The following is a 50,497-nucleotide window of genomic DNA, read 5'->3' on the forward strand; positions in this document are numbered from 1 at the left end:
GTCACCCGATCACGCGAAGATGACAAAGCGTCCGCCGTCGACGGTGGCGCAGGAGTGGCTGGTGCGGTGTCCGGATGGGAAACGATAAATGCAGCGTCTGGTGTGACCGCGAGCGGGTGCGCGCCTGCTCGTGCCTCGCCAGAGAGCTTCTTGCGCCACAGGCCGAAGGTACTGACGGCGAGCCCCTGCTCACGACAGAAACGTCGAAGGCCCAGTCCGCTTGTGGTCCATGCCATGACCATCTCGCGCCAGAATGCTTCGCCTTGCCGGGGGCGCCGTGCGCCCGTCGGTACGGCCTCGCCCGTTGCATCGTCCATCGCATTGCTCCGTCGTTACGATGGCATCACCTTCGCACTGCGCTTACGAGCGTTCAAGACGGGATGCGCTGACGGATACGCCGGAACCGATGCTGCCGCATCTGTCGGGTCAGGAAGTGTTGTAGTGGCGAGCACGAGCGTCGGCAACAATGCCGCCGCGCCGGGCAGCGCCGCGGTAAACATTCGCATGGATTTTTCTCGTCGTAAGTCACCTGGATGGCCGACGGGCGGCCATCAGGTCGAAATTCCGCGTCGCGGCTTCGGCCGCGACAGAAGGACTAGACGAGGGAGATACGGGGAGGTCGTTCGATGCCGCCGGTCAGAAACGACGCGACACGGTCCGATGTGGGAAACAGAACTGCAAAATGAACAACGTCGGCAGATGTCGCCACTGTGGGGGCTGCTGGCAAGGCCCCGCCGAAACAGCAGGACGCGCAGGTCGAGCACGAGTGGGCATGGTGCATATCGCCGCCATGGGAATGGCCGTGATGGTCACCGTCAGCCATCGTCACATCATGCGAGTGACCGTGACGCGGAGTCGACTCGTCCGTGTCCACATGCTGCGCGGACGCGACATCACTCCCGAAATGCGAAGACCCGCATTTCATGGAGACGGCCGCGAACGACTGAACCGGAAGGCTCAATGCCAGCAGCACGATGACGAAGAGTTTGCGCCAGTAAGACATGGGTTGCAGTCTAGCACGCAGTTTAAGAGGACTGTAAGGCCGAGACCGTCTCACGGTGTAACTGTTTGCCCCTTGGCCACAACAGCCAGGTCGACGTCGCAAGCCAGGCCGAACGGACAACTTTCACCTTATATTTTCCGCGCCCGGCCGCCGTCCAGGCGGTTGGACGGACACCAAGGGCAGGCGCATCACGCAGGCACTTGACCTTCCTACCATGGGAAGGTTCATGCTAAGGGTTCTGATTTGGTACTGGAGGCAAAAATGAAATTCGAGGTTAAGGATATGTCATGCGGCGGGTGCGCCAACTCGATTACGCGCGCCATCACCAACGTCGACCCGGCAGCCAGGCTGGACATCGATGTCACCACCAAAATCGTGAAAATCGATTCGGCGCTGCCATTGGACCGACTGGTCGCCGTCATCGAAGAGGCAGGATTCCATCCCACTGTCAAATGCTGACGACGCCGTCGCACGGAGGTAGACGAAATGCGGTTCCCTTTTGGCGCCTTACTTTTGATGTTCGCGTTTCAGCTTCCCGCTCATGCTGAGAACGTCATTGTGCTGAATTCGGCCGACGCGAGCGTGAGCCTGATTGATGAGGCAACGCAAAAGGTGGTCGATACCTTCCCGGTGGGAAAGGAGCCCCACCACGTGATGGCGACCCCCGACAATCAGTCGCTAATTGTCGCGAACTCCGTGGCCAACAATCTCGTCTTTCTTGACCCGAAGTCTGGCAAGGTTCAAAGGTGGGTGCCCGACATCGAAGACCCGTACCAGCTCGGCTTCTCGTACGACAGGAAATGGTTCGTCACGAACGGTCTGCGGCTTGACCGGGTCGACATCTACCACTACGACGGAAAGAACGTCACGTTGGCGAATCGCGTGCCATTGTCGGCGATGCCGAGCCACATGATTTTCTCGGCGGACAACAAGATTGTTTTCGTCACGTTGCAGGTTTCAGGCGAAGTCGCGGCAATTGACCTCGCTACGCAAACGGTGCTCTGGAAGATGCCGGTCGGCAAGGCGCCGGCCGGTCTCTGGCTCACGCCAGGGGACAAATATCTACTGATTGGAATGACAGGCGCTGACTACGTGGCCGTTATCGATTGGCGCGCGCGCAAAATCGTGAAGACCATTCATACGGACAAGGGTGCCCATAATTTCCGGTCGCTCGTCGACGGGCAGCACGTTCTGGTGTCGAACCGGGTCGGTAACACCATCAGCATCCTCGACCAGAACAGTCTAACCAACGTTGGGACTATCACCGGTCTGCTGCCAGGCCCAGACGACATGGAGCTGACGCCCGACAAGCGATACCTGTGGGTGACCTTCCGGTTCACCCGCTACGTCGGCATCATCGATATGAAAACGCTGAAGCTCGTCAACACCATCAAGGTCGGAAAATCACCTCACGGCATTTACTTCTATAACCGCGCGCCGCTGGTATAGGAGTCTTCACGCAGAAGGTTGGTATTTTTCAGGACCGGCGACCGCGAGATGATGCGGATGATGGAAAGCGGTCAGCACGACCACGGTGGGCATGAGCACCATGCCTCCCATGGCCATACACACCATCAACATCACGGCCACTCAGAATGACCTTTCCCAACAGGAGATTGAAGATGAAAAGCCTTTTTTCCATCCGAGTCGCGCTTATCTGCACAGGTGCCGCATTGACCATTGCCGCACTTCCCGCGAACGCCCAGCAAAGTGCATCCATGCCCGGAATGAATATGTCCAGTTCGGCGGATACTGGCTCAAGCCCGTCAACATCAGCGTTCAAGGAAGCGGACGAAAAGATGATGAAGGAGATGAGCGCGCCCCCATACGGTGGGAACACCGACAAGGACTTCGTGGCGCACATGATTCCTCATCATCAGGGCGCCATCGACATGGCGAAGGTGGAGCTGAAGTACGGCAAGGACCCCGACATGAAGCGGCTGGCCAAGAGTATCATCAAGGCACAAAATGAGGAAATTGCGTATATGAAGAAGTGGCAGGCCAAGCACGCTGGCGAATGATGGTGTAATACGCAGACAGATTGCTGACCTGCAGCGCGTGCAGCCGGTGACAGGCTGGAGTGGCGATGGACGACCGTGCTCGTCGCAAGGACAGACGTAAAACCCTGACGGAGCGAACGACGTCGGCGATGCGGGAGCGACTCGAAGGTCGAGGCGCGCGGGTGTTCCTGCCATTTTTCGGCCCGGCGGTGGTCGTCTCAATCGCCTACATGGACCCGGGGAACTTCGCGACGAACATTCAGGCTGGCGCGAAGTACGGCTATACGCTCCTCTGGGTTGTGCTGCTGGCAAACCTGATAGCCATGCTGTTTCAGGCGCTCTCCGCAAATCTCGGGATAGTTACCGGGCGAAACCTCGCGGAGCTTTGCCGCGAACACCTCCCCAAGCCGCTCGTCCTTCTCATGTGGGGTGTGAGCGAGGTGGCCGCGATGGCAACGGATTTGGCGGAGTTTCTTGGCGGAGCAATCGGCCTGTCACTGTTGTTCCACATGCCGTTGTTTGTCAGCATGGTGGTCACAGCTCTCGTAACCTATGCGCTTCTGTTGTTTGAGCGCGCCGGTTTCCGTCCACTCGAGCTGGCAATTGGAGGACTGGTCGGAGTGATTGGCTTGTCCTACCTGGCCGAGCTATTCATCGTGCCAATTGGGGTGCCGTCAATAAACGGGTTTTTTCGTACGCTAAGGTCTCGCCCTGATCGGCTTAGTGGCGCGCAACGGACGGAATCGCCCTCTGGCGACGCGTTTGTTCGCGTGCCATACGTAGTCGCCCGTCAGGTTGATATGATTCCAGCCCAGCGGTGCGACGTGCGGGATCAGGCTCTCGTCAATCTCGCGCTGCTGGCGTAAGGCGGCAATCGATCGCTCCAGATATACGGTGTTCCACAACGTGATCGCCGCCACTACCAGATTCAGGCCGCTGGCCCGGTAGCGCTGGTTTTCATAGGAACGATCCCGGACTTCACCTAGCCGATAGAAGAACACCGCCCGTGCCAGCGAGTTGCGGGCTTCGCCCTTGTTCAGTCCGGCAGACACTCGGCGGCGCAACGCCGGGTCCTGGAGCCATTTCAGCGTGAACAGCGTGCGCTCGATGCGGCCGAGTTCGCGTAGGCCGACAGCGAGGCTGTTCTGCCGCGGATACGCGCTGAGCTTGCGCAGGATGAGTGAGGCCGTCACCGTGCCTTGCCGGATCGACGCGGCCAGCCGGACCACGTCGTCGAATTCCCGTTCGATCAGTTTCCGGTTGATTGAACCGCCAATCAGCGACGACAGCGCCGGCCAGTCGCCCGGCTTGCCGGGCACGTACAGATTCTTGTCGGCAAGATCGGCGATGCGCGGCGCAAACTCGAATCCGACGAAGTGACACAGCGCGAAAACGTGGTCGGTGAAACCCGCCGTGTCCGTATAGTGCTCCTCGATACGCAGCTCGGACTCGTGATACAGCAAGCCATCGAGCACATGCGTGGCGTCGCGCACTGGTGAATTGATGACCTTGGTGTGGAACGGGGCGTACTGGTCGGAGAGATGCGTATAAAACAGCACGCCAGGTTCGTTCGTTGCCGTACTTCGCATTGCGATATCCGGAAGCTTGGCCGTGCCCTCCGGCGCGGAACCGCTGACCGTCCGACGACGAGGTTGTGCCTTCGCCCCAGTATGCTGCGAAGGGCAAGCCATGCTGGTAGTTGACCAGCTCGGCCAACCCTTTCTGATAGGTTTCGTCGCGGATGTACCAGGCTACCAGCCACGACAGTTTCGCCACGCTTGTGCCCGGACATGCATCGGCCATCTTCTCCAGCCCGAGATTGAACGCATCTGCAAGAAGCGCCGTCAGCAACAGCGTCCGGTCGGGCGGCTCGGAGTCACTTTTCAAATGGGTGAAGTGTCGCGTGAAGTCGGTCCACTGATCGACCTCGAGCAACAGATCCGTGATCTTTACGCGCGGCATCAGGTCATAGACCTGCCGCATGAGCATATCGGCCGCGGCCGGCGTCGCGTCGTCGAGCGGCGTGATCTTGAGCCCTTTGTCGTTCAGTTCGACGTCCGGCAATTCGCCGGCCGCGGCAAGCCGTGCCGTTTCGTCAAGCGACTCGCGCAAGCGCGCGAATCGCTCATCGAGATAGGCGGTCGCCGAGGTGTTCACGGCCAGACCGAGCCGATTCCTATGATACTCGTCGTCGAACGTTGCACGCGGCATCAGGTATTCGTCGAAATCCTTGAACTGCCGGCTACCGATCACCGACACGTCGCCCGAACGAAGCGCGTTTTTCAGCTCGCTCATCGCGGCCAGCTCATAGAACCTGCGATCAATGCCGCCGTCCTTGAACACGAACCGCCCCCAGCGCGGCTTGACGAAGGCCGTCGGCGCATCGGCCGGCACTTTCCGGACGTCGTTATGGTTCATTTCGCGCAAGGCGTCGATCGCGTTCATCAGGTCCTGGCGGGCCGATGCTGCGCGGAAATCAAAGGTGTCGAGGAAGGTTGGCGAATAGCGACGCAGCTGCGTGTAATGGTCCACCAGCAACGCGGTTGAATCAAACTCTGCATCACGTGCGAGCAACTCGGCCTCGTGCACGCTCGCCATAAAGGTTTCCCACGGCACGATCGCTTCGATCGCCTGAAACGGATCGGCGCCCGCTTCCTTTGCCGCGATCAATGCGGCCCCCACCTTCGCGTATAGGCGGACCTTGTCGTTGACCGCCTTGCCTTCGGCAGCGAAGCGCTTCTCATACTTGTGTCTGGCCTTGGTGAAGAACGAACCGATCAGACGGTCATGCAGATTAAGAATCTCGTCGGTCAGCGTCGCGGCGATGTCAAGCAGGATCGCGACAAGCGTCGCGTGACGCCGATCGGTTTCATATTCTTCGAGGTGGTAGACAGCCGTCTGTCCGCCTTCCCGCGCCAGGCGTAGCAGCCGGTTTTGATGAACAGTGTGCCCGATGTCCGGTGGCAGACCGAGCGATCGGATCGCCTGCAAGCGTTCGATATGTGCGAGAACAGCCTTCGTACTAGGCTCGCCCGGTGATTGCCGCAACCAGGCCAGCCTGCTGACAGGCCGGTCGGGCCGCGGTAACAGGAGCTGGTCGAGCGCCGAGCGCAACTCAATGGTCAACGGCGTGGTCAGCAGCCGATGCACTTCGCGCTGTGCGCGCGTGGCGACCGCGGCGCAGAGCTTGTCAAGAGCGGCGACTGGCGGCAATAGCACACGTCGTCGCCGCAGTTCGTCGACTGCGGCCTGTGCCAGCACGACGCCTTGTGTCGTCTGCATCGCGATAGGTAACAGGAACTCGACCAGCGCGCGATAATGCTGCCGACCGAATTGCACCAGGCCCAGTTTGCTCAGGAGTTCCTGCAGATGTTCCCGTCGCGTCTCGTCGCGTGTAGCGTACACGTCCCAAACCGCGGGGGTGACGCCCAATTGCGCTGCAACGATGCCGATGATCGGCGCATGCGGCTTCTCGGTCGGCCCCAATGCCCGACCTGGAAATCGCAGGTACACCATCAACACCGCGATGCCGAGGCGATTGTGTCCGCCTGATGCTGACGCACAAACGCGAAGTCCTCCGTCGACAACGTGGCCAGACGGATCAGCTCGCTTGCATCGTCCGGAAAGGCGAACAGCTGAAAACGTTGCGCAGGCGTCAGAATCTCGCGTCGAGGCATGGCTTTCCCCGGTCACGCTAACGCAGTAGTATGGCATTTAACTAATGTTTATGGCCATGCCCAGATGATGGCGCGCGAGACAAGCCCCAGCGGGCCTTCCGGGCCGACGTTTTTGCGGGGTTTTTGGCCACCGAGGAATGCCATGCGTGCAGCACTCTATGCCCGTGTCTCGACCCATGACCAGCAGACCTTGCCACTGCAGATGGCTGAAATGCGCGAATACGCGGCGAAGCGCGGCTGGCATGTTGTTCTGGAAGTCGAGGAAGTTGGATCAGGAGCCCGTGTCAGACCGAGACGCGAAGAGCTGATCAAGGCGGCCAGACGCCGCAAGATCGATCTCATTGTTGTCTGGCGTCTCGACCGGTGGGGCCGATCGCTCCTCGATCTGATCTCGACACTCCAAGAGCTGCTTTCTCTTGAAGTTGGCTTCGTTTCCCTGTCTGACGCGCTCGATATGACGACGCCAGCAGGCCGCGCGCTTGCCGGCATGCTGGCAGTGTTTGCGGAATTCGAGCGCGATATCCTGCGCGAGCGCGTGAAGGCAGGCATCGCTCACGCCAGACGTCAGGGCAAGCCGCACGGTCGACCCCCTAGTGTCGTGTTCCGGGCTCCGGAGGCGCAGGCGCTGTTTGCACAAGGACTCAGCAAACGGGAAATTGCCAAACGCCTCAATGTCAGCCGGACGTCCGTGCGTCGTCTCATCAGCGCAATCGACGGTACCTCGGGTGGCACTGCCGCCTAGGGCACGTTTCCGTCGATCAGAACCTGACCGTCATGCAATGCGAATCCCCTGAGGAACATCATGAAAGCACGTCGGACCGACCCCCTGCGCGGACTCGCTGCGTACCTGGACCAGCGGCGGGCATCGGTTACGCAGCGGTGGGTGGAAGCGGTTCACGCGGAACCGCGCCTTCAGCAAGCCTTAACGCTGACCGCCGATCAACTCATTGATCACGTACCGGAGATCTATGCCGAGGTTATTGCCGCGCTGAAAATCGATGGACGGGCGGAGATGCCGCTCGCGCTCGAACGCAACGTCCGGCTGCATGGCAACTTCCGCTGGACGCAGGGCTATCGCCTCGATGAGCTGTTCCAGGAAATGGATCTGCTGCGGCAAATCATGCAGGACGCGGTGGCGGACTATTTCGCGCAGGAGGCAGACCATCCGCGAACGTTCGAGGCGCAAGCGCAGCGAACCGTTCAGGACCTGTTCAGTGCCATGGTCCAAAGCTCGATTGTGCAGGTGCTGGAAGACCAGGAGCTGCGCATCGGCGCGTCGCTTGACGCTCGCGACCGCGCGCAGGCCGCCGAGCGCAACAGCAAGGAGCGGTTGCGCATCGCGGCTGACGCTGCCGGGCTGGGCATTTTCGAATGGGACCTGGCGGAACGGCGCGCCCTCTGGGAAAACGCGCGAATGTACGAGATCACCGGCCAGCGCCCCGAGGATGGTCCCCTGTCGGGCGAGGAGTTCACCCAGGTTATCGTCCATCCGGACGACGCTTCCGGAATGGCGCGAGACTTTGATAGCGGCAAGGTCTCCGGTGGCCAGGTGCATACGGTCTTCCGCATCTTTCGCAGGGGCGACTCGGCGTTGCGCGTCCTCCAAATGTCCGGCCGCTTCCAGTTTGGCGATGACGGCGTCGCGCGCTGTTTTATTGGCGCGCTCGCGGACATTACCGACCGCAAAAAGGCCGACGATGCATTGCAGGAAGCGGATCGTCAGAAGGACGTGTTTGTGGCCACGCTGGCTCACGAACTCCGTAACCCGTTGGCGCCGATCCGCGCCGGTGCTCACGCGATGAAGCACTATCAGGCCGCGCTCCCCGCGCAGATCCAGTGGGTGCAACAGGTCATTGAACGGCAAAGCCGCCATCTTTCATCGCTGCTGGATGATCTGCTCGACGTGTCGCGGATCAGGACCGGCAGGATCAAGCTGAAAAAAAATGTGTGCGCTCTACGCGAAGTTATCACGGCAGCGATGGAGACCAACCGCCCCCTCGCGGACGCGCGCCGGCAACAGTTGACCGCAAGCCTTCCCGCCGAACCCGTCTTCGTGAATGGCGATTCGACGCGGCTGACACAGGTCGTCTCGAACCTGCTCGACAACGCCATCAAATATACCGCGGACGGTGGCGAGGTCCGTTTGAGCGGAAATGTAATGGACGATCACGTGTTCATCTCGGTCGAAGACACAGGAATCGGGATTGAAGCGACGATGTTGCCCCACGTGTTCGATCTGCTGGTCCAGGCTGATCCGCTGATGCAGGACTCACAAAGCGGGCTGGGCCTTGGATTGTGGGTCGCGCGATCGGTGATCGAACTGCATGGTGGTGAAATTTCCGCAACGAGTGCAGGCCCTGGCAAAGGCAGCCGTTTTACCGTGCGCCTGCCAGTCGTACCGGCACCCCTCGTCCAGGCTGCTGAAAGCGAAGCCGTCGCACACCCGGGTAGCCGGCGGCTGCGGATACTGATCATCGATGACCACCGTGATGGCGCTGACTCGCTCGCCCTCGTCCTGCGCATGGAGGAACATGACGTCAGGACAGCGCAGGATGGTCCCAGCGGACTGCAGGCGGCGACTGCATGGTCGCCCGACGTGATCCTGCTGGATATCGGACTGCCCGGGATGAGTGGATACGATGTCGCCCACGAACTGAGGGCGTTGCCGGAAACCCGCGACTCGGTATTGATCGCACTGTCGGGGTTCGGCGGCGACGCAGACATTTCGCGCTCGACGGAGGCCGGCTTCACGAAGCATCTGGTCAAACCGGTCGATCCGGATCAGCTCATCCAGACATTGCGCGACATCGGACGAGTCCGGTAATCGGAGGACCGCGTTCGTCAAAAACGGAGGGCATTGCAATGAACGAAATGACCGTCGTCGAACGAATCCGGGCGCGCGCGTACGAACTCTGGCAGCAGGACGGCGGCCTCGAAGGATGCGCAGACGAGTACTGGCATATGGCTCGTGCGCTCATCGAAAAAGAGATCGCCGGTCAGGACCCGTCACAAGGTATTGATCAGGATGCCCAGCCAGAAGAGTAGTTGGACATTCCGGCATCGGGCCTGCTCCTGCCCAGCCGCAGCTCGGACTGCCGCTTTGCATGTTTCATGCACTCATTTTGCAGCAAGAGCGATTTGACCGCGTCTTAACGTACGAAAAAACCCGTTTATAGACGGCACCCCGAAAACGCACTGGTGTCGGCGTGCCTTACGTTCCTTACGGATACAGCGGACAAGGACAGTTCGGGGTTGACCTTGTTCCAGATAATCCAAAGATCGCCATACCCGTTGTCGGCCAGTGCAAACTGCGTGAATCTGCCTCGTTTACGCTAAAGGACTTGAAGGCTGAGCTCACCAAGACCGACGGGTTTCCGGGTTCAATTAAGCTCTACGTGTTGTATACCACTGCCACGCGGCATGTGAGTATCCAGGATGCTCTTCAAAGTGGTCAATACTTGCATACGAGGAGCAACGGCGAAACCTGCGAGGTACTTATCGTCTACTGGGACGATATTACGGACCTCGAGTGTGTGCCGCCACAGCTTCGCGCACAGATGTTTCCCGGCGCATTTCAGTTGTTCAGCGCGGCCACTGCGCCGGCAGCCGATTCGGCCGCTTTCATCGCTTCTCTGCACACATTCAAGGCATTCGTTCCGACGGTTTTTCCGGTGCAAATGTTCCACTGGCTTGAGAGCTGGAACTTTGCTCTAGGGTACGTTCCGAGCAGCATGTTTAACCGGATTACGAACCTATGCATAGAAATTGACCGCGCGGAGCACGGAAAAAACGGCGTGCATGATTTCCTGTACATTGGTGATCGCTCTGTTCTCGCGAAGTGCCTGCCAGCGGCTGAGCGATTCTTTAGCGCCGTGACGGAATTTCGGCGCGTCATTAACGCGCACACAATTGGCAGCAGCCTTGATGACGGAACCGAAGTTCAAACTCTCGGTGGCTTGCCAAAGGACGCTTGGGCTGGAATCACCGCGCAATGGCTGGAAGCGGCCAAGTGGCTTGCATCAGTCTATCGGCGCGATGTATTAGGTGAGGTATCAGACTGACGCTGGTCGGCGATCAGCCGATCATCAACTCGATGGTCGAAAAGTCCGGATCGTCGCCATGGAGAGCGCTCTGGCATCACGGGTGCGTCATTGTGCCGTGCGATGGGCGTAGACCGCATTAATTATGTCACTTCAGATTTCCCGTGGCATGAGGGTTTCGATCATCGAACTGACAATTTAATTTCCACTCCGAACGAAAATGAAAACGTCACTTCGCGTCAGGGATAGCGCAATAGGGATGAGTTTCATATGGCTTTTCCTCGGTATCTCACGCCACAGCTGATTACTCTGCGCCTGGCGCTTCCTTGTCTAGTTCGTTGTAGTCCTCGGCGGGGTCATCGCCGACCACATCCTCAAATTCGAGCGATTCGGGGAAGACGTCGAGCGCTGCCTCCGTTAGTTCCTCGGCCAACGCGTTGATCGAATCGATCCATTCCTTCGTCGCGATTCCCTTGTCTCCGTTCTGCCAGTTCGCCGACCGATCATCGAATTCGTCTTCAAAGGCGCGATGCACGTCATCGAGCATGCCCCGCGCCGCATCGACCTTTTCGTTATATGCGTCCACGTCTGGTTGCAGCTTCGCACGTGCCGCGGCAACCGCCTCATTGAACACACGCACAGACTCTTCCAACGTGCTCCGCTGCGCCGTCAGTTCTCCGAACGCTGCATCGATGCGCTTCTGATTGAATATTCCACGCCAAAGTGAACAGAGATTCCACGGCAAAAAGAACACGAATTCCACGGCAAAGTGAATGCCGATTCCACGGCAAAAAGAACAAGGTTTCCACGCCATCGCGAACAGGATTTCGAGGTGGCGGCGACGCGGGTCAACAGTGGCACGCTCGACAATTTTGTCGGGGGTGCCGAATGGCAAATGTCAGGTTGACCATGCGCAAAATCAGGGAAGTGCTGCGGTTGCATTTCGAGTGCAATCGCAACCAGAGGGAGATCGCCGATGCGGTCGGCGCCTCGACAACGACGGTGTGGCATTACCTGCGCCGCACGCGGCTGGCGGGCCTGGGCTGGCCGCTGCCGCCGGAACTGCTGACGGATGACGCGGCGCTCGAGGCTAGGCTGTATCCGCCGCCGGCACGGCGCGAGCCAACCCGCGGCATGCCGGACTGGCCGACGGTGCATCGCGAGATCGGCAGGAAAGGCGTCACGCTCGATCTGCTGTGGCAGGAATATAAGGCGCAGCATCCGGACGGCTGCGGCTACAGCTGGTTCTGTAAGGCTTACCAGGAGTGGGCGCAGCGGCTTCCGGTCACGATGCGGCAAACGCATGTGCCGGGCCAGAAGCTGTTCGTCGACTACTCGGGCAAGAAGCTCGGCATCATCAATCCGGGCACCGGTGAAATCCGCCAGGCCGAGCTGTTCGTCGCCGCGCTCGGCGTGTCCGGCCTCACCTTCGCGGAACTCACGTGGACCCAGCAGTTGCCCGACTGGATCGGCTCGCACGTGCGCGCCTTCGCGTTCTATGACGGCCTGGTCGAGATCCTGGTGCCCGACAATTTGAAATCGGGTGTGCACAAGCCCGGATTCTACGACCCCGACATCAATCCGACCTATCAGGAGATGGCCTCGCATTACTCCGTGGCTGTGATCCCGGCTCGCAGTAAAAAACCGAGGGACAAGCCGAAAGCAGAGCTATCGGTCCTCCTGGTGCAGAGATGGGTTCTTGCCCGCCTGCGCAATCAGCGCTTCTTCAACCTGGCCGAGGCCAACCGCGCCATCGCCGCATTGCTGACCGACCTGAACAACCGGCCCTTCAAAAAGTTGCCTGGCTGCCGCCGTAGCGTCTTCGACGAGATCGATCGCCCGGCACTCAGGCCATTGCCCGAGCGGCCGTATCAGTACGCGGAATGGAAGGCCGCACGCGTCGGCCCGGACTATCACGTTGAGCTCGATCAGCACTACTACTCGGTGCCGTACCGCTACGCACGCGAACAGGTCGACATGCGTCACACGGCCAACACCGTCGAAATCTTCCATCGTGGCCAACGCATTGCCGCCCACGGCAAAAGCGCTCGCCCTCGCTACCACACCACGATCGACGCGCACATGCCACCCGAGCATCTGGCTGTCGCGAAAGGCTGGGATCCGCAGCGGCTGCGCAACTGGGCCGCCGACATCGGTCCGCATACGGCGGCCGTCATCCAGCACCTGCTGGGTGCCCGCAAGCACCCGCAGCAATCCTATCGAACCTGCCTGGGCGTGCTGCGCATGGGCAAGGACTACGGGCGCGACCGGCTCGAAGCCGCCTGCCGCCGCGCCATCGATCTAAAAGCGCCGAACTACAAGTTCATTGCCTCGACGCTGAAGAACGGCCTCGACCGGGAGCCCGAAGCGGCTCCCGCCCAGGCTGACCTGCCACTCATGCACGCCAACGTGCGCGGGCCGTCTTACTATCATTGAAAGGGAGTCGTTATGCTGCAACATCCCACTGTCGACAAACTGCACGCGCTGCGCCTGCCTGGCATGGCCGCGGCGCTTGCCGAGCAACAGAGCCAGGACGGCATCGACCGGCTGGGCTTTGAAGAACGTCTGGGCCTGCTGGTCGAGCGCGAAGCCAGCGAGCGTGACTCGCGACAAACAGCGGCCCGGCTACGCCGGGCCAGACTGAAGATCCCCGACGCGTCGCCCGAGGACATCGACTATCGCACCGCCCGCGGGCTGGATCGGGCGCTCACCGCCCGTCTGCTGACCTGTGAGTGGATTCGGGAGCGGCAGAACCTGATCCTGGTCGCGCCAACCGGACTCGGCAAGAGTTGGCTGGGTTGTGCCTTCGCAATTCAGGCGTGCCGCCAGGGATTCTCCGCCTGCTATCTGCGCGTGCCGAAGCTCAACGAGGAACTGGCGATCGCGCACGGCAGCGGCCGCTACGCTCGGTGGCTTGCGCAACTGGCCAAGACGGATCTCATCATTCTGGACGATCTGGCGATGGCGCCGCTGACGGATTCGGCGCGACGCGACCTACTGGAGGTTCTCGATGACCGGCACGGACACCGATCCACACTGGCGACCAGCCAGATTCCCGTGGACCACTGGCACGAGGCGATCGGCGAACCCACCGTCGCGGACGCAATCCTCGACCGGCTCGTACACAACGCTCATCGCATCACGCTCGCCGGCGAATCGCTGCGCAAGACGCGCAGTCGATTGACTGCGAAGCCGCAGTCCGAGTAAAAAGGCAAGGTCCCGCGTCGCTGCGCTCCGCTTGTTCGCGATGGCGTGGAATCCTTGTTCGCTTTGTCGTGGAATCACGATTCACTTTGCCGTGGAATGGCTGTTCTCTTTGCGTGGAATACGCAGACCTTCGGCGCGCCGATCGATTTGTGCCCTGCCGACTCTCCAGCGTTCTTGAGATTCCGCTGGCTTCGGCACGTGAGGGATTCTGTCTTTTCACAGGTCACCCGGCACTGGCATGGGCGGCCACCGAATTGCGTTATTGTCCCGCGTGCCTTGATCTGGGCTTCCACGCGGCGTGGTTTCAGTGGCGATTTATCGAGCGATGCCCTGCGCATGGATGTCGCTTGCGGCGAGGATGCCGCAAATGCGCTGCGGCCATACCGTATGCCCTCAACAGCAGTATGGCAACGCACCCGCTGTCGTGCGCCAGCTGCAACACGTCCTGGGTTCCGGTGCTGGATCGTCCAGCCGGGAGTTGCGCGCCGGTCATCGGCCGTGCTGCGCGAATCCTCAGACGCTGGCAGGTCCATGTCGCCGACGCGATGACGCCAATCGCCGCCACGCCGTATCGGCCTCGCGATCAGGCAACCGGAAGGTTCCTGTCTCAGCCGGCGGCAGGCATCGAAATACGGATGGCACCTCTGGTCCAGCATATTCGGCTATTGAACCGACTGTACGATGTGCCGCCGCCGTCGCCGATAGAACTACTGGCGCGGCATTCCATCAAGGCCGGTGTGACGGGCGAAAGCCGGGTTACTCCACTGCCACGCGAAGATTGGCAAGCTGGCGGGATGCACTATGCCCGGGGCGACTGGCCACATTTCGGCGATGATTATCTGGCATACGAACACGTTTTGCGTCGCGTCGGGCACGAACTCTTCGGTGATACATCCCGGATTGCGCCCGTACGCCTATCCCGGGTGAATCGCTACGATGAAATCGTCGTTCGCACCCGGGACATGGGTACGGATCATGCGACAGCCCTCGGCTGGTCAGTGAGTTGGTACGGATTCTCGCGCACATGGGCACCAGACGATGCGCCATCCATGCCGGCCGTTGGTTTGACTGGCTGGCTTGCCAACGCACCACACCGCCCCGTCGACGTTCCCCCTGCGTGCTGGCGTGAACAGATGTCCGTCTGGCTATCGGAAGACCTCGCGAGATCAGCCTGGGTATGGTCGCGCATTGTGCTATTTATGCGAGCCAGAGGGAAATATCTGCTGCACGGACAACTGGCGCGGCCCTCCAAACTGGCGGACCTGCGCCGGCATCTCTAAAGCGGTGCATAGCCTTTGTAGCCGCCCACAAACATGCTTGCAGATCGTAAAACGCCCGCATTAAAGATTATCAACCCGAAGGGACGTCGGACCTTGAATGACGTGCGGGGTTGCCCGGCAAAGGATCGTCGTGCACGAACTAAACATGTCCACTGCTGCCGGGCAACACGCAGAAGTCGACCAACTGCGGGCGTTCGGCACATCTGTCTGGTTCATCAACAATCGGTGCGCACCCACCGAATCGGCCATTGCGCTTTAAAAGGCGTGCGGTTAGTACCCTTTGGAGGGTCGCATCCTGGCGCGCGTGTGACCATCTAGCCTGATTACTGTGCAGACCGTTCAAGGTTGTCTTTCAATGTTAATCTCCAATGACCAAACGGGGGCTTTGATGCACCGACTGATCGCGTATCGCGGCTTCGAGATTGATGTCGAATTGACTCCGGCTGCTGAAGACACGTTTGACGTGACTTTTCAGATAAAAGGAGGCACTAACCTCGGAGTGCTCGGCGCGCGAGGAGGCCGCATACCACTGCGCAACGGCCCATTCACTGAACGCTGGGCCTACTTGGTAGGCGAAATCGCCGGACAGGCCGCAGTCGACGTGTTGCTTGGCCCAATTGACTGATTGCATCTCTATTTCCCCGACTCGGTGCGCTCAGTGACCGGACCGGGTACGGCCATTTTGAGACCTTCGACTTGCTTTCGGGAAGGGCCGCTGACCGTCGCGTCGATTAACGGCCCTTCCGAAAGCCGGCGACGTGGCGTTTGAGCCGCAGTAACGCAGCTGTGGCAGATACAGGCGAAGACCTGGATAACCAATAGAACGCCAACCGGACGCAGACTCCAGCCAAACGCGGACAGTCCCCCTTTTCGCACGGACACTGCCTTTTTCGTGATGCGCTCGACAATCGGCTGGGTGATGCGGGCTCAGAGCATGAAGCAGGGAACCGTCGAGTTCGCGCCAGCACCCGGACGCCGGATACCGCGGTACCCGACATTGCGCAGGCGATAGCGATGCGCGGCTCGCGTGCAAGCACGAAAACGATGTGCATGAGCGGTCATCTTTGCGATGCCGGCACAACGCAAGCTTTCACATTCACCACGTCACGATTTAGTTTGCTTTTCGATGGCATTGAGCGCATGGTGAAAAGACCAGATGACCTGACCGCCCTTTTTCGCATCCGGACAGGCATGGGTTCATGACGGTCAGTATCGCTTAAGGAGCGCGCCATCATGACCATCCCCATCATCGTATACAGAGGGTACGAGCTACGTGCGTACTCTCATCAGGTATTCCCGCTGCACCGTGACCCGTATGCCAAAGGTCCGCGCCAGTTCTCATCCGTCGTGCGAATTGACACCATTCCCTCCAGCGAGGTCAAGGCCCGGCGCTATGCAACGTTGTTCGACGCGGGAAGTCCCACCACCGCGGGCGACGCCATCGACGTCGCGATGCAATACGGCAAAGACATCGTCGATGGCAAGGTTGAGGCGACCGGACTCTGACACATCGAATGTCAGTCAGTCCAAAGCTTAAGTGGAGCAGGTCATGCAATATCCGCTTTATGTGCACCGTGATGGAGCTGCCGGCTTTCGTGCCAGTTTTCCGGATCTTCCCCGAGCAGTTGCGCGTGGCCATTCGTTCGATGAACTGAAACGCAACGCACAGGAGGTTGTCGAACTGATGTATGACCGCAGCGAGCAACTCATACCCGCCCCCACCTGCAGTACGTCGGAATTGAAGTCGCTCGACATGGACGATGGGAAAGGGATCTGGATGTTTATCGAGATCAATCTGGCGCGGGTTACCTCGAAAGCCGTGAGCGTTCAATTCAGTCTGCCCGAAAGTCTGCTGCAGAGAGTCGATGCTGCAGCAAAAGAGCGTCACTCGACGCGCTCTACGTTCTTTACGCTGGCTGCCGTACAAGAACTTGGGAACCGGGACGAAGGGCAATTGCCCTAGACGCCGGTTGTCTGACGGGTGTCCGCGGACGGATGACATCGCGCGCCACGACCGGCGTCAACAATCAAGACTCGAACTTACGATGTGCCGCGTCGTCCTGACTATCGAGGGCGACGCCAACCGCCTGTTGGCGAACCAGTTTGTTACATAGTAGGAGTGCCTCATGATTGATGACCAGGTAAATGCCGAAGAACTGGCAGAAAGCAGAAGACAGAGAGAGGCTGCGGCGAATGCGACGGATGATGGCATGCCGGTGGTCCAGGGAGGTAAAGAGCGAGATGCCGCCGAAGGGATTCGACACAGAACACCGAAGCAATGGGTCAGGCACGCAAGAAAATGGCTGGGTGCTGGAAGCGGCTTCATGCGACCCTGAACGTCGGTGACTCGTAAGGAAAATATTGTTCCGCCCTGAAACTGAAACGGCGGAGGCGGAAGAACCGGCGAAGCGTCGGTTCTTTTGCAGTGGTGCGGCATCGTCCCGGTACAAAAGTCCTAACCAGGCTCTGACGCCAGATCTGCTGGCGCAGGTTTGAGAAGACCGGCTACGGTGCCATATCGCGATCCAGGCGAGGCGGCATGGATTTCGACAGCCGCACGCGTGAAGCATCCGCGGCTCGTGTGACAGGTTCGGGGCGCCCGAGCCTCTGTACGGCAGCGTGCAGACATGCCAGCCCGGCCGGTACAGACGACGCAGCAGGGTCTGCTACCCGATGGGAACAGGCGCGTAACCCGACTGCTTAGTGTATTCGATTAAGTCGAGCGCGCATTGACATCAGGCAAGGCCACTGCCCGACGGTCACCTGGATGAACCGCGACGCGTTTACGTCCCGGTCGCAGCGCCTTCAAATCCGGCAACAGGCGCTCGCATTCCCGCTTCATCACGGTGCAGCACCCGCAGACACGTCTGATGCATAACGGAGGCCGCAGTGACGCCTCTCGAGACGGCGTAGACGGGTTGGGTCCAATGGTACCGGAGTCGCGGAATGGGGCTTGCTCACGACGGCGGGCGAAGTGAATTGCTCCGCCCGCATCGCGTCAGAACACCGAGACCATATCACTCCTTTCCCCCACCGTTGATCCCGCTTCCGCTTCGCCATACCTGCTTTCCCCGCTCGGAGAGCTCGCCGCAACTATGCTCCGCGTCGGCCTCCGTCCCTTCGATCGCCATTTCACCGCCGGCCTGTTCCTGTGCCTTTTGCTTCTGCCTGTGCCGCGCTGCCACAGCTTCATCGTGCGACCTGCCTGCATAATTCATGGTCATCTCGCCAACTCCTTCAAAAAGTAGTCTTTGCAACGTGCCAAGCTGCCCAGCGCGTGTCATTTCTGGAGCGACCATCCCAATTGCTCGCGTAGCCGGTCCAATAGATGATGCTGATCCATCCAACGGATCTCCCGCTTGCGCAGAAGGCTGCGCCTGTATCGCCGCAGCGACACGCCGAACATCAGCGCCAGCCCGACCGCGATGCCCCACATTGCATACGTCATATCATCCTTTTCAATCTGTTCTCGCTTTACATTCGGCGACAGACCGCACGATAGAGAAATAGCACGCACGCGCCCCAGCGCTTCCAAAATCATGTCGAATCACTCAGTGCTTATGGTGCAGCCAGTCGCGAATTGGATGCACGTCTAGCCAGCGGGTAACCGGCTCGTCCTTGTGTTCTCGCCTGTACCGTGCCGCCGCGAGTATCGCGACGCATAGCAGCACCACGATCCCCACTACAAAACTGATCATTGACTGGGTCATGGCAGCCTCCTTTGAGGTCAGAACCCTACTTATAATTTTAGGTGGCCAGGGAAATAGCAGGAGCCATCTTCATTCAACGCTCCTTGTTCGTGCGAACCGTGTCGCGCGGCTGCATAGTGCGATACAGCCAGCGACGCTACTCAGCGGGTCCCAGGATGACGTTCCGGCGTGGCCGGACGAACGGTCGATTCAGACTACCTTGCGCTAAATGCAGCACAGGCGATGGTGGCACCCCTGATCGCCGTCAGAAGCGAAGCGGCGTTGCCCCGTTAGGGCGCTCCAGGAAGCCGGGGATTGGCAGATCTGGAAGCATTCTCGCGCCAGGTCTGTAGCTTATGAAATCGAATATCGATTCTGCGGACCGCCGACATACTGCTTCTTGGCGATTTCGAGAACCTTTTCGCGAAACTCGTCAAAGGCACCAAGCACCGACCGCTCGTCGGCTCCAACGCCACGTTGCAGATTTCTGAGCATGGCGTCGTCGACCATGAAGGTGATTTCGCGTGAATTGTCGTACCCCCAGAAACACACGCAATGTCGGGAGGCATCATAGCTACGGCTGGGGTTGGGAAATTGAAGCACCGCGATCAACTCTTCGCGCGCACGGCCGAGTAGCGCCACTTACTGGCGTTGGAGTCGATCGCGGCGTAACTGACGCGTCTTTTCTCTCCTCTCAGAGCATCCGCTGCGTCGAGTATATGAGCACGCGTCCCGCGTTCGACGGCGTACTCGCTCTCGCTGCCAATTGCAGCCGAAGCAGGTCTGAGTTGCGATCGCATGATGGGCTCCGAAGCTGGAGGTCGCGCATGGGCGACCGGTCTCCCCACTGTATACCCTTTGGCTGACACCGACGTCTCTATTTACCTTGAATCCTTGGAGTTCAGTTTTCCGAAACGTTTATACAATTCGACCTTGAAGAATTCGCTCGGACGGCGACCGCCGTCGCTTGTCCAGCGCCTTTTGCTCCGCTATACGCAGGCGCCGATCACTAGATGGCGGCGACCGCCGACGGAGCGGATTACGCTGGTGGGTACCACTGCCGCTCCGGGAGGGGTCATGACTGACCTTCACGATTTACCGGTGCGGGATCGTTGGGCGCGCCTGTACTTCGCTCGTGGGTCACTTGCTTGCCGCACCGTCTGAACGGGGGGACTGCGAAAAGTAATCACCGCGCTGCCCACCAAACGCCGGCGTCATCCCCTAACTGACGACGACGTCCAGTTCGGCCGCTCCAACCCTCGAGCGGTGGTTCTACCGGCCCGCAGAGCGGCCCAGGATCCGGTGGCGATCCTGCGTGATCGCAGGCTCCCTTGTGGCAACGGTGCGAATCAGTCGCCCCAGACCAGCTGTACAAAACCGGCTGGGGGGCGTTGGGGCGCGGTCGTCATCAAGTCGCGGAATCGAACGCGCTTCGGCAAACTGCTTGCGTTCGGCGCCGCCTGTGTGATGCCCCGGCAATCGGGTTGTCTTCACGAAAGCCGGGGGATGTTTCCAGCGCCTAGGTCACCCTTCAGGTGTCTTCGAAGGTATTCGGGACCGCCGACTTCAAAAACTCGTGGCCATCCCATGTTAGCCGCCAGTCGCTACCCATCGAGCGGACGAGATTTGCGTCGGCCAGCAGGTTCAACTGATACCACACACCCCGGTTCGAAACATCGAACGCATCCTTGAGCGCGCTTTCAATGTCAAATTCGCTGAGGTGCGCGGATTTGTTTCCCTCGAGAGTCTTCAATATTGCGAGGGCCAGATTCATATCGCGTTTCACGATCTCCTCCTGTCGCAGAGAGGACATACATCGAAAGGGCGCCACCGGTACAACGTCCGTGCAATCATACCGGGTGTGGCTTGGTGCGCGGCTCTTTGCGCTTTCGCACAGTTCCGCGAAAAGGGGTGGCACGACGCGAGCCGCGCAGATCCACGATCGACGTTCATTGGATGGGAAGCCACTGGACGTTCCATCTAACGGAGAGCTTGTGGCCGACCAGGCATAATCCCGTGCGGTCGTCCGGCATCGTGTATCTGATTGCTTTTTTCGTGCTCGTCGCGAGTGGTTTCGCGCAGTGACTGCGACAGATTCCCGGCTGGCTTCTGCGCCGACCTTGAAACCGGCTTTGTGCCCGGTACGGATAAGGGTACATCGATAGAACGTGTGTCATTGTCCTCCGAAAGGAGTCTCTGGGACGCAGGCATCGAAGTACACGGCGAGCCCTGTCTTCTCGCCTGTGGGGGGCGCTGATTGCAGAGCTGACCGGCGGCGCCGCAATCGATGTGATTCCGGGTTCCCGACAGGCTCATGCCACGGTCCGAACGCGTAGGATGATTCAACACCTGTCGCGAGCGCAGCCGGGGATTCAACGCTTCGGCCCCCTCATACCCTCGGTTTCCATCGCAGCATTCCGCTCTTCGCAGGCTTCAATGGGTTCCATGGTCTCGTCGATGGAAGCTGTCGCGCGTTCTGTGGCCGCCTTCGTTTCGTCGACGGTGGAACCGAGTCCTCCGTCGTCGTCGCCCGGTGGCTCCAGCATGTCTCGAAGCATGGCCTCCAACGCCGGCGTGTCCCACGGCGCGCCATGCTGCTCTTTCTTCTTTATGTAGTGCCTGACTTCTGCGTCCTGCTCCGGCGTTAGCGGAAGACCGCGAAATGTGCTTTGGGGGGTAGCGTCGGTCATGGTATTGCTCCGGAATTTATCCCATTTTGAGTGTAGCCCTGTTGTGGGCAGCGAGCCTCTACTATCGGTCTGCGCGTGGACTGATTCGTCCATTCGCATCGGCTCGTCCAGCGAGCGCACGTTGCTATCGGCACAGATACGAGCCCGGGCGCTTTGCGCAATTGCTGCCGATAGCGGCACCGTGCAAACAATCCCCGGGGCGGGACAACGTCACGCGATGACATGGTTCAGCGCAGGTGCCTTACGCAGGAGGGACATACCTCGAGCGTGGCTTGCATCTTTTTGCGGCACCTGCAGGCGGTTTCTACTGCTCATGGCGATGCGAGCACCGATGCAAATCGCGACGGGTCATGACGGATGGCAGGAACTATGACAAAACTGTCCAGACAGTTTTCCATCGAGCGCGTGCACAAAAGCTGTACGCTGGTGATTCCCGACTGCGACCGGATCGGACCCGGATAAGCGCATGGCATTCGACTTTCACAACCTCAGCCGCGGCTATGACGCACTCGGACACTACGTAACGTTCTGGGGTTTTCTGCGGCTATGACAACGCCATGAAGGGGACCACGAATATCGCTGTCGGGCAGACGGGAGGACGGAAGATGCGACTGATCGAAGCGGATGAACGTCAGGCTTTCCTGGCGACCTTGCAGCGCAAGGGACTGGCAGAAGGTGAATTCGAACTGCTGGAAACGGATACGACTGACCCCAAGGGCGACGAGAACGTCGGCCTGCAGGGATATGTCACCGTAACCAGACTATCAACACAAATTGCGAGGGAATACCCCATCGGCTTCGAAACCGGTTGGGTGCAGCATTTCAGACAGGATCTCGAAGCTGGCGTCTTCGATAAGCCGGAATGAGATCCCGCTGTTGCGGCGAACTTTCCGAGCTGGGCAAGCAGGTATGACGAAGTGGAAGCGGGATCAACGGCGGGAGGCAGTGATGTGGTCCTTGTTGATCCGGAGCGATGCGGGCGGCTGAGTGCATTTCGCGCGCCACATCGCTGATGAATCGGGACGCTGGTAGCGAGCGGTCTCGATCAGTAACCCCAGGCACGCCAGCGCCCAATGCGCCTACGCGGCGGTCTTGACTGGTGTCAGGGTGGCCCTGCCGGATCGCGCCCGGCAATCGCACAGGCGACCGTCCGCTTACGGGCGTTGAGTTCGAGCGTCCGAGAACGACCCTGAACTACGAAACGCCAGCCGAACGCCGTTTGCGCAAGGCAGCGCTTGGCGCCACGTCGCGCGCCCCCTGACCGAGCGCCAGCGTCTCGTTTGCGTCCGCGAGGCCAGAGGCGGTCAACGAGGAGGCGATAGCCGTCTTTCGGTGTCGCATCCTCGTATGCCCGCTTGACAAAAATCTTCAGGCTCTTCCGTTTCGAGTGCGGCATTTTTCGCTCCGTTCAGACCGGTGTCCCGATACGCATTACCGGACCCGGACCAGGTCTTGCGCGACGAGCAGTTCAACCCTTTCGCGCAGCATGGGAAGGACTTCGCTTTCGAACCACGGGTGCCGTTGGAACCACGGCTGGTTGCGCGGAGACGGGTGCGGCAACGGAACGAAGGCCGGCGCGTATTCCTTCCACGCCCTGACTGTTTCAGTGAGCAACGGCTTGCGTCGGTTGCCGAGAAAATGCTGTTGTGCATACTGGCCGATCAGCAAGGTCAATTGAATCGTCGGCAGCTTTTCCAGCAGGCAGTCCAACCACCGCTGCGACACTCGCGACGCGCTGGTTTGTCACCGCCGTTACCGCGCCCGGGATAACAGAACCCCATCTGAATGATCGCGAACTGCGACTCGTCGTGAAATGTCGTCACGTCGATTCCGAGCCAGTTCCGAAGACGGTCGCCGCTCGCGTCATCCCACGGAATGCCCGATGCGGCACGCGCGCGCCCGGTGCCTGTCCGACAATCAGGATGCCCGCGTCGGCTCCCGCACGCACGATCGGGCGAGGACCGAGCGGCAGGTGCGGCACACATGCCCGATAGGCACGCACGTCAACCGGAAGCGCATCGAGCGAAGAACAGGGGTGTTATTCATTTTCCGGCCACTTCGTTTCCAGGTTGTCGTCATGGTGTTTGCGTCGCTCACCGGCGATCCCCTGCAACTCGGCTGCTCTGGCGAGTACGACGGTCACGAGTATCGATGAATTCTGGAAAGAAGTGAGTGCATGCGGGACGCCGGATGCCAGATAGACAAGGTCACCGGTACGCAGGATCTGGTGGCCTTCGTTCATCTCGAGATCGACTTCACCTTCGATGCATTGCACCGTGACCGGTCCATCGACTGCATGCACAGGCATCCCCGTGCCAGCCGGAAGAACGATCCGCATGACTTCGAGGCGCTCTTCCTTGAACAGTGCCGTGGTCGGAGTCTGCTCCAGCATGTCGCCGAGCGGTAACAGGCTCGCAACCTCACCAGACGAAAGATGTGATATAGCCACCGGTCTCTCCTTGACGTACAACCCGATCAGTTCAGCCGGCAGTGTGGATCACCAGGCGGCCTGCCGCGCGTGTTGCGATAGCATACTCCGCACGATGCCGGAAACCTGAATCACGGCGGGAAACGGATAGCGCGCACCGGCGCCTATCGCCAGATCCGCGCCGGCGGATCGCTAGCCGGAAATGTCTGGTCGAAAGCCGTATCGACCCGATCGAGGGCAGGGAAAGACGGCTCCCGTAGCTCCTGGGCGTCCTGCTGCTGACCGGTCGACCGACGGATGCGAGGCTGCCGAACACCGGTGACCGGCCCCGGGGTCAGTCGTGGGTCATGCGGATGGGCAACGGATCTCATGGTCGGTCTCCAACGGGTTTCTATTGACTCGCGGACGGATTGGCGTCGTCGCAGGGGCAATCGCACAGGTCAGGTGTGCGCCGACTCGCGATTGGGGTCTGTCCGGTGCCCGACACTTGCGCGCCCGGGAAATGACGTTTGGTCCGGCAAGACCGGGAGGCCTGGTCGCGCGCGGGTTCGATCAATAGAAACACACGATAGCGGACATGTGGCCCGACATTACACCGCGCGGCGCGTGAGCATCGACCTGATCTGGCCGATGGCATACGCGGGATTCAGGTTCTTCGGGCAGATGTCGGTGCAGTTCAGGATCGTGCGGCAACGAAAGAGCCTGTATGGGTCCTCCAGGTTATCGAGCCGCGCCCCGGTGGCCATGTCGCGCGAATCGACGATGAACCGGTAGGCCTGCAGCAGGCCAGCCGGTCCGACGTACTTGTCCGGATTCCACCAGTACGAAGGGCAGGCCGTTGAACAGCACGCGCACAGGATGCACTCGTAGAGGCCGTCAAGCTGGTCGCGTTCTTCGGGACTTTGCAGGCGCTCCCCTTCTGGCGGCGGCGTATCGTTGATCAGATACGGCATCACCGAGTGATACTGGTTGAAGAACGACGTCATATCGACGATCAGGTCACGGATCACGGGCAAGCCGGGCAGCGGCCGCAGGACAATCCGCGACGGCAGATCGTTCATGTTGATCTGGCATGCAAGACCGTTCCTGCCGTTGACGTTGATGGCGTCGGACCCGCAGATGCCTTCGCGGCACGAACGCCGTAGCGAAATCGATTCGTCGACCGACTTCAGCCTGACGAGGACGTCCAGCAGCATCCGGTCGCGCGGATCGATGTCAACCTCGAACGCCTCCATACGCGGCCTGGTATCCGTGTCCGGGTCATACCGGAAGATCTCGATCACGCGGCAGTCACTCATCGTGCATCTCCACTTTGTGTTCCGGGTTCCGAGCCGGTGGTGCTGCTGCTGGCGGACGGCTTTCCGCTGTTACGGATCAATAAGGCAGCCGGCGAGCTGGCTGGTTTTCACTCCCATCGTCAATGCCCGCCGGAGCCGCCCGCTCCGCTGTAATAACCCGATGGAGCTGGGCGAATCGCTCGTCTACCGGGCCCTCGAACAGAGGGTCCGGCTGTCCACCCGCATCAACAAGCTCAATGGCATGCCAGTCGTCATCGTCGAAGTAGCCTATCGCGGCGGGAAACAGCGTCAGCTCTTCGACAGTCATGTTATGCCGCAACCGCTCCGCGTAGAGACGGACGTGGATTTCGACCAGTTCCCGGGACATGTTTTCTTCACGGGCCGCCGCTTCCAGATCCTGGAGCAGTTCGTGACCCTGCGATATCAATGTGACGTGTTGCGCCTCGATTTCCCGCGCAATCCCGCCGGACAACGCGTTCTTGCTCCGCAGTTTCTCCGCGATGCGATCCTCGATCGCATGATGGGTCACATCGGGAAAGCGTGTCAGATAGTAAAGCGCATCCACCAGCAGCGCGATGTTCGGTGCCCCCGGATCAGTGCGCAGTGACCGCCCGTCGTTGAGCAGTTGCACGAGTCGTCCCAGCCTGCCATGTTCGGCCTGCAGGCGCTCAATGACCGTGTGCATCGGGCGCCTCGTCCTGGTTCGGGTTCATACTCGTACTCACCGCCATCGTGTCGAGTGCCAGCGCCGAATGCGCATACGCCGCGCCAGCACGCATCTCGGCCGCGACCCAGATGGCCTCCATGATCTCCTGTCCGGTCGCGCCGCTTTTCAGGGCGGCCGTCGTGTGTCCGCGTATGCAATACGGGCACTGGGTCACGTGGGCGACCGCCACGGCGATCAGCTGTTTCGTCTTCGCGGGTAGCGCGCCGTCGGCGAAAACGCTGTCGCTGAATGCCTTGAACGCAGCTAGTGGTCCGGGCGCCAGTTGCTTGCGCCTTGCTGCGATTCCGGGGTTCGACGGTGGATACATTGCTTTGTCCATGGTTTGGCTCCCAATGCTGGTTCAATGAAGGCGCCACAATGTGGACGCCGAACTCACACCGTATCCGGAAGCGTGCGACGCAGGCAAGCTGCCGCCCGCCGCAGGATGACGCGCCAGCGCTCATCCTGCACTACCCGTCCGGACTCCGGATCAACCTTTGCTGATCTTCGCCTTGTAGCCTGCGTCTTCGAACGCAACGAGGAACTCCTCGGCCATCAGCCACGAGTCGACCTTAACGGTTCTGGCATTGACGTCGACATCGACTTTCGCGTCGGGGTCGACCGCGCCGATGGCCCGGGCAAGCTTCTGTGCGTCGCCATCCCCGGTCATCTTCTCCACCTCGAATTCCATATGTTCCAATTCCATGCAGTGCTCCGGGCACTTCGAATCCGAACGGCCATGCCTTGTCAGTCGACCGGGATCGATATTGGGCCGGTAGCCGCACAATGCCCGCCCGTTGAATGAGGGGCGCCACCGTTACCGTTGATTCGCCTGCCCGATGCAGTTTCACCTCTATCCTTGTGCGCCGGCAAGTTGGGCAATTCAATTAAATTTAAACTATGTCACAACGTGATCTATAGTGGAATGCACGGGATCATCGTGAAAATGTGCTGTTGAATGTTCGGCAGTGTCCGCGCGCCCCGACCTCGCTGCAGGTACGTAGCAACGAACGGAGGGCATCCACCATGACAACGAGATTCAAGGTTGGCGATCATGTGACCTGGAATTCGGAGGCCGGCCATGTCAGCGGCAAGATCATCAAGGTGCATACAAAAGACACCGATTACAAGGGGTACACCCATCACGCCAGCGCGGACGATCCACAATACGAGATCAGGAGTAACAGGACCGACCACATCGCGATGCACAAAGGTGGCGCGCTGAAAAAGATGGCTTCCTGAGAGGGGCTGACTGCTACCGTACAGACGAGCCGCCGACGAATGTGAACCCCTGTCGCTGCGAGCCTGCGTGCTTTAGCCGTTTCGGGTTCGTCGCCGCGAGGCATGCACGCGGGTACAAGGAACGGGCGCAACAAGACCGGCGCGGCTTGTGACGGGACAGCAGATGCTGCAATGCGCTTCGCCCATCGCGAAATTTGCCGGGAGATCGACTGAGGGTACCCATGCGCACTCCCGCGAGCATCCCATCCACCCGATGCTGGTTGTGTTTCCGATCGGTCTCTGGATTTTTTCCCTCGTCTGCGACGTCGTCCGTGTGACCGGCACCCCCGGCGACGCGTGGGCTACCGTCGCGCTTCACAGCATGGTCGGCGGCCTCGTCGGCGCGCTCTGCGCGGCAGTGCCAGGATTTATCGACCTGTTGTTCGACAAGGGTGATGCTGCGCCAGTCAGGAACGTGCCAGGGGGATCGGCCAGCGGCCGCGGCTCAAGGGCAAGGGGATTCCGGGGAAGACGCCGGCGACCTGTACGCAATATTGACGATCGTGCTGCCACCGGCCGACAGCGACAGCGCGCGGGCGGCCTACGAAGCGATGCGGCAGGCGTTCCACTTTGATCCGCGCGCGCATTTTACGGGTTGTCAACCATGAAAGAATCGGTGGCGGTCTTCGTGGAAGGTGAAATTGTCGAGGAAGACGTCGAGTTCACGCTCGTCGAATTGTGCCGGGCAAGCGGCGCGTCGGAAGAACAGCTGACGTTATGGATCGCAGAAGGCGCAGCCGAGCCGCAAGGCACCACGCCGCGCGAATGGCGCTTCAGCGGTGCCGCACTGCGCCGCGTGCGAACCGCCCGACGGCTCGCACAGGATCTCGAGCTCAACGCACCAGGCATTGCGCTCGCGCTCGACCTGCTCGATGAAATCAACACATTGCGAGCGCGTTCGAGGCGCCCGTGCGGTCGTTGAGCGTGTTTTTCACGTTCCTCATCGGCTCAAGGGCGAGCCGGACATCAAGGCCCAAGATATGAGGCCAAGATATGGTTGGCCGGCCGGCTAACCTGAATCAAGCCGGTTGATGCGCGACTCACGGAACACAAGGTTGCGGGACTGCAAGAAGGAGATGGGATGGCACGCATTCACCCGGCACCCCGGCACGATCCGGTGGAGGCAAGTCTGAGCCCCGCGGACGACCGGGTTCACCTGAATCACTGGCTGCCGCCGCAGGCAGGCGTGGTTCCCCGGATCCGGATCGGTCAGCGCTGGGTCAACGTGCTGTGGGCATTGCCGATTGCTTTCATACTGCTGGTTATCGGCGTGGCCATCGCACAGGCACTGCGGCAAATCCCGGCGGTGCAGGAATTCCTTGTGCGCTACCCGGGTATCCCACCTTCAGGAGTAGCTGTCACCACGGGATTCCCCGCCTGGCTCAGGTTGCAGCATTTCCTGAACCTGTTTTTCATGGCGTTCATCATTCGTGCAGGACTCCAGATTCTCGCCGACCACCCGCGGCTGTACTGAAACGCGATTGCACGCCCGGGACGGAATGGTTTCGCTTCCAGAAGGCGGTGCCCACCGGCCGGGTTTGGACCGCGAAGGACGATTCGGTCACGCTTCCGACGTGGCTGGGTATTCCGGGAATCCGTCACTCCATCGGTCTTGCCCGATGGTGGCATTTTTCGATCACGCTGCTGTGGATGATCAACGGCATCGTCTTTTACGCGCTGCTGTTCACGACCGGCCAGTGGCTGCGGCTGGTGCCAACGACCTGGGAGGTGTTCCCCAACGCAGCCTCGACCGCCCTGCAGTACCTGTCGCTCACATTCCCCGCTGATCACAGCTGGCTGCGCTACAACAGCCTGCAACAGATCGCCTATTTCATCACGGTGTTCGTCGCCGCGCCCACTTCCATCCTGACCGGCTTCATGCAGAGCCCGGCGATTTCCAACCGGCTCGGCTGGGGCGGCCGGGCGTTAAACCGCCAGCGGGCACGTTCGATCCATTTCATCGCGCTGTGCTGGTTCCTGTTCTACATCCTCGCGCACGTGACGCTGGTGTTCATCACCGGAGCCCGGGTGAATCTGAACATGATGTTCGCCGGCGTGAACGGCGACTCCTGGAGCGGCGTGCTGGTCTTCGTCCCGGCCATGGCCCTTGTGGCCGTCACCTGGTGGCTGGCGTCGCCGTTCACGCTCCGTCATGCGCGTCTGGTTCAGCGGATCGGAGCGTTCCTGGCCCGACCATTCAATAGCGTGACGCAGTGGTGGGACCCGACGAGCCAGCTCACCGAACAGGACATCTCGCCGTATTTCTGGCCCAACGGAACGATGCCGGCGTCGGCCGGGTTCGACCAGCTCGTGAAGGACGGTTTTGCGCATTACCGGCTGAGAATCGATGGTCTGGTCGAAAAGCCGGTAGAGCTCACATACGCCGAGCTGAAAGCGATGCCGAAGCAGGAACAGATCACCACGCATTTCTGCCTCGATCTGGTGAAACTGACGGCCGATGCCCGCTACGCGGTGTTTTACTCACTGGCCGATGGCGGCGATGGCGGACGCTACTACGACGTCCACAGCATCGCCAACATGCGGCACGAATTGACGATGCTCGCCTATGAGATGAACGGCGCGCCGCTCAGCGTGCTGCATGGCGCGCCGTTGCGGCTGCGCTGCGAGAACGAACTCGGTTTCAAGATGGTCAAGTGGATTGCAGCCATTGAGTTCGTGCACGATTTCGCCGACCTCGGGGCGGGTGAAGGCGGCTACAACGAGGATCACGAATTCTACGGCTACCGCGTGCCGATCTGAGTCGCTTCTCAGATGAAAACGAACATCGCGATCACCGCGGCGGCCATCACACCGGTTGAAAGCCATCCCAGCATCCGCAGCCGCACGGGCGTGACGAACGTGCCCATGACCTTCGGGTTCGACGCCATCAGCATCATCAGCACCATGATCGGCACCGATGTGACGCCATTGATGACGGCGCTCCAGAACAGCGCCCTGATCGGGTCGATCGACGTGAAATCCAGCGCGAGGCCCGCGACCGTCGCGAGCACGATGACCCCGTAGAACCGTTTCGCCAGCTGCGGTTCGAGCGTGAGGCTGTTTTTCCACCGGAAGGTGCCGGCCATCGCATAGGCGGCCGAGCCGGCCAGCACGGGCAGCGCGAGCAGCCCCGTGCCGATGATGCCGAGGCTGAACAGCAGGAACGCAAACTGGCCGGCGATCGGTTTCAGCGCGGAGGCGGCCTGCGCCGAAGTCTGGATGTCGGTGATGTGGTGGGCATGCAGGGTGACCGCAGTAGTGAGCATGATGAAAAACGCAACGAGATTGGAAAACGCCATCCCGATCGACGTATCCAGGCGGATTCGGCTCAGGTTTGCCGGACCCTGTGACGGCATTTTCGTCAACGCCTACTGCCCTTGCTTCGCATGCAGCTCCTCGACCTCCTGCGACGCCTGCCAGAAGAACAGGTACGGGCTGACGGTGGTGCCGAACACCGCGACCACCGTCGTGATGTAGCCCGCGCTCCACGAGCCGTGCGGAAGTACCGTCCGCAGCGCCACGGTCGCCCACGGGATCTCCACCGCGAAGACAACGCCGACGTATGCGAACAGTGTCAGGGTGAGCCACTTGAGCACGCGAACATACCCGCGGTACGGCACGAACACCTGCAACGTCAGCGAAAACACACCCAGTCCGACCGTGTAAGCGCGCGTGGGGCCGCCGACGAGCAGATTGACGGCCGCACCCATGGCCGTCAGGTCGGCTGCAAGGTTGATCGTGTTCGCCACCAACAGGAGGATGACGGTGCCGTACAGCAGCCATCGCGGGTAATGGCGCCGAAGATTCGTCGCGAGACCATGACCGCTCACCCGCCCAATTCTTGCGCTCACGACCTGAATGGCGACCATCAGCGGATACGTCAGCAGGACGGTCCACAGCATGTTGAAGCCGAATTGCGCACCCGCCTGCGAGTAGGTGGCGATACCGCTCGGATCGTCGTCGGCCGCGCCGGTGATGAGTCCTGGTCCGAGCTTCGCAAACCACGAGTCGGCCTGACTGTCGACTTCGATATCGACCTTTGCGGACGAGGTCATGTCGTGTTTCATAAACGCCCGGAGCGGTGCGACAGCGGTAGATTGTAGGATCGAATCAGTTATACATATCGCGGACCAAAGGCGACCGTCGCCGCGTCGGCACCAGCCTGCGGCCCGGCCTATTCAGCGAACAGATCGGGTCCAAACACTTCGTAGTTAATACGCGTCTCAGGGATGCCCAGACTCTTCAGTGCGTCGTGCTGCGTCCGCACGAACGGAATTGGCCCGCAGATGTAGTAATCGGCATCGGTCAACAGGACGGAATCCCGGATCGGTTTGATGTCAACCATCCCCGGGTAATCGTAGTCCTGCCCCTGGACATCCTGCGGAAGCGGTTTGTCGTAGAAGACGACAAGGTGGAAGTTGGGGTTGGTTCTGGCAGTCTCGCGCAGCCGGTCGCGCATCGCGTGCATGCCGCTGTTGCGCGCACCGTGCACGAACACCACGTGCCGGTACGGATCCTTGAGAGCCCGCTTGAGCATGCTGATAATCGGGGTAAGCCCCACGCCGCCGCTGATCAGCACGATGGGCGTCGTCGCACCCACATCGATATGGAAATTGCCGTACGGCGCGGCCAGCCTGACTTCATCCCCAACCTTGACGTGATCGTGCAACAGGCTGGAAACATAGCCCGGCGGCTGTGAGCCGCCGCCTTCACGTTTAACGGAAATGCGGTAGCTGCGTGCGTTTGGCATGTCCGACAGGCTGTACTGGCGAATCTGCTGCAGACCGAGTGCAGGCACGTCCACCGCAATGCTGATGTATTGCCCGGGTTCGAAATTCGGGACAGGTCCGCCATCGACCGGCTCGAGCACGAAGGACGTAATGACGCTACTCTCGGGCCGCTTTTCGCGAACGATAAAGTTGCGCCATCCGATCCAGCCGCCCGGTTGCGCTACGGAGCGCTCGCGCAACTCACTTTCCATGCCCATCAGGATATCTGCAAGGTTGCCGTAGGCCTGGGCCCAGGCAGAAATGATGTCCTCTCTTGCCGCGCTACCCAGTACTTCCTGGATTGCGGCCAGCAGGTGGTCGCCGACAATGGGGATTGCTCCGGCCGCACGCCCAGGCTCGCATGCTTGCTGGCAATATTCTTCAGCACCGCCGTCAGGCTCCCCGGGTCCTCGATGTTCTCCGCGTACGCATACACCGCGCGCGCCAGCGCCTGCTGCTGCTGGCCCTGTTCCTGATGTGCCATGTTGAACACGTTCTTCAACTCAGGATGGGCCTCGAAAAGGCGCTTATAAAAGTGCTCGATGATGGGATATCCATGCTGTGCGAGCACGGGCGCGGTGGCTTTCACGATGTCCTTCGTTCTCTCGTCAGCATTGCTGCCTCCTTTGCAAGATTACGTCAATCTGTGAGCTCACAGTAGCTCCAGTCTATACGTCGGCATGTCGAATGGAATGCAGCCGGCAACCAGGGCTGCCACGAGAAGCGTCGGCGCGACAAATGTCTTGCCCGACTTTTCATCAATGTACTCCGGCCGGCGGCGAAATTCACCGGGCTCGTTTTCGCGGAATACCCGGGTGCGCAGCGGGTGGACGTCTTTTTGATCGAGTCAGATTGCATCGCCGCATCCTCGCCGACTGGTACAAACAGGTCGACAATTCACGCCGTTGAGATAAGTCTTCTTATCTCAAGGCGCACTTTCATGGACTAAACTCGGTGTCATGAAAACACGTCTGACGTCCCCCTCCGCTTCCGCGCCGACACCAGACGGCTTTCCCGATGCCGACTCGCTGGCTGCGCTGCGTGCCTGGTACGCGGGCCTGTCGGCGCGGGAAGCGGTCCAGCGTTACCTGTGCGGTAGCATGGGCGAGCGACAGTCTGCACGTGGCATCCTTGGGCGCATCCGTCGCCAACTGGTCGCCGTGGCTCGCGGTCTTCACCGCGACGATCTCGCCATACTGTTCGGGCATCCGGTGGCCGAACGTATCGAACGGGCCAAGGCGGTGACGCACGCGATAGGGGTGCTCCGGTCGATGCCGGCACCGGAGCCGCAGATCAGCGACGACATCGAACGATGGTTTCCCGCCCGAAGTGGAAAGGCACTGCGCGCACACGGTATCGATACGCTAGCTGACCTGACTGTGCGGATTCCCCGCCGTCGCAAGTGGTGGAAAGCCGTACCCGGGCTCGGCGCGGCAAGCGCACGGCGGATCGAAGCGTTCTTCGCCGCGTATCCCGCGCTGACGGAGCGGGCACGCGCCCTGATCACGGCCTCTGTTCCGGGTCCGGCGTTCCGTGGGAATCACTGCGGCTGCCGCACCAGGTTGATGGCTCGTCAGGTGCCTTTCGCGCGCCTTGGCACACCTGCACGCTCGACGCCAAGAACGATTACGCAGCCGTGCAGGCCTGGCTGTCGCTGCACGAGTCCACCGCAACGCAGCGGGCCTACCGTAAGGAAGCCGAACGCCTGATTCTCTGGGCGATCGTCGAACGTGACCGCGCCCTGTCGTCGCTGACGACGGAGGATGCAATCGCGTACCGGAGTTTCCTGCGCCGGCCGGCGCCCCGCGAGCGCTGGGTGGGGCCCGTGCGGGCTCGCACCTCGCCGGAGTGGCGGCCATTCTCGGGTGGGCTGTCCGCCCGCTCAACCGCCTACGCGCTGTCGGTGCTTGGGGCGATGTTCCGCTGGCTGATCGCGCAGCGCTATCTGCTGGCGAACCCGTTTGCCGGCGTCAAGGTACGCGGCACCAGCCGCTCAACCGTGCTCGATACGTCCCACGCCTTTACCGAGGGCGAGTGGCTGCTCGTGCGTACCATTGCAGACGGACTCGAGTGGTCGTATGGCTGGGAAGCGCCGGCGGCGCAACGCCTGCGCTTCGTGCTGGACTTCGCGTATGCGACCGGCCTGCGCGTGAGCGAACTGGTCGGCGCCTGTCTTTCCAACATCGAAACCGACGCCCGCGGTGATCATTGGGTGAGCGTTATCGGGAAAGGTCGCAAGGCGGGTAAGGTTGCGCTGCCACCTAGGGCCCGCACTGCGCTGGACCGCTATCTGCTAGAGCGAATGTTGCCGGTCACGCCAACCCGCTGGCACCCCGACACGCCGCTCATCGGCAGCCTCGAGCAGGACAGCGTGACAGGCATCAGCGGTGTGCGGCTATGGGAGATTACGCGGCGATTCTTCGGGAAAGCAGCCGAAGTCATCGAGCCGGACAATCCGGTGCTCGCGGAAAAGCTGCGTCGCGCGAGTCCACACTGGACTCGGCACACCCATGCCACTCACGCCCTCGCGCGCGGCGTGGAACTCACCACCGTGCGCGATAATCTGCGCCACGCGTCGATTGCGACCACGTCGATCTACCTGCACAGCGATGACGTTAAGCGGGCCAGGCAAATCCGTGACGCATTCGCGGACTGATACGCCCGGGCTTGGCCCGCATGTTGGCGTGGTGGCGTCAGCCGGACAGACGGTTTTTCGCTAAATGGAGGAGTTGCAACTTTACGTCAATCGGCCGCAAACCCTTTCCCCATAAGGCCCACCGTTTCGACTTCCTTCTAAAATGGAAAGAGTCTCAACTTTAGTAGCAAATTCGCACCAACTTTAGTTCGTTTGACAGCTGGGCTGCTGGGACGATGTCGACCATCACAGCTTCCACGGTCGCCTCGTTCGTGGCGAGGTACTGTGTTTCGACGATACGCCCCTGCCACCGGAACTGCGTGAGCGGTTACTGCGCGAATGCGAACGGTTGGCGCTCGTCGAACAGCAATTTGCAGCGCTTGAGAAAGCCCGGCACGAGAATCTGCCGCCCCCCGCACGCAAGCGGATCGAAGACCTGTCAAGACTGAAGGGTCTGGGACCGGTCGGCGCGTCGCGCCTCGCACTCGAACTATTCTGGCGGACATTCCACAACCGCCGTGAAGTCGGGGCGTGTGTTGGCCTCGTACCGCAACCCTACGATAGCGGTGAGAGCCGGGTGGATCAAGGGATAAGCAAACAGGGCAACCGGCGCGTGCGCGCGCTGTTGACCGAACTGGCATGGTCATGGCTGCGCTACCAGCCCGACAGTGCGCTGACACAGTGGTTCTACCAGCGCACCCAGGGAACGCAAATGAATCGCCGTTCCCGACGTATTGCGATCGTCGCCGTTGCGCGACGCCTCGCGATTGCACTCTGGCGCTATCTGAAGGATGGGCTCATACCCGAGGGAGCGCAACTGAAGTCAAGCTAACTTAAAGCGTGCGGTAACAACGCCATTATGAAAGGCTCGAAACAGGATGCAGGGGCGGTCTGAAGTGAACATGCCCGTGGGGTGCCCGGGTTACTGCTAACGCGCTTTTCAGCCCCGGCCTCCCCGTTCAACGCTACTTCGGATCGGTGAAGCGCGTCTGCCGCAACCCGGTTTGTTGCTCCCGCTTTGCAAATTCCTCGCGTGCGGCCAGCATCGCGGGCTGATGCTCCACGGCCCAGCTGTGGAGTGACCGTAGTGGCACGATCAACGACCTTCCGAGGTCCGTCAGCTCATAGTCCACACGCGGTGGAATGGTCGGATACATCGTCCGGCTGACCAGGCCGTCCTGCTCCAGGCTTTTCAGGGTGAGCGTGAGCATGCGCTGTGAAATGCCTTCGATCAGGCGCGCGATCTGGTTGTAACGCATCGGCCCGTTCGACAACGAGCCGACCACCATCACCGTCCATTTGTCGCCGATGCGGGCGAGCGTTGGGATCACTTCCCGGCACCCCTCGCGGGAATCCGACGCCTCAGTGGCGCGAACAGGAATGTTCGTATCAGACAAAAAAGTGCCTCCTTGTGCGAACTTTTTCAGCCTCTATCATAGCGTAACGAACAAAATGTTCCTTACTGCGAGGTCCGGAGCGGCGCGGGCGATCTCGGTGCTGCCCCGTCCTCAGATCCCGGAGAAGAAATTTGAAACTATTGCACATTGATTCCAGTATCTCAGGCGCCCAGTCTGTCAGTCGCCAACTGTCAGCCAGTATCGTGACCCGCCTCAAGGACGCCTTGCCGGGTCTCGGGGTCAGCTACCGTGATCTGGCGGCCGAGCCGGTGCCGCATCAGTCACCTGCCGCCCGGTTCGCAAAGCTGAAATCACTATACGAGGCGGGCGCGCTGGTCGGCGAGGTCGGGGAGATGGTAGCTGCCGCCATGCAGGGTGGTGCCCAGGTCGATGCTTCGGCGCAGGGTGAAGTTGAGGCAAGTAACGGTGCCCTGGACGAGTTCCTTGCCGCCGATATCGTCGTCATCGGCGCCCCGATGTACAACTTCGGCATTCCGAGTCAGCTAAAGGCCTGGATCGACTGCCTGGCCGCGCCGGGCAAGACCTTCAGCTACACCGCGACGGGCGTGGAAGGCCTCGCCGGCAGTAAGAAGGTGATTGTTGCATCGTCGCGTGGCGGGTTCTACTCCGCGTCGTCGCCGATGGCCTTCATGGATCACCAGGAGACGTTCCTGTCGAGCTTCTTCCGGTTCATCGGCATCACCGACGTGACGTTTGTACGCGCCGAAGGGGTCAACACAGGTCCTGAGCAGCGGCAGCGCGCGCTCGAATCCGCGTTGGCTGAAATCGCCCTCCTGAAGGCTGAGTGTCCGCGCAACTGAACCAGGAGAAGACGAGGCCCGCGTCGAAGGGGCAGTGAACAGCGTGCAATTGACAACAAGGTGGGCTGCAATGAAATCGTTGAATCAGGAAGACAGGATTCTGCTCGAAAGCGGATTACTTCCAGTAAGAAAGGTCGATATCGAGACCCCGCGTCTGGGAGACGCACCGCTTGCGATGACGTACCGGACAGGTGGTCCGGTCGATGCTCCAGCAATTGTTCTACTTCACGGTATCGGTTCGAGTTCCGCGGGGTATCGTGCCCAGCTGGCCGGTCTCCAGGACAGCTTTCGGGTCGTGGCATGGGACGCCCCGGGTTACGGTCAGAGCGCACCATTGCGGGTTGCTAGACCGGGCGTTGAGGACTATGCCGACGCGCTCATGGGCCTCATGTCGGCACTTGGCATCGGCACCGCTACCATTGTCGGCAGTTCGTGGGGAAGCGTGATTGCCGCCGCCTTTGAGAATCGCTATCCGGAGGCAACCCGCTCGCTGATTCTGTCGGCACCAAATGTCGCGCGCGGACATCTACAGGGCGAGGCGAAGTCCCGAGAAGTTGAGGCGCTTCTGCATGCGGGCAAGGCGATGTCGCCGTCCGATAGGGTGGCCATGGTTGACCTGCTTGTTGCACCAGACACGCCCTCCGCCGTTCGGGATCATGTATTGCGGTTGGCTGACGCAGTCACGCCGGCTGGCTGGGCTCACGCAGTGTATATGGTTTTCTCGGCTTCCACCCCGCCTCTGGTCGCGGCAGCGACGGTGCCCGTATCAATCGTCGTTGGCGACCGTGACCGGATGGCGCCGATGGACGAGCACGCGCTGAAGCTGCATACGGCGGCCCCTGCCTCGATCCTCCACGTCCTGGAGGACATCGGTCACGTTCCAAAGCTCGAGGCTCCCGCCCGATTCAACCAGATCCTGCGCAACGCGGCGGGCGTAGCCGACTCGTAACTTCAACTGACCGAGGCGCGACGGCTTCCTTCCAGACAAGTGTGCCGTCAGCGTGCACGGCGGCGCAGATTGGCTCCTTCGCCGTGCCGTGCCCGAAGGCGAGCGGCAGTGCACCGGGCAGCGCTGCGCATGTCGTCTTCAGGATCGGCCTGAAGCACATCAGGCTGGCGCGATAGATCGCATCGCGCGGCGACAGTCCTTTGCGCGACGCGTCGATAGCGAAATCCACCATCATGATCGCGTTCTGCTTGAGCAGGATCGCGCCGATCAACGACATGACTGTGAACTCGACGTGAAACAGCATCAACGCGAGCAACGCGCCGACGCCGGCCGAGGGCTGCGTCGCTAGAATCGTCAGCGGATGTGCATAACTTTCGTAAAGCATGCCGAGCACGATATAAACATATAAACGGCGGTAAGCGCGACCACGATCAGCAAACACCTGCCAGCCGGCACGCCAGCGCGAACGACCGTTTGACCGCAAAGCTGCCGCTAAAGAGGCGCGGGATCCAGCGGCCGGAGTGGGTGTGCGCCGTGAAAAGGTGGCGCTTTCCAGCGGGTGCAAGCCCCGCCCGGCAAATGCTCCAGCCGGAAGCAACCGGAGCAGCTATGGAGGCAACGAAGTGGCTGAAGCCTTCGGTGATGCGTGTCACAAATTGGTGACAGCGCGAGTGTGCAGGCCGTAACGCGAGTGAACGCCGAGCAAACCTCGAAAAGGTCGATGCGCAGGCCGACCCGACAACCCTATCGGGGAAGGCTGATACGGCTGGGCGAATGAGCAGGCTGGACGCCCAGTCGCTGCGCCGGGGTAGTGGCGACAGCATGTACACAAGGAAAGCGTACGCAACACGGGAAGTCCCTCGGCGTGGTCAGGGATGACCAACCGGACGCCCGCGAGGGACAGGCCGGGCGCCTTGGGATGACGGAGAGGCCCGTAGTACTGGTGAAGCCGGGTAATGCCGGTGGAGGGAAGGGGCCTCAGTTCAAGACCAACGCAACACGTAGTGAGGGACCTGGAGATTGGGCAACCTATCAACTCCGATCAGTGTTCAGAAGCTGCAGATGGCGTTACACGCGAAAGCGAAGGCAGAAGCCGGGTACCGCTTCTATGCGCTGTACGACAAGATCTACCGTGAGGATGTGCTGGCGCATGCGTACGCCCAGTGTCGCTCGAACAGGGGCGCGCCAGGTGTCGATCGGCAAGACTTCGCGGAGATCGCAGCGTACGGGGTGCAGAAGTGGCTCGGTGAACTGGCGCTTGCGCTCAGGCAGGAGAGTTACCGGCCGGACCCTATCAGAAGAGTGTTTATCCCGAAGGCCAATGGCAAGCTGAGGCCACTGGGCATCTCGACCTTGCGTGATCGGGTGTGCATGACGGCAGCGATGCTGGTGCTCGAACCGATCTTCGAAGCGGACCTTCCATCAGAGCAGTACGCTTATCGCCCGGGGCGAAACGCCCAGCAAGCGGTGATCGAGGTGGAGGAACGGTTGCATCGAGGGCAAACGGACGTTGTTGATGCCGACCTTGCGGACTACTTCGGAAGTATTCCACACGCCGAACTGATGCTGTCGCTTGCGCGACGCATCGTTGATCGGCGCGTGCTGCATCTGATCCGGATGTGGCTGGAATGCCCCGTGGAAGAAACCGATACCCGAGGCCGGAAGAAACGTACGACGGAGGCCAAAGACAGCAGACGTGGCATTCCGCAAGGCTCACCCATCTCACCACTGCTGGCTAATATTTATATGCGCCGGTTTGTGCTGGCATGGAAGAAGCTCGGACTTCAGCGCAGTCTTGGCAGTCGCATTGTGACCTACGCGGACGATCTGGTGATCCTGTGCAAGAAAGGGAAGGCTGAGGAAGCCTTGTCACGAATGCGCGAGATCATGGACAAACTGAAGCTGACGGTCAACGAGGAGAAGACACGAATCTGCAAGGTGCCGGAAGGCGAATTCGACTTCCTGGGTTATACGTTTGGGCGGCTGTACTCAGCGACGACTGGCCAGGCCCGTATGGGCATGCGTCCGTCGAAGAAGAGTATCCGGCGCATGGTCGAAAAGATTCATGCGATGACCGCACTCAAGACGGTGTGGCAAGAGACCACGGAGCTGGTGGGCCGGTTGAACCGCACGCTGCGCGGCTGGGCGAACTACTTCAAGGTAGGCTCGGACAGACGCGCGTATCGGGCGCTCGACAGCTACACCGCTACGCGGTTGCGTCGGTGGTTACGCAACAAGTACAAGGTTCGACGTCGCAGGGGCGGGACTTATCCATCCCAGCACCTCTACGGGCACTTCGGTCTCGTGCGTCTGACTGGTCCATGGTTGTGAACCTGCCGTGTGTGAAGGCGTGATGTCCTGTCCGAGAGCCGGATGCGGGAGATCTGCATGTCCGGTTCGATGAGCGGGGTGTGGAAACGGGGTTAAGGCGAGGTTACTCGGGCACCGCCAGACGAAAGGGGCGGCAACAGACAAACCGAACCTACCGCTACCGCGCCACATCTCGACTCTACCGAGCTTGTGTGAAAACACGCTGATCACCTAGACTGGATTAACTCATTCAGCGTGGGTGACCGGATGAAGCGATTCATAGAGGGGGAAGACCGCAAGCAGGTGACGCTGCTTCCAGAATGCCTCGATGATTTCGTCGCCGAGGACAATCCGGTCAGGATCATCGAGGCGTTCGTTGAGGAGCTTGACCTTGGCTCACTGGGCTTCGATGGCGCGATGCCGTCGACTACAGGTCGTCCGTCCTATCATCCGGCAGTGCTGCTGAAGATCTATATCTACGGCTATCTGAACCGGGTCCAATCGAGCCGTCGCCTGGAACGGGAATGTCAACGCAATGTCGAACTGATGTGGCTCACGGGTCGTCTGGCGCCGGACTTCAAGACCATAGCGGACTTCCGTCGTGACAACGGCATTGGCATTCGCAACGTGTGTCGCCGCTTCGTGCTGCTGTGCCGTGAGCTGAAGCTGTTCTCGCAAGCACTGGTCGCCATTGACGGCAGCAAGTTCAAGGCAGTGAATACGCGCGATCGCAACTTCACCGAGGGTAAGGTCGACAAGCGGCAGAAGCAGATCGAGGAGAGCATCCAGCGATATCTGAACGCGCTGGAGACTGCCGATCGTACGCAACCCGCGGAGCTGGAAGCGAAGACCACTCGATTGCAGGACAAGATCGCTCGCCTACGCGAGCAGATGCGAAATCTCGATCAGATCAAGGAGCAACTCAAGACGCAGCCTGATGGCCAACTTTCGATGACTGATCCCGACGCTCGCTCCATGGCGACGAGCGGCAAAGGCTCGGGAATGGTGGGCTACAACGTGCAGGTGGCCGTTGACGCCAAACATCACCTCATCGTGGCTCACGAGGTCACAAACTCTGGCAGTGACCGGGCGCAGCTTAGCCCCATGGCAAAAGCTGCGCGCGACGCAATGGGTAAGACCAGACTGCGGGCAGTCGCCGATCGTGGCTACTACACTGGGCCCCAGATCAAGGCGTGCGCCGATGCGGGCATTGCGGTCATGCTGCCGAAGCCGACAACATCAGGTGCGAAATACCATGGCCGATTCGACAAGGCAGACTTCATCTACGTTGCGCGGGACGACGAATACCAATGTCCAGCTGGAGAACGAGCCATTTACCGTTACACCAGCGAGGAACACGGGATGCAGCTACACCGATACTGGAGCAGCGCCTGTTCGCAATGCAAAATAAAGTCGCAGTGCACGCCCAGCGGCGAACGACGGATAAGTCGATGGGAGCATGAGTCGGTGCTGGAGGCAGTTCAACGCCGGCTGGACAAGACGCCTGATGCGATGACCGTGCGGCGTCGAACCGTTGAACATGTGTTTGGAACGTTCAAGCATTGGATGGGCTACACGCACTTCCTGACGCGCAGGCCGCCCAACGTGGGAACCGAGATGAGCTTGAACGTACTTGCCTACAATCTCACGCGAGTGCTGCGAATCCTAGGGTTCAGGAAAACAATGAAAGCGATGCGGCTGGTGGGTGCGTGAGCACCCGGGTAGACCTGAAACAAGGTCATTACGCTCGTCTGTAACGCTTCATAGCGATCGCCGTCTCGTCAGCGCCGTGATACGCAAAGGCATTCGAATGCGTCGCAGGGGTTAGGGTCACGCGTCACATTGTTATGCCATCGGGTTTCCACACAACCTGGGTCGCGTGCTGCCGATCGCGATCGTGCGAAATTCGCGCGGTCCATGCTGTTTGCATGAGCGAGTACCCGGTCACATACAGCCACTGGGTCAGCCTGGGCAAATCGTGACAATCCGCGGACGCGACGGCTGCCTATGCACTTCAACGTCGAAATTGTTTTCGATCAGCGCGTTATGATGGGCGACACTCAGCGCCGCTCGGTGACGCCTTGTCTCTTCACGGTCAATCCGATTGCCCGTCAGAAGCCGCGTTTCGTTCGCTCATCCACCCGATCGCCGGATCGCAATGTGAGAAGAAGCTGCTCGTGCCTTCTCCAGCGTTGCGACGGGCGCTTGAGAGGCTGCGAGCACATAGAGGCTGTGAATGAAGCCGCGCACGCGAGGCAAGGGAGCATGTTTGGCAACGACGATCAGATTGAGCCGGGAATAGAGATTGCGTGAGTATCGCTTTAAATTCTTGAATCATGGAGCGCGCGGTGAATAGTCGAGTACAGCAGATCTTCGGGCCGGAGTTCAGTTTTGGCATTGGCGGCGTGCCTTTGGGCAATGAATTCGAGGTTGTCACGGACGCCGGTGCGCAGAGGACAATGGAAGCCTCGTGGGAGGCAGGCATCCGCTATTACGACGTCTCTCCTTGGTACGGTCTGGGAGAGGCCGAGCGGCGCTTCGGTCGGTTTCTGCACAACCAGCCTCGAGACAGTTATGTGATTTCAACGAAAGTCGGAAAATTGCTGATGGCCTCCCCGGACAACGACAGCAACAAGCTATTTCCGTTGGGTAAGTCGCCAAACAGCGTAGTCTTCGACTACACGTCCGACGGAGTGCAACGGTCCGTCGAGGACAGCCTCCAGCGTCTCGGCATCGACCGTATCGACGTCCTGTTTGTCCATGATGTGTCGCCGGACAACGGTTTCTTGCCCAGGCCTTGGACAGAAGAATTCTCGACCGCACTCGAAGGCGCGTTCCCGGCACTATGTCGTATGCGTGACGAGGGCATAATCAGGGCGTGGGGAGTGGGCGTGAACTCACCCGAACCTATCCTGCGCGTTATACGGGAGTCGGACCCGGATGTCTGTCTGCTTGCTTCTCAGTACTCGCTGGTCGAGCATACCAATGCGCTGAACAACATATTTCCCCTAGCTCGTCAGCACGAGGTCAGTTTCGTCATGGGCTCCGCACTGAACGCCGGTTTTATCTCGGGCAGTGCGCGCTTCAACTACGGTGACAGTCGATGGAATATCTCGCAGGCTCACATAGCGAAGCGCGACAGGCTTCGTTCGGTGGCGCAGCAGTTCGGTGTCGATCTGCGCACAGCGGCACTTCAGTTCGCCGCCGCTCCTGATGTGGCGGCTGCCTTGATTGTCGGGGCGCATACGGAAGCTCAGGTACTTGCAAACGTAAGTTCGATGAAAGACAAGATTCCGGCAATGTTCTGGGAAGAACTGAAACGACAGGGGCTTATTGAGGAGAATGCCCCGGTTCCGGGCGGCGATGTCGCGGGCTGACACGTTGGCATTCGGCGGCGTCCTTGGGCGCGAAATCTAAAGCGAGCTAAAAAACTAACATTGTCGCGCTGCCGCGTGCATGCCCCGCCTTGACTGGCAGCGAGCCGCAGTCCCACAGTATCGATGAAGGCGGGACGGACTATCTATAGTGGGTCGAACTGAGGCGATCATCTGGAGGGCAGGGTGCGGCCATCTCCAGTCGCTCACGTGCGCGCTCCCACGGACGCCCAAACGTCAGGTCCAATCGGATAACGGACGTTTGCTCGTCAATCGCTGGGGGTTTTTGACCGGGGCGGGGCATGAAGTTTCGAAGCCCACTAGTTACCGTAGAATCGCTGACTCTTTACAGTAGAATCGCCAACTCCTAGCCGAGCACCGCCGGGGGTAGACCGCCATCGAACCCCGAATTAGGGGCACGGCGGGCGTCGGGACGCTGTGGCAGATCAGACATTCCGTTGATTGACAGCAAACGGATCGCTGCAATCCGCAGATCGACTTAGGCCGTCAAAGGGCAAAGCGATGACGAATTGTGCCGCCGGGCACGGACGTTTTTGACAACCGGCTTTGGAGCCAAGGGCATCCAGGGTCATTATCCGACTTGATCCGCACCCCGTGGAACCGGATTGACAATCGGGAGTGTTCGACGCATTCCGGGCCAAAACGGAAAACACCATAATGCATGACTTAGGCGAAATCGCCCAATGGCTGGAAAGCCACACCCTTCACCACGTATCTGACGTTCACACGACACTGCCGGATCCCACCTTCATGTCGAATGGGCGTGAATTCGTTTCGTTCAGTTCAAACAATTATCTGGCGCTGGCCAATCATCCCCGGTTGGTGACTGCCGCCAAGCAGGGGCTGGATCGCTATGGCGTCGGTAACTGCGAGTCGCGCCTTCTGGGCGGCGATCTAGAGGTCTATCGGGAACTGGAGGCACGCCTGGGTGCACTCAAGCACAAAAGCGACGCAGTGCTGTTCGTGACTGGCTATATGACCAATCTCGGCGTGCTCTCGACGCTGGTCAAAGCCGCTGCGCTGGCGCGCCTACACGGCTACCGCCCCAAGGCTCGCCGCAAATATGCTTACTACTCGGATGAGTTCAATCACATCAGCCTTCGGGAAGGCATCCAAATGTCCGGCGCACTGCGCCGCACCTACCGACACTGCGACATGAATCATCTGGAGTCGCTCCTGCGGACGGGGGACGGCACCACACCAATCATCGTCAGCGACGGCGTGTTCAGCATGGAAGGGACGATTACCCCCTTGCCGGACCTGGTGGCGCTGGCCGATCGCTATGGCGCCATCCTCTATATCGATGATGCGCATGCTACCGGCGTACTAGGCGAGCATGGCGGCGGCACCTCGGAACATTTCAGTTGCTACAGCCCCCATATCATCCAGATGGGCACGCTGAGCAAGGCATTTGGCGCCATTGGCGGGTTCGTGGCACTCGATCGGGATATGGCTGACGTGATCCGGCTTGCCAGTTCCGCCTATGGTTTTACCTGCCCGCCGCCGCCGGACCAGGCTAGCGCCCTACTGGCTGCGCTCGACCTGATGGCCGAAGAGCCGCAACGGCGGCAAAGACTGTGGGACAACCAGCGCTATTTCATCGAGCGCATACGACCGCTCGGATACCAGCTGCTGTCGACCGAAACGGCAATCGTTCCCGTGCTGATCGGCGACACTGAACTGTGCGTACGTTACGTCAACGTACTGCGGGAAGAACGTGTCCACGTCGACTCAATCCAGTTTCCGGCCGTGCCGCTCGGACAAGCACGACTGCGTTTCATGATGAATGCGGCCCATACCAAGACGCAAATCGATCATGCCATCGCGGTAATGGAAAGCATCGGTGCAAAGGCGGTGTCGTAGCTTTCTCCTTCGATGCGCCAGCTTCGAGTTCCTGATATGGCGCTTGCCCGGGCGTTTGATTTGTGCGCGATTGACTTGTGCTATCTCTGCAAGCTTCTGCACCTGCCACCCTGTGGCGCTGGATGACCTAGCCCTTTTCAACTGTGAATATTCCCTCTGCATTGCAGGACAGGCGCGCCCTGTTATTGCTCCGACAGCAGCAGCAAGACGAACCCAGCCACGTGCCGGGTTCGTGCTTTCTATGGCGTCGTCGGACCGGCGGCGTGGCGCTCACGCTGGCGCTGGCGGCGGATCGAACTCGGTCGCGACCTTCCCAGTCAGCGAGGAGCAGACAAGCCCAATGCATTCTTGCGCAGCGGGAGCGATCTCCTCGAAGCCCCCCGGCTTCAAGGAGCGCTACCGGGCGAGGATCGTGCAGCACAACCTCCACGCCGGCACCGGTTCATACGCCTTCAATGCGTAGTAATGACATGAATCCCGCCATTCGGGAAAGCCGCGACCCCCGGCTGGAAGGGCACGTACGCCTGACCCGAGGCGCCATCCACCGCGACCGAATGTACGCCGTTGCCCACCGCCAGCTTGTCGATGAGTGTGCGCGTCGACGCGTCGACTGTGCCGAGTATCGGCGTGAAGCCGGAGGCGGCCGCGATGCCGGTCGCGGTCTCATGACGAGCCGGAAGAAAATAGCGGTTTGACACTGCATCGTACGCGACCTGATCGACTCCGCCGAATGGAATGCTAGCAAGCGTGGCGCCCGTCGTCCGATCGAGGATCAACGTGATAAGCGGCTTCCCGGCGGCCGGATCGCAGCCCACCAGCATGTCGTTGTTCGGACCGAGTTCGAGTCCTGTTGGCCCACATGCGCCAAGCGGGAATACTTTGCTCACCGCCGGTGTGCCTGCGACCACCGTATTCGCGGCAATCACGTTCACCTCACCTGCCGGATTGGTCGGCGTGCCGTCGTTGTTGACGATGAAGCTCTTCGACTTCGAGTCGTACACGCACGCCTCGAGGCCGGACGACGTCGTGAACCTATAAGTCGCGACGATCGCGTTTGTCTTCGTCGAAATGAAAGTCGCAATCGGAGGCGTCTCTCCCGGACTCGAAAACATCACGAGGTTATCGTCCGGGTCGTAGCAGCCTTCGTCGACGCGGTGCGGGGCCGTGTTGAGTGGTGGCACTGCGATCGTGCTGACGACTTTCTGCTGCGCGACGTCTATGACCTTGATCGAGTTGACATCGCCGGCATAGAGGGTGTTCGTGCCGGGAATACCGACGAGTCCATCAGGGCCAGCAACATCGGTGTTCGCATTAAAGCCGGTGAAGGCGGTGGGGCCACTGCCCTTGATCTGCGAGATGAGCGTGTTGCTCTTCGTGTCGACCACGTCGACCGACGCGTTGTTGCGGTCGGCAAGGTAGTACTTGCCACTATCGGCGTAGCTGATGTCGAAACTGAACGGCGGGGTGGCCGAATTGGGTACCGCGATGGCAGTCTTGATGGTCGGCGAAGTGGAGGTGAGGTTGTCCGAGCTTCCCCCGCACGCGGTGAGCAGAATGGATGCGCCAAGCGTTAACGCGAACCAAAGCTGTCTTTTCATTGTTGTCTCCGGAATAGGTCCGCATGTCCGGTCAGGAACGGGGACCATTTTTGGTTGCAAGGTTGCGAGACCACGCCACGAATGGACGCAGCCTCCGCAAGCACAATAGGACGAGCAATGCGCAAAGTCGAAGACGTAATCTTGCTGCGGCGCAACAAAGCATTCGGTTGGCGTGTCAGGCCGACTATTTTCATTGCCAATTCAACCAGTTATGCGATTACCTTCGGATCAGTAGACTCAGACGATACTTTTTATTTGCAATCCGGCGCGTCCGCTGCCTGTCCTTGAGCGGACGGCTCGCCTCGGAAGGCGAATGTTTATACAGGGTCGACTTCTGCCGGACACAGAACGTCGACGGCGGCTACCTCGACTGTCTCGGCGTCGGACCGGGTTCGGCCATCTACGGCCGTTGGCCCGTGCTTTCATGCTGACAGTCGAACGTCGGCTTCGCCACCAGCTAACGGACCTTCGCGCGCCGATCCTGTCCGGCGCGTTGTCGGCCGAAGCGGTTGTTCGGGTGTCTCTGAGACGGAGATTCAAAGTCGGATTTCACCGGCCTGCACCGCGTCCCGGCGCCAAGCTTCACCGCTTCGAACAAGTGTCGCGTGGACAGCGCCGGGAAGTTGGGCCAGAGTTGGACTTTCGCCACGTCGACGCACAGCTTCAGTGTGGCACGCCAAGACAGCCACGTCGCCTTTGCAGCGTACCAATGAAACGTTTGTGGTCAGCGAACTGAAGTGTTTCCACATGGCACAGCCGACCACCACACAGGAGCAAGTCGTGGGACAACTCAGTCATCTGCTCATCGTAGCTTTGCTGCGCTTTCTCTCAATACTTCCGTACCAATTGGTCGCGAGGCTTGGCAGCGCGCTTGGCGCGGTCCTGTATGCGCTTCCCAGCCGCCGCAAACATATAGTCCTTGTCAACCTGCGCCTCTGCTTTCCGGAAAAGACTGGAGCTGAGTACGATGAGCTTGCGAGGGAACACTTCCGGCATGTCATCCGCAGCTATCTCGAACGAGGCATTCAATGGTTTGGTAGCGCGCAAACGATAAGAAATATCGTCCAGATCGAAAGCGCGATTGATCTCCAAGACAAAAATCCTCCGCCTACAATCTTTTTGGGATTTCATTTCGTGGGCATCGAGATCGGGTGCATGCGTTACTCGCTGCAATTGCCTGTCGCTGCCCTGTACACGCACATGTCGAACACGCGTCTTTGCGACCTGGCCAGACGGCAACGCGGCCGATTCGGTGCAGAGATGATCGAACGTTCGACAAGCGCCAGGAAGATCGTGAGATTCCTTCACGAGGGCAAACCGGTCATGCTTGCTGCCGACATGGACCATGGCATCGACGACTCTGTTTTTGTGCCTTTTTTTGACGTTCCTGCGTGCACGCTGACTTCTGTTTCGCGACTTGCGAGATTGGGGCACGCGCGCGTTGTGCCGTTCGTGACCGAAGTACTGCCGGATTTCAAAGGATATCGGTTGACCATCTTCGCGCCGCTCAGCGATTTCCCATCAGAAAGCGACACGAATGATGCGCGTTGCATGAATGCGTTTCTCGAGGCCCAGATAATGAAATTCCCCGCACAGTATTACTGGGTGCATCGACGCTTCAAACATCGTCCACCCGGCATGCCTGCGGTATATTGATCGTGCCGTGCGCCCAGCTCGTTCATACGTCCCGCAAGCAATCGAAACCGGAAAACGGGACCCAGAGCGAACGGCCATGGCGGGTCGACTCCGGGCATCGACTTCACGCGGCAGCGGCCATTCGTCGAGCGTAGGGCGCAATCCAGCGCGAATGTCCAACGACCGATCACTTGCCGACCGACTCGAAGGGATGAATGACGCTGCACCTTGCGGAAGCTTAAAGCGATATCCGAAAACCGAGTACTTTTGCGTTTTTACACGGGGCCTCGGCCGTGAAGAGACGGTCATCGATCCCAGTTTGACCGACCGCTCTTGGGCGTTATGCAAAGCTTCTCATGGGTCGAATCCAAGCAGCCGCCGTTTCGCGTCTGATCGGGGGTTGTTGCAGTAAGCATGTCACACATCTACCATGCCTATTTGACGACTACGAGGGGGTCAACTTTTGCCCCGCGTTGTTGTCTGCTGACCTTGCAAAATTGCAAGGTCAGATTGTCGCGTTATTGAGGCAAAGTCAGGTTAGTCCTGCGCCAGGGCTCGTGTCGCAGGCTGCTCGCCCCTGGCGCAATCCTTGCGCGAACTCACGAGGACGCACCCGCCAATGATCATGGGCATCGCCGCGGCTGCTGTTGTGTTGGTAGCCGTACTCTTATAGATCAGGCGAGGCGCCGCAATGCTGAGCAAGGGCGCGTGACGAGCGAGGACTGCATGGGCGGCGTGGCGGAATCAGAAAACGCTAGCGTGTCCGGGGGGCGAGGCCGTCAAGCGCGACAAGCCGCGCGAGAGGAAGAATCTATGCGGGAAAACGAAGCGAGCTTCCGGACGATGATGGACACGGCTCCGGTGATGATCTGGATGTCGGATACGACTCGGCTGTGTACGTTTTTCAACAAGCCGTGGCTGGATTTTACGGGCCGCACGTTGGAGCAGGAAATCGGCAACGGGTGGGCAGAGGGTGTGCACCCGGACGATTTCGAACGCTGCCTGAGCGTTTACGTCTCATCGTTTGACGCCCGCAAGGATTTCACAATGGAATACCGTCTGCGAAGACGGGATGGCGTGTATCGCTGGATCCTCGATACCGGCGTGCCGCAGGAGGACGTCGACGGCACGTTTCTCGGCTATGTTGGTTCATGCGTCGATATCACCGACCGCAGGCAGGCCGAAGAAAAATTCCGGAGCGCTCTGGAATTCCTGCCGATTGCACTTCTCATGATTGATCAACACGGGCGGATTGTGCTGGCTAATGAGCAGACCGAAAGGCTCTTCGGGTATCGACGTGACGAACTGAGCGGGCAGCCTGCGACTATGCTCGTTTCGCAATTGCGGAGCGATAACGAGTCCACGCCGGAACCCGAGATCTCCCGCATGGCACACGCTTCCATAGTGGCGGCCCCTCGCGATCTGTTCGCGCGGGCAAGGATGGAACCGAGTTCCCGGTCGAGGTCGGCTGCAAGACGATTCGATTCGAAGATGAAGAGGCCGTGCTCGCGGTTATCATCGACAGAACGGAGCGGTATGAACTGTACCGAAACCGGCAGGAACTGGCCCATCTGACGCGCGTGTCGACGATGGGTCAGCTAGCGGTGACGCTCGCGCATGAACTCACCCAGCCCCTTACCGCGATTCTGAGCAACACTGAGGCCGCCCAGCGGTTTATGGCAACGGATCCTGTCGACCTGGCCGAAGTGCGCGAGATACTGAAAGACATTGTTCAGGACACCAACCGCGCGGGCGAAGTAATCCAGCGGATTCGCGCGTTCCTCAAGAAAGGCGACCGGGAAATCGCGCCGCTCGATCCAGTCGCA

At 60.2% G+C, this 50,497-nt stretch carries 47 protein-coding genes and 10 pseudogenes; 34 read left to right on the forward strand and 23 right to left on the reverse strand.

Translation table 11 applies throughout. The annotated features are described in order from the left end of the window. A partial coding sequence (tnpA, locus tag PQR02_RS28015) for an IS66 family insertion sequence element accessory protein TnpA (RefSeq protein WP_408239063.1) occupies positions 1 to 317 on the reverse strand: 317 nt, incomplete at its 3' end. A gap of 278 nt (positions 318 to 595) precedes the next feature. Then, positions 596 to 1,003 (reverse strand): hypothetical protein, encoded by a 408-nt coding sequence (locus PQR02_RS28020; RefSeq protein WP_408239066.1) that lies wholly within the window; start codon positions 1,001 to 1,003, stop codon positions 596 to 598. A 261-nt stretch (positions 1,004 to 1,264) separates the two neighbouring features. On the opposite strand from PQR02_RS28020, the gene PQR02_RS28025 reads away from it, so the two are divergent. Beyond that, the gene (locus tag PQR02_RS28025) at positions 1,265 to 1,462 is read left to right on the forward strand and encodes a heavy-metal-associated domain-containing protein (protein ID WP_408239068.1); all 198 of its coding nucleotides are present in this window, start codon (positions 1,265 to 1,267) and stop codon (positions 1,460 to 1,462) included. A 27-nt stretch (positions 1,463 to 1,489) separates the two neighbouring features. After that, positions 1,490 to 2,452, forward strand: a complete 963-nt coding sequence (locus tag PQR02_RS28030; RefSeq protein WP_408239071.1) for a YVTN family beta-propeller repeat protein — start codon at positions 1,490 to 1,492, stop codon at positions 2,450 to 2,452. Between the two features lie 6 nt (positions 2,453 to 2,458). Here the strand turns inward: PQR02_RS28030 and PQR02_RS28035 are convergent, their stop codons facing one another. Further along, a complete protein-coding gene (locus PQR02_RS28035; protein WP_408239079.1) occupies positions 2,459 to 2,593 on the reverse strand; it encodes a hypothetical protein in 135 nt (44 codons plus the stop codon). Between the two features lie 32 nt (positions 2,594 to 2,625). On the opposite strand from PQR02_RS28035, the gene copM reads away from it, so the two are divergent. Next, positions 2,626 to 3,024 carry a CopM family metallochaperone gene (gene copM / locus PQR02_RS28040; protein ID WP_408239082.1) on the forward strand — a complete coding sequence of 133 codons (399 nt, stop codon included), beginning with the start codon at positions 2,626 to 2,628 and terminating at the stop codon, positions 3,022 to 3,024. A gap of 65 nt (positions 3,025 to 3,089) precedes the next feature. After that, positions 3,090 to 3,677 (forward strand): annotated as a pseudogene (locus PQR02_RS28045) (Nramp family divalent metal transporter); the annotation flags it as partial. A 24-nt stretch (positions 3,678 to 3,701) separates the two neighbouring features. Here the strand turns inward: PQR02_RS28045 and PQR02_RS28050 are convergent. Further along, positions 3,702 to 6,680: pseudogene (locus PQR02_RS28050) on the reverse strand (Tn3 family transposase). A gap of 142 nt (positions 6,681 to 6,822) precedes the next feature. On the opposite strand from PQR02_RS28050, the gene PQR02_RS28055 reads away from it, so the two are divergent. From PQR02_RS28055 to PQR02_RS28070, 4 genes are all read left to right on the forward strand, one after another. Beyond that, a complete protein-coding gene (locus tag PQR02_RS28055) occupies positions 6,823 to 7,422 on the forward strand; it encodes a recombinase family protein (RefSeq protein WP_408239085.1) in 600 nt (199 codons plus the stop codon). 60 nt (positions 7,423 to 7,482) lie between these two features. Then, positions 7,483 to 9,504 carry a hybrid sensor histidine kinase/response regulator gene (locus PQR02_RS28060; RefSeq protein WP_408239088.1) on the forward strand — a complete coding sequence of 674 codons (2,022 nt, stop codon included), beginning with the start codon at positions 7,483 to 7,485 and terminating at the stop codon, positions 9,502 to 9,504. A 38-nt stretch (positions 9,505 to 9,542) separates the two neighbouring features. Then, on the forward strand, positions 9,543 to 9,725 hold the full coding sequence (locus tag PQR02_RS28065) for a DUF2934 domain-containing protein (protein WP_408239091.1): 183 nt from the start codon (positions 9,543 to 9,545) through the stop codon (positions 9,723 to 9,725). Between the two features lie 161 nt (positions 9,726 to 9,886). After that, positions 9,887 to 10,741, forward strand: a complete 855-nt coding sequence (locus PQR02_RS28070; RefSeq protein WP_408239094.1) for a hypothetical protein — start codon at positions 9,887 to 9,889, stop codon at positions 10,739 to 10,741. A gap of 283 nt (positions 10,742 to 11,024) precedes the next feature. Here the strand turns inward: PQR02_RS28070 and PQR02_RS28075 are convergent, their stop codons facing one another. Then, positions 11,025 to 11,615 (reverse strand): hypothetical protein, encoded by a 591-nt coding sequence (locus tag PQR02_RS28075; protein ID WP_408239097.1) that lies wholly within the window; start codon positions 11,613 to 11,615, stop codon positions 11,025 to 11,027. Between PQR02_RS28075 and istA the strand changes: the two genes are divergently transcribed. The 7 genes from istA to PQR02_RS28110 all read left to right on the forward strand — a co-directional run bounded on the left by istA (position 11,609) and on the right by PQR02_RS28110 (position 17,543). Then, positions 11,609 to 13,156, forward strand: a complete 1,548-nt coding sequence (gene istA / locus PQR02_RS28080) for an IS21 family transposase (RefSeq protein WP_408239100.1) — start codon at positions 11,609 to 11,611, stop codon at positions 13,154 to 13,156. The genes PQR02_RS28075 and istA overlap by 7 nt on opposite strands. A 12-nt stretch (positions 13,157 to 13,168) precedes the next feature. Then, entirely contained in the window at positions 13,169 to 13,927 is a 759-nt protein-coding gene (gene istB / locus PQR02_RS28085) for an IS21-like element helper ATPase IstB (RefSeq protein ID WP_408239103.1), read from the forward strand. Between the two features lie 404 nt (positions 13,928 to 14,331). Next, positions 14,332 to 15,207 carry a hypothetical protein gene (locus PQR02_RS28090; RefSeq protein WP_408239106.1) on the forward strand — a complete coding sequence of 292 codons (876 nt, stop codon included), beginning with the start codon at positions 14,332 to 14,334 and terminating at the stop codon, positions 15,205 to 15,207. A 388-nt stretch (positions 15,208 to 15,595) separates the two neighbouring features. Next, positions 15,596 to 15,832 (forward strand): hypothetical protein, encoded by a 237-nt coding sequence (locus tag PQR02_RS28095; RefSeq protein WP_408239109.1) that lies wholly within the window; start codon positions 15,596 to 15,598, stop codon positions 15,830 to 15,832. 608 nt (positions 15,833 to 16,440) lie between these two features. Further along, positions 16,441 to 16,713: a hypothetical protein gene (locus PQR02_RS28100; protein ID WP_408239112.1), complete on the forward strand. Its 273-nt coding sequence runs from the start codon at positions 16,441 to 16,443 to the stop codon at positions 16,711 to 16,713. Positions 16,714 to 16,756: 43 nt separating this feature from the next. Further along, entirely contained in the window at positions 16,757 to 17,170 is a 414-nt protein-coding gene (locus tag PQR02_RS28105) for a type II toxin-antitoxin system HicB family antitoxin (protein ID WP_408239115.1), read from the forward strand. A gap of 163 nt (positions 17,171 to 17,333) precedes the next feature. Continuing rightward, positions 17,334 to 17,543 carry a hypothetical protein gene (locus tag PQR02_RS28110; RefSeq protein ID WP_327632509.1) on the forward strand — a complete coding sequence of 70 codons (210 nt, stop codon included), beginning with the start codon at positions 17,334 to 17,336 and terminating at the stop codon, positions 17,541 to 17,543. A gap of 681 nt (positions 17,544 to 18,224) precedes the next feature. On the opposite strand, the gene PQR02_RS28115 is transcribed toward PQR02_RS28110, so the two are convergent. From PQR02_RS28115 to PQR02_RS28140, 6 genes are all read right to left on the reverse strand, one after another. Beyond that, positions 18,225 to 18,431: a hypothetical protein gene (locus PQR02_RS28115; protein WP_029972085.1), complete on the reverse strand. Its 207-nt coding sequence runs from the start codon at positions 18,429 to 18,431 to the stop codon at positions 18,225 to 18,227. A 56-nt stretch (positions 18,432 to 18,487) separates the two neighbouring features. Beyond that, positions 18,488 to 18,748 (reverse strand): hypothetical protein, encoded by a 261-nt coding sequence (locus PQR02_RS28120; RefSeq protein ID WP_408239118.1) that lies wholly within the window; start codon positions 18,746 to 18,748, stop codon positions 18,488 to 18,490. Between the two features lie 10 nt (positions 18,749 to 18,758). Further along, positions 18,759 to 18,917: a hypothetical protein gene (locus tag PQR02_RS28125; protein WP_327632511.1), complete on the reverse strand. Its 159-nt coding sequence runs from the start codon at positions 18,915 to 18,917 to the stop codon at positions 18,759 to 18,761. A 333-nt stretch (positions 18,918 to 19,250) separates the two neighbouring features. Next, complete coding sequence (locus PQR02_RS28130; RefSeq protein WP_408239121.1) at positions 19,251 to 19,538, reverse strand: DUF1488 family protein; 288 nt, start codon at positions 19,536 to 19,538, stop codon at positions 19,251 to 19,253. An 889-nt stretch (positions 19,539 to 20,427) separates the two neighbouring features. Continuing rightward, positions 20,428 to 20,682, reverse strand: a complete 255-nt coding sequence (locus tag PQR02_RS28135; RefSeq protein ID WP_408239124.1) for a DUF2513 domain-containing protein — start codon at positions 20,680 to 20,682, stop codon at positions 20,428 to 20,430. Between the two features lie 586 nt (positions 20,683 to 21,268). Next, positions 21,269 to 21,586, reverse strand: a complete 318-nt coding sequence (locus PQR02_RS28140; RefSeq protein WP_408239127.1) for a hypothetical protein — start codon at positions 21,584 to 21,586, stop codon at positions 21,269 to 21,271. Between the two features lie 605 nt (positions 21,587 to 22,191). Here PQR02_RS28140 and PQR02_RS28145 point away from each other — a divergent pair. Beyond that, the gene (locus PQR02_RS28145) at positions 22,192 to 22,452 is read left to right on the forward strand and encodes a transcriptional regulator (protein WP_172159498.1); all 261 of its coding nucleotides are present in this window, start codon (positions 22,192 to 22,194) and stop codon (positions 22,450 to 22,452) included. A 236-nt stretch (positions 22,453 to 22,688) separates the two neighbouring features. Here PQR02_RS28145 and PQR02_RS28150 read toward each other — a convergent pair whose 3' ends face one another. From PQR02_RS28150 to PQR02_RS28180, 7 genes and pseudogenes are all read right to left on the reverse strand, one after another. After that, the gene (locus PQR02_RS28150; RefSeq protein ID WP_408239132.1) at positions 22,689 to 22,982 is read right to left on the reverse strand and encodes a DUF488 family protein, N3 subclade; all 294 of its coding nucleotides are present in this window, start codon (positions 22,980 to 22,982) and stop codon (positions 22,689 to 22,691) included. Between the two features lie 35 nt (positions 22,983 to 23,017). After that, positions 23,018 to 23,588 (reverse strand): annotated as a pseudogene (locus PQR02_RS28155) (uracil-DNA glycosylase family protein). Between the two features lie 36 nt (positions 23,589 to 23,624). Continuing rightward, positions 23,625 to 24,035, reverse strand: coding sequence for a cupin domain-containing protein (locus tag PQR02_RS28160; protein ID WP_408239135.1), 411 nt, complete (start codon positions 24,033 to 24,035; stop codon positions 23,625 to 23,627). 569 nt (positions 24,036 to 24,604) lie between these two features. After that, positions 24,605 to 25,312 (reverse strand): succinate dehydrogenase/fumarate reductase iron-sulfur subunit, encoded by a 708-nt coding sequence (locus PQR02_RS28165; RefSeq protein WP_408239138.1) that lies wholly within the window; start codon positions 25,310 to 25,312, stop codon positions 24,605 to 24,607. 76 nt (positions 25,313 to 25,388) lie between these two features. Next, positions 25,389 to 25,997, reverse strand: coding sequence for a hemerythrin domain-containing protein (locus PQR02_RS28170; RefSeq protein WP_408239141.1), 609 nt, complete (start codon positions 25,995 to 25,997; stop codon positions 25,389 to 25,391). Then, a complete protein-coding gene (locus PQR02_RS28175) occupies positions 25,981 to 26,358 on the reverse strand; it encodes a carboxymuconolactone decarboxylase family protein (RefSeq protein ID WP_408239144.1) in 378 nt (125 codons plus the stop codon). Before PQR02_RS28175 ends, PQR02_RS28170 begins: the two co-directional genes overlap by 17 nt. A gap of 150 nt (positions 26,359 to 26,508) precedes the next feature. Further along, the gene (locus tag PQR02_RS28180; RefSeq protein ID WP_408239147.1) at positions 26,509 to 26,724 is read right to left on the reverse strand and encodes a heavy-metal-associated domain-containing protein; all 216 of its coding nucleotides are present in this window, start codon (positions 26,722 to 26,724) and stop codon (positions 26,509 to 26,511) included. A 320-nt stretch (positions 26,725 to 27,044) separates the two neighbouring features. Between PQR02_RS28180 and PQR02_RS28185 the strand changes: the two genes are divergently transcribed. The 6 genes and pseudogenes from PQR02_RS28185 to PQR02_RS28210 all read left to right on the forward strand — a co-directional run bounded on the left by PQR02_RS28185 (position 27,045) and on the right by PQR02_RS28210 (position 30,059). Then, a complete protein-coding gene (locus PQR02_RS28185; protein WP_408239150.1) occupies positions 27,045 to 27,260 on the forward strand; it encodes a hypervirulence associated TUDOR domain-containing protein in 216 nt (71 codons plus the stop codon). 163 nt (positions 27,261 to 27,423) lie between these two features. Next, positions 27,424 to 27,675: pseudogene (locus PQR02_RS28190) on the forward strand (DUF2231 domain-containing protein); the annotation flags it as partial. A 53-nt stretch (positions 27,676 to 27,728) separates the two neighbouring features. Continuing rightward, positions 27,729 to 27,907: pseudogene (locus PQR02_RS28195) on the forward strand (J domain-containing protein); the annotation flags it as partial. Beyond that, positions 27,904 to 28,221, forward strand: coding sequence for a chaperone modulator CbpM (locus PQR02_RS28200; protein ID WP_408239153.1), 318 nt, complete (start codon positions 27,904 to 27,906; stop codon positions 28,219 to 28,221). The pseudogene PQR02_RS28195 and the gene PQR02_RS28200, both read left to right, overlap by 4 nt. A gap of 159 nt (positions 28,222 to 28,380) precedes the next feature. Continuing rightward, positions 28,381 to 28,773: a hypothetical protein gene (locus tag PQR02_RS28205; RefSeq protein WP_408239156.1), complete on the forward strand. Its 393-nt coding sequence runs from the start codon at positions 28,381 to 28,383 to the stop codon at positions 28,771 to 28,773. A 176-nt stretch (positions 28,774 to 28,949) separates the two neighbouring features. Beyond that, positions 28,950 to 30,059: a molybdopterin-dependent oxidoreductase gene (locus PQR02_RS28210; RefSeq protein ID WP_494478099.1), complete on the forward strand. Its 1,110-nt coding sequence runs from the start codon at positions 28,950 to 28,952 to the stop codon at positions 30,057 to 30,059. Between the two features lie 8 nt (positions 30,060 to 30,067). On the opposite strand, the pseudogene PQR02_RS28215 reads toward PQR02_RS28210, so the two are convergent. After that, a pseudogene (locus PQR02_RS28215) lies at positions 30,068 to 31,354 on the reverse strand (NRAMP family divalent metal transporter). A gap of 119 nt (positions 31,355 to 31,473) precedes the next feature. Continuing rightward, positions 31,474 to 32,660: pseudogene (gene hmpA / locus PQR02_RS28220) on the reverse strand (NO-inducible flavohemoprotein). A gap of 367 nt (positions 32,661 to 33,027) precedes the next feature. On the opposite strand from hmpA, the pseudogene PQR02_RS28225 reads away from it, so the two are divergent. Further along, positions 33,028 to 34,724 (forward strand): annotated as a pseudogene (locus PQR02_RS28225) (site-specific integrase). Between the two features lie 199 nt (positions 34,725 to 34,923). After that, a pseudogene (locus tag PQR02_RS28230) lies at positions 34,924 to 35,535 on the forward strand (transposase); the annotation flags it as partial. Positions 35,536 to 35,668: 133 nt separating this feature from the next. Here the strand turns inward: PQR02_RS28230 and PQR02_RS28235 are convergent. Continuing rightward, positions 35,669 to 36,100 carry a winged helix-turn-helix transcriptional regulator gene (locus tag PQR02_RS28235; RefSeq protein ID WP_408239162.1) on the reverse strand — a complete coding sequence of 144 codons (432 nt, stop codon included), beginning with the start codon at positions 36,098 to 36,100 and terminating at the stop codon, positions 35,669 to 35,671. A gap of 131 nt (positions 36,101 to 36,231) precedes the next feature. Between PQR02_RS28235 and PQR02_RS28240 the strand changes: the two genes are divergently transcribed. Together PQR02_RS28240 and PQR02_RS28245 are read left to right on the forward strand one after the other, a co-directional pair. Then, entirely contained in the window at positions 36,232 to 36,921 is a 690-nt protein-coding gene (locus tag PQR02_RS28240) for an FMN-dependent NADH-azoreductase (RefSeq protein ID WP_408239165.1), read from the forward strand. A gap of 70 nt (positions 36,922 to 36,991) precedes the next feature. After that, positions 36,992 to 37,870 carry an alpha/beta fold hydrolase gene (locus tag PQR02_RS28245; protein WP_408239168.1) on the forward strand — a complete coding sequence of 293 codons (879 nt, stop codon included), beginning with the start codon at positions 36,992 to 36,994 and terminating at the stop codon, positions 37,868 to 37,870. Positions 37,871 to 37,943: 73 nt separating this feature from the next. Here PQR02_RS28245 and PQR02_RS28250 read toward each other — a convergent pair. Then, positions 37,944 to 38,273 (reverse strand): annotated as a pseudogene (locus PQR02_RS28250) (efflux RND transporter permease subunit); the annotation flags it as partial. A 617-nt stretch (positions 38,274 to 38,890) separates the two neighbouring features. On the opposite strand from PQR02_RS28250, the gene ltrA reads away from it, so the two are divergent. The 5 genes from ltrA (at position 38,891) to PQR02_RS28275 (ending at position 45,438) form a co-directional block, all read left to right on the forward strand. After that, positions 38,891 to 40,201 (forward strand): group II intron reverse transcriptase/maturase, encoded by a 1,311-nt coding sequence (gene ltrA, locus PQR02_RS28255; RefSeq protein WP_408239171.1) that lies wholly within the window; start codon positions 38,891 to 38,893, stop codon positions 40,199 to 40,201. A 246-nt stretch (positions 40,202 to 40,447) separates the two neighbouring features. After that, positions 40,448 to 41,893: an IS1182 family transposase gene (locus PQR02_RS28260; protein ID WP_408239174.1), complete on the forward strand. Its 1,446-nt coding sequence runs from the start codon at positions 40,448 to 40,450 to the stop codon at positions 41,891 to 41,893. Between the two features lie 294 nt (positions 41,894 to 42,187). Continuing rightward, positions 42,188 to 42,493 (forward strand): hypothetical protein, encoded by a 306-nt coding sequence (locus tag PQR02_RS28265; RefSeq protein ID WP_408239177.1) that lies wholly within the window; start codon positions 42,188 to 42,190, stop codon positions 42,491 to 42,493. Positions 42,494 to 42,528: 35 nt separating this feature from the next. Further along, positions 42,529 to 43,557 carry an aldo/keto reductase gene (locus PQR02_RS28270; RefSeq protein ID WP_408239180.1) on the forward strand — a complete coding sequence of 343 codons (1,029 nt, stop codon included), beginning with the start codon at positions 42,529 to 42,531 and terminating at the stop codon, positions 43,555 to 43,557. A gap of 636 nt (positions 43,558 to 44,193) precedes the next feature. Next, positions 44,194 to 45,438 (forward strand): aminotransferase class I/II-fold pyridoxal phosphate-dependent enzyme, encoded by a 1,245-nt coding sequence (locus PQR02_RS28275; protein WP_408239183.1) that lies wholly within the window; start codon positions 44,194 to 44,196, stop codon positions 45,436 to 45,438. Positions 45,439 to 45,890: 452 nt separating this feature from the next. On the opposite strand, the gene PQR02_RS28280 is transcribed toward PQR02_RS28275, so the two are convergent. After that, positions 45,891 to 47,036 carry a YncE family protein gene (locus tag PQR02_RS28280; protein WP_408239186.1) on the reverse strand — a complete coding sequence of 382 codons (1,146 nt, stop codon included), beginning with the start codon at positions 47,034 to 47,036 and terminating at the stop codon, positions 45,891 to 45,893. Positions 47,037 to 47,816: 780 nt separating this feature from the next. Here PQR02_RS28280 and PQR02_RS28285 point away from each other — a divergent pair. From PQR02_RS28285 to PQR02_RS28295, 3 genes are all read left to right on the forward strand, one after another. After that, a complete protein-coding gene (locus tag PQR02_RS28285) occupies positions 47,817 to 48,692 on the forward strand; it encodes a lipid A biosynthesis lauroyl acyltransferase (RefSeq protein WP_408239188.1) in 876 nt (291 codons plus the stop codon). Positions 48,693 to 49,484: 792 nt separating this feature from the next. After that, a complete protein-coding gene (locus PQR02_RS28290) occupies positions 49,485 to 50,246 on the forward strand; it encodes a PAS domain-containing protein (RefSeq protein WP_408239192.1) in 762 nt (253 codons plus the stop codon). A gap of 14 nt (positions 50,247 to 50,260) precedes the next feature. Beyond that, positions 50,261 to 50,497 (forward strand): histidine kinase dimerization/phospho-acceptor domain-containing protein (locus PQR02_RS28295; protein WP_408239194.1); only part of this gene is annotated, 237 nt, incomplete at its 3' end.

Source organism: Paraburkholderia sediminicola (assembly GCF_046026895.1).
Taxonomy (GTDB): Bacteria; Pseudomonadota; Gammaproteobacteria; order Burkholderiales; family Burkholderiaceae; genus Paraburkholderia; species Paraburkholderia sediminicola_C.

Excerpts from the sequence above, each read along its gene's own strand:
- PQR02_RS28200 (WP_408239153.1), top strand. The coding sequence starts at position 27,904 with ATGAAAGAATCGGTGGCGGTCTTCGTGGAAGGTGAAATTGTCGAGGAA.
- PQR02_RS28175 (WP_408239144.1), bottom strand. The coding sequence starts at position 26,358 with ATGGACAAAGCAATGTATCCACCGTCGAACCCCGGAATCGCAGCAAGG.
- PQR02_RS28290 (WP_408239192.1), top strand. The coding sequence starts at position 49,485 with ATGCGGGAAAACGAAGCGAGCTTCCGGACGATGATGGACACGGCTCCG.
- PQR02_RS28100 (WP_408239112.1), top strand. The coding sequence starts at position 16,441 with ATGACCATCCCCATCATCGTATACAGAGGGTACGAGCTACGTGCGTAC.
- PQR02_RS28150 (WP_408239132.1), bottom strand. The coding sequence starts at position 22,982 with ATGCCGCACTCGAAACGGAAGAGCCTGAAGATTTTTGTCAAGCGGGCA.
- PQR02_RS28245 (WP_408239168.1), top strand. The coding sequence starts at position 36,992 with ATGAAATCGTTGAATCAGGAAGACAGGATTCTGCTCGAAAGCGGATTA.
- PQR02_RS28090 (WP_408239106.1), top strand. The coding sequence starts at position 14,332 with ATGGCAACGCACCCGCTGTCGTGCGCCAGCTGCAACACGTCCTGGGTT.
- PQR02_RS28260 (WP_408239174.1), top strand. The coding sequence starts at position 40,448 with ATGAAGCGATTCATAGAGGGGGAAGACCGCAAGCAGGTGACGCTGCTT.
- PQR02_RS28265 (WP_408239177.1), top strand. The coding sequence starts at position 42,188 with ATGCACTTCAACGTCGAAATTGTTTTCGATCAGCGCGTTATGATGGGC.
- PQR02_RS28145 (WP_172159498.1), top strand. The coding sequence starts at position 22,192 with ATGCGACTGATCGAAGCGGATGAACGTCAGGCTTTCCTGGCGACCTTG.
- PQR02_RS28170 (WP_408239141.1), bottom strand. The coding sequence starts at position 25,997 with ATGCACACGGTCATTGAGCGCCTGCAGGCCGAACATGGCAGGCTGGGA.
- PQR02_RS28060 (WP_408239088.1), top strand. The coding sequence starts at position 7,483 with ATGAAAGCACGTCGGACCGACCCCCTGCGCGGACTCGCTGCGTACCTG.
- PQR02_RS28205 (WP_408239156.1), top strand. The coding sequence starts at position 28,381 with ATGGCACGCATTCACCCGGCACCCCGGCACGATCCGGTGGAGGCAAGT.
- PQR02_RS28020 (WP_408239066.1), bottom strand. The coding sequence starts at position 1,003 with ATGTCTTACTGGCGCAAACTCTTCGTCATCGTGCTGCTGGCATTGAGC.
- PQR02_RS28140 (WP_408239127.1), bottom strand. The coding sequence starts at position 21,586 with ATGACCGACGCTACCCCCCAAAGCACATTTCGCGGTCTTCCGCTAACG.
- PQR02_RS28115 (WP_029972085.1), bottom strand. The coding sequence starts at position 18,431 with ATGACCATGAATTATGCAGGCAGGTCGCACGATGAAGCTGTGGCAGCG.
- PQR02_RS28095 (WP_408239109.1), top strand. The coding sequence starts at position 15,596 with ATGCACCGACTGATCGCGTATCGCGGCTTCGAGATTGATGTCGAATTG.
- istA (WP_408239100.1), top strand. The coding sequence starts at position 11,609 with ATGGCAAATGTCAGGTTGACCATGCGCAAAATCAGGGAAGTGCTGCGG.
- PQR02_RS28180 (WP_408239147.1), bottom strand. The coding sequence starts at position 26,724 with ATGGAATTGGAACATATGGAATTCGAGGTGGAGAAGATGACCGGGGAT.
- PQR02_RS28280 (WP_408239186.1), bottom strand. The coding sequence starts at position 47,036 with ATGAAAAGACAGCTTTGGTTCGCGTTAACGCTTGGCGCATCCATTCTG.
- PQR02_RS28110 (WP_327632509.1), top strand. The coding sequence starts at position 17,334 with ATGATTGATGACCAGGTAAATGCCGAAGAACTGGCAGAAAGCAGAAGA.
- PQR02_RS28025 (WP_408239068.1), top strand. The coding sequence starts at position 1,265 with ATGAAATTCGAGGTTAAGGATATGTCATGCGGCGGGTGCGCCAACTCG.
- PQR02_RS28105 (WP_408239115.1), top strand. The coding sequence starts at position 16,757 with ATGCAATATCCGCTTTATGTGCACCGTGATGGAGCTGCCGGCTTTCGT.
- PQR02_RS28030 (WP_408239071.1), top strand. The coding sequence starts at position 1,490 with ATGCGGTTCCCTTTTGGCGCCTTACTTTTGATGTTCGCGTTTCAGCTT.
- PQR02_RS28055 (WP_408239085.1), top strand. The coding sequence starts at position 6,823 with ATGCGTGCAGCACTCTATGCCCGTGTCTCGACCCATGACCAGCAGACC.
- PQR02_RS28210 (WP_494478099.1), top strand. The coding sequence starts at position 28,950 with ATGATCAACGGCATCGTCTTTTACGCGCTGCTGTTCACGACCGGCCAG.
- PQR02_RS28165 (WP_408239138.1), bottom strand. The coding sequence starts at position 25,312 with ATGAGTGACTGCCGCGTGATCGAGATCTTCCGGTATGACCCGGACACG.
- istB (WP_408239103.1), top strand. The coding sequence starts at position 13,169 with ATGCTGCAACATCCCACTGTCGACAAACTGCACGCGCTGCGCCTGCCT.
- PQR02_RS28185 (WP_408239150.1), top strand. The coding sequence starts at position 27,045 with ATGACAACGAGATTCAAGGTTGGCGATCATGTGACCTGGAATTCGGAG.
- PQR02_RS28125 (WP_327632511.1), bottom strand. The coding sequence starts at position 18,917 with ATGACCCAGTCAATGATCAGTTTTGTAGTGGGGATCGTGGTGCTGCTA.
- PQR02_RS28065 (WP_408239091.1), top strand. The coding sequence starts at position 9,543 with ATGAACGAAATGACCGTCGTCGAACGAATCCGGGCGCGCGCGTACGAA.
- PQR02_RS28120 (WP_408239118.1), bottom strand. The coding sequence starts at position 18,748 with ATGATTTTGGAAGCGCTGGGGCGCGTGCGTGCTATTTCTCTATCGTGC.
- copM (WP_408239082.1), top strand. The coding sequence starts at position 2,626 with ATGAAAAGCCTTTTTTCCATCCGAGTCGCGCTTATCTGCACAGGTGCC.